The organism is Streptomyces sp. NPDC055955 (assembly GCF_042270245.1).
GTDB lineage: Bacteria > Actinomycetota > Actinomycetes > Streptomycetales > Streptomycetaceae > Streptomyces.
In genome coordinates this window covers 1-53,828 of sequence record NZ_JBHJYS010000002.1, presented here as the reverse complement: position 1 = coordinate 53,828, position 53,828 = coordinate 1, and the positions used below count along the sequence as shown (strand labels likewise).

The following is a 53,828-nucleotide window of genomic DNA, read 5'->3' as shown; positions in this document are numbered from 1 at the left end:
GATCGGGCGTGCGCTCGCCGTCCAGGTACGGCAGCAGCGTGATGTCGCCGCCGCCTTCCACGGCCTCGCGGTCCAGGCCGAGCAGCGCGGCGACCCGGTCGACGGCCAGTGTGCAGTTCAGGGTGCACGCGAGAGGCAGCCAGTCGCCGCGCGCGTCGGCGAAACCGGCGACGGTGCCGGTCGGGTCCGCGGGGCGGTGCCGCGACACCGCGTACACCGTGCCGGACGTGCCGAGGCTGAGGACGGGGGTGCCGGGCCGGAGGCCGAGGCCCAGAGCGGCCGCCGCGTTGTCGCCCGTGCCGGCGGCCACCAGCGTCCCCTTGGAGAAGGGGAGTTCACCCGTGGTGTGGACCGTGCCCGCCACCTCTCCGGGGCGCACGACCCGGGGGAGCAGCGCAGGATCGAGCCCCACGCGCGCGAGGATGTCGTCGTCGTACGACTCCGTGGCCGATGCCCACCAGCCCGTGCCCGAGGCGTCGCCGCGGTCCGTCGTGCCGTCGCCGGTCAGCCGCTGTGTGAGGTAGTCGTGCGGGAGCCGTACCGCGGCCGTGGCGCGTACGGCGTCCGGCTCGTGCTCGGCCAGCCACGCCCACTTCGTGACAGTGAAGGAGGCCCCCGGCACGCTGCCCACCCGCTCGGCCCACGCCTTGGGCCCGCCCATCTCGTCGATGAGGCGGCGGGCCTGGGGTGCCGAGCGCACGTCGTTCCAGAGCAGCGCGGGACGCACCGGCCGGCCCGCGGCGTCCAGGGTGACCAGGCCGTGCTGCTGGCCGCCGACCGACACCGCGGAGGCCCGGTGCGCCGCGTCACCGCACTGGCGCAGCGCCTCGCACAGGGCGGTCCACCACTGCTCGGGGTCGCTCTCGCGGCCCTGCCCCGCGCTCACCGTGTGCGGTGCCTGGCCGCTCGCCACGACCGCGCCCGTGGCGGCGTCGACGACCAGGGCCTTCGTGGACTGCGTGGAGCTGTCCACCCCGACGACGAGTGGTCCATCGGCTGATGACATGCGGCTCTCCCGTTCCCGACAAGACGATTCCGTGGCTGTCCGAAGTGCATGTGCGACAGAGCGTTCACCCCATGCTCTCCCGAGATGCCTCTTCCCAGCGACGTGTCCGCATACTAATTTGTAAAGTGCCATGACGAAATAGGCATGACTGGCGAGGAGCCGCGACATGACGTACCGACCCACCCCTGACGACAAGTTCAGCTTCGGCCTGTGGACGGTCGGCTGGCAGGGACGCGACCCGTTCGGCGACGCCACCCGCGCCGCGCTCGACCCGGCCGAGTCCGTGCGGCGCCTGGCCGACCTCGGCGCCTACGGGGTGACGTTCCACGACGACGACCTGATCCCCTTCGGGGCCTCGGACACCGAGCGCGAGTCACACGTCAAGCGCTTCCGCCAGGCCCTCGACGCCACCGGCCTGATCGTCCCGATGGCCACCACCAACCTCTTCACGCACCCCGTCTTCAAGGACGGCGCGTTCACCGCGAACGACCGTGACGTACGCCGGTACGCCCTGCGCAAGACCGTCCGTAACATCGATCTCGCCGTCGAGCTCGGCGCGAAGACGTATGTCGCCTGGGGCGGCCGCGAAGGCGCCGAGTCGGGCGCGGCCAAGGACGTGCGCGCCGCCCTCGACCGGATGAAGGAGGCCTTCGATCTGCTCGGCGAGTACGTCGTCGAGCAGGGCTACGACCTGAAGTTCGCGATCGAGCCGAAGCCGAACGAGCCGCGCGGCGACATCCTTCTGCCCACCGTCGGCCACGCCCTGGCGTTCATCGAGCGCCTGGAGCGGCCCGAGATGTACGGCGTGAACCCGGAGGTGGGCCACGAGCAGATGGCGGGGCTCAACTTCGCGCACGGCATCGCCCAGGCACTGTGGGCGGGCAAGCTCTTCCACATCGACCTCAACGGCCAGACGGGCATCAAGTACGACCAGGACCTCCGCTTCGGCGCGGGCGACCTGCGCTCGGCGTTCTGGCTGGTCGATCTGCTGGAGAGCGCCGGGTACGAGGGGCCGCGGCACTTCGACTTCAAGCCGCCGCGCACGGAGGACCACGACGGGGTGTGGGCGTCGGCCGAGGGCTGCATGCGCAACTACCTGATCCTGCGCGAGCGTGCGGCCGCGTTCCGGGCCGACCCGGAGGTTCAGGAGGCGCTGCGTGCCTCGCGCCTCGACGAGCTGGTGCAGCCGACGGCCGCCGACGGCCTGTCGGGTCTGCTCGCCGACGAGTCCGCCTTCGAGGGCTTCGACGTGGAGGCGGCCGCAGCCCGCGGCATGGCCTTCGAGCGCCTCGACCAGCTGGCCATGGACCACCTCCTGGCGGTCCGGGGCTGACACTCACGCGCGCGTGGTGCCCGACCGGCACCACGCGCGCGTAGCCCTCGGTTCGGCCTCCGCCCATTCCGTGCGGGGCCGATCGATGGCTGGACACGCCGTCGCCCCCGGATCCACTTGGCCGACCGGGCGGCGCACCGATGCGTGGAGAGCGTCTGTGATACTTCGGCGATGGACACACGTACGACGGCAGAAGCGGAACGGCCTGGTCAGAAGGGTTCCGAGGCATCCCGGCCGTCCCGCGTCCGGTGGGAGCTGAGGGTCGCCGGGACCGCCGACGTGGAGCCGATCGCAGAGCTGCGGGCCGTGGTCATGCGGCCGGACCTGGTGCGCCTCGGCCGCTACGACGAACACCGTGTCCGGCAGCGGCTGCGCGACACGTTCTGCGAGGGGTACACGTCCGTCGTCCTGGTCGACGGCGCGTTCGCGGGCAGCGTCACGATGCGCCCGTCGCCGTCAGGCGGCCAGTGGATCGAGCACTTCTACCTCGCCCCGGAACAGCAGGGGCGAGGCCTCGGCACGTCCGTCCTGCGCGCACTTCTCGACCGTGCCGACGCGGCGGGCGAGACCGTACGCCTGGACGTCGTCCAGGGCAGCGCGGCCCGCCGCCTCTACGAGCGCCACGGCTTCACCCTCGAATCGCAGGACCCGATCGACGTGTTCATGGTGCGTGCCCCACGGGTCGAGCGTGAGGCCCGCACCTGACCTCGAGGGCGCGACGCGGACGGTTCACGCCCCCACCCACACCGTGGTGATGTTGCAGAACTCGCGGATTCCGTGGGCGGAGAGCTCTCGGCCGTAGCCGGAGCGCTTGATGCCGCCGAAGGGGAACGCCGGATGGGAGGCGGTCATTCCGTTCACGTAGACGCCGCCCGCCTCGATGTCGCGGGCGAAACGGTCGATCTCCGCCGCGTCGTGCGTCCATACGTTGGAACTCAGCCCGAACGGTGAGTCGTTGGCGAGGGACACGGCCTCGTCCAGGTCACCGACGCGGTACAGCGTGGCGACCGGTCCGAAGGTCTCCTCGCGGTGGATGCGCATGTCCTTCGTGATGTCCGCGATGACCGTGGGCTCGTAGTACCAGCCGCTCTTGGCGTACGCCTCGGGGCGTTGTCCGCCGCACAGCACCGTCGCGCCGCACTCCACGGCGTCGTCCACGAGCTCCTCCAGATCGGCGCGGCCCTGCTCGCTGGCGAGCGGCCCGACGTCGGTGTTCTCGTCCATCGGGTCGCCGACCCGCAGGGCCCGCATCCCGGAGACGAACAGCTCGGCGAACTCGTCGTAGACGTCCCTGTGCACGATGAACCGCTTCGCCGCGATGCAGGACTGCCCGTTGTTCTGGGCCCGCGCCGTCACCGCGACCTTCGCGGCCTTCGCGACGTCCGCCGACGGCATCACGACGAACGGGTCACTGCCGCCGAGCTCCAGGACCGTCTTCTTGACCTCGTCACCCGCGATCGATGCGACGGAACGTCCCGCCGGCTCGCTGCCGGTCAGCGTCGCCGCCACGACCCGCTCGTCCCGCAGCACGCCCTCCACAGCGCGGGAACCGATGAGCAGCGTCTGGAAGCAGCCGTCCGGGAACCCGGCCCTGCGGAAGAGGTCCTGGAGGTACAGCGCGGTCTGCGGCACGTTCGACGCGTGCTTGAGCAGTCCTACGTTGCCTGCCATCAGGGCGGGCGCGGCGAACCGTACGACCTGCCACAGCGGGAAGTTCCACGGCATCACGGCGAGGACGATGCCCAGCGGCCGGTAGCGCACATGGGCGCTGACCGCGCCGGAGTCCTCCACGTCCTTGGCCGAGGGGTGCTCGTCGGCGAGGAGTTCCTGGGCGTGCTCCGCGTACCAGCGCATCGCCTTCGCGCACTTCGCGGCCTCCGCGCGGGCCGCCACGACGGGCTTGCCCATCTCGGTGGTCATGACGCGCGCGATGTCGTCACGGTCCGCGTCGAGCAGGTCGGCGGCGGTCTGAAGCAGCCGGGCCCGTTCGAAGAACGTGCTGGTGCGGTACGTGCGGAACGTGCCGGCGGCGAGGAGGATCCGGTGCTCGATCTCCTCGTCGGTCAGGGCGTCGTACGTCTTGAGCGTCTCGCCGTTCGCGGGGTTGACCGTCGCGATGGGCATGGGGGTGACCTCCTCTGCGCGGTGCTTCGACCTTCCCGCGTCACGTCGCGCCGCGCAACGCGGACGGGCCGTGTACCCGGTGGCGCGGGTGTCAGACGTGCTCGGCGAGCCGGTCGAGGAAGACGGCCTGCGCCTGCACGACGAGGGCGCGCCCCGCGTCGAGCCCGAGCCAGGCCGCGCGGTCCAGCTCGGGGAACTCGGCCAGGCGTCCCGAGCCCTTCGGCCACTCCATCGTGAACGTGCCGGGCACGAAGCCGCCCAGATCGAGGTCGCCCTCCACGGCCCACACGGTGACGTGCTTGCCGCCGGACTGCACGGTGTCGCCGAGCGGCACCGGCGTGCCCTCCGGCGGGGCGAGGCCCAGTTCCTCCCGGAACTCCCTGCGCGCCGCCGCCCACGGCTCCTCGTCGTCCGTGTACTCGCCCTTCGGCACCGTCCACGCCCTGGCGTCGCGCCGCTCCCAGAACGGGCCGCCCATGTGTCCGAGCAGCACCTCGGTACCGGCGGCCGTGCGCCGGAACAGCAACAGCCCCGCGCTCTGCTTCTTGTACGCCATGGCACCAGTGTCGGGGCGCTCCATGTGAACGGCGCCCTCCGCGCGGCCCTCCGAGTGCGAGGAGGCGCCGCGCCGGTGGAGCGCGAAGGTCACGACGAGGCCGACCGCGAAGAACAGCGCCGACCACCGGTACGCGGTCGGGTATGTCTGCATGGGAACAGCAACACGCCGAACATGCGCGCGCCCGAGATGGAGATCGCGAGGAACGATGCTCCGCGGTCCTGGTCCTGGTCCAGGTCCCGGTCCTGGTCCTGGTCCTGGTCCAGGACGACTCGCAGCGGCAGCAGCGGATGCGGGGCGCGCGTCTCCCACGTGCCGAACACCATGAGCAGGACCCCCGACGACGAGGAACTCCCAGGTCTCCAAGGCCCCCGCCCACGCTGCGGGCACCCGTACCGGGCGGCGACCGGGACGGTCGACGCCCGGGTGGGTGACCGGATCAGGACGAGGAGTTCGAGGCCCGCCCGGACGTGCCGCGCGCCTCGGCCTCCGCGCCGACCGGATCCTGCGCGTCCCGCGGCGCGGGCACGATCCCCGTACCGGCGGTGACCACCGCGGCCGGTGCGTCGCCGCGGTGCCGCCACCGCGACACGCGCATCGCGACGGGCTCGGTGAAGCGCGCCGTCAGCGGTCCGACGATCACGAGGATCAGGACGTACGCGGTGGCCAGCGGGCCGAGCCGGGGCTCGATGCCTGCGGTGACCGCGAGGCCCGCGATGACGATGGAGAACTCGCCGCGCGCCACGAGCGCGCCGCCCGCGCGCCAGCGGCCCTTGACGGAGATCTTCGCCCGCCGCGCCGCCCAGTAGCCCGTCGCGATCTTCGTGCAGGCCGTGACGACCGCGAGAGCGAGCGCCGGAAGCAGGACCGGCGGGATGCTCGCCGGGTCGGTGTGCAGTCCGAAGAAGACGAAGAACACGGCGGCGAACAGATCGCGCAGCGGAAGCAGCAGCGAGTGGGCGCCCTCGGCGACCTCACCGGACAGGGCGATGCCGACGAGGAACGCGCCGACGGCCGCCGACACCTGGAGCTGCTGCGCGATCCCGGCGACCAGGATCGTCAGGCCGAGCACGACCAGGAGCAGCTTCTCCGGGTCGTCGCTGGAGACGAACCGGGAGATGAGCCGCCCGTAGCGCACGGCGAGGAACAGGACGAGGCCCGCCGCACCGAGCGCGATGGCCAGCGTGACACCGCCCGCCGCCCAGCCGACGCCCGCGAGCAGAGCCGTGATGATCGGCAGATAGACGGCCATGGCCAGGTCCTCGAGGACCAGGATGCTGAGGATCACCGGGGTCTCCCGGTTGCCGACCCGGCCGAGGTCGCCGAGCACCTTGGCGATCACACCCGACGACGAGATCCAGGTGACACCGGCGAGGACGACGGCGGCCACCGGGCCCCAGCCCATGAGCAGCGCCGCCGCGGCGCCGGGCAGAGCGTTGAACGCGCAGTCGACGAGGCCCGCCGGGTACTGCGTCTTGAGGTTGCTGACGAGATCGCTGGCCGTGTACTCCAGGCCCAGCATCAGCAGCAGCAGGATGACGCCGATCTCGGCGCCGATGGCCACGAACTCCTCGCTCGCGCCGAGGGGGAGCAGCCCGCCTTCGCCGAACGCGAGCCCCGCAAGCAGATAGAGGGGGATGGGTGAGAACCGGAACCGCCCGGCGAATCTGCCCAGCAGGCCGAGCGCGAGGATGATCGCCCCGAACTCGATGAGGAACACCGCGGAGTGCATCCGATCACTCCCTTCCGAGAATCGTCGCCGCCGCTTCCACACCTTCGCGGGTGCCGATGACGATCACGGTGTCCCCGCCGGCGAGCCGGAAGTCGGGGGTGGGCGACGGGATCGCCTCGGCGCGCCGCAGCACGGCCACGATCGAGGCGCCGGTCTCCGTCCGCAGCTGCGTCTCGCCCAGCACGCGACCGTTCCAGTGCGAGGTGGCGCCGATCTCGATGCGCTCGGCGACCAGGCCCAGATCGGTGGTGTGCAGCAGGTTCGGACTGTGGTGGGACGGCATCAGCGCGTCGATCAGCGCGGCCGCCTCACCGGACGTCAGCTTCAGCGACAGGTCGCAGGCGTCCGGGTCGTCGGTCCGGTAGGCGCTCAGGGTGCGCCCGCCGTCCCGGTGCGCGACCACCGACACCTGCCGTTGGTCGCGGGTGGTCAGGTCGTACCGGAAGCCGATCCCCGGCAGTGGCGTGCGGCTCAGGCGTGAAGCGGGCACAGCTCTCCCCTTGTCCGTGCTTGTCCTGGATGATGCATGGCGCCTGCAAGTACAGGTGCCGGGTGTCACCCTATCGGCCTCAAGATTTGGCAAAGAAACGGTCTTGTTTCGGCGTCGCGCTCTTACCGCGCCGCGTGCGCGGCGAGCACCGTCTCGACCGTGTCCGCGTCCTCGGCCGCCTTGTCCTCGCGGTAGCGCACGACGCGCGCGAAGCGGAGCGTGACGCCGGCCGGATAGCGCGTGGACTTCTGCAGACCGTCGTAGGCGATCTCCACGACCAACTCGGGCCGCACCGTCACGACGTGACCGTCGTCGCTCAGGGCCAGCTCCCGCAGCCGCTCCGTCTGCCAGGTGAGCAGTACGTCCGTGAGCCCCTTGAACGTCTTGCCCAGCATCGCGAAGGAGCCGTCCGGCCTGCGGGCGCCGAGGTGCAGGTTCGACAGCTTGCCCGTGCGTCGGCCATGCCCCCACTCGGCCGCGAGCACCACCAGGTCCAGCGTGTGCACGGGCTTCACCTTCAGCCAGGACGCGCCACGCCGCCCCGCGCTGTACGGGGCGGCGAGCGCCTTCACGACGACGCCTTCATGGCCGCGCCGCAGGGTGTCGGCGAAGAACGCGTCGGCGGCGGCGCGGGCCGCCGCGTCCCCTCCGTCCGGTACGACGACGTGGCGCACCCGCATCGCCTCCGGCACCAGGCGGGCGAGACGCGCGTGGCGCTCGGCGAACGGCAGATCGAGCAGCTCGTCCCCGCCCGCGTACAGGGCGTCGAAGAACACCGGCACCACGGGAACGGACCCCGCGGCCGTCGCCACGTCCACCCGCGAACCCACGCGGCTCGCGATCTCCTGGAACGGGCGCGGCCGTCCGTCCCCGTCCAGCGCGATGACCTCCCCGTCGAGGATGAAGCGGCCGCCGTCGAGCCCGGCCGCCGCGGCGGTGACCTCGGGCAACCGGTCGGTGATGTCGTCGAGCGTGCGCGTGTAGACGCGTACGACGTCACCGTCGCGGTGCACCTGCACGCGGATGCCGTCGAGTTTCTCCTCCACCGCGCACGCCCCGAGCTTGTCGACGGACTCCCCGACCGAGGACGCGCTGTGCGCCAGCATGGGGAACACCGGGCGCCCGACGGTCAGTCGGAATCGGTTCAGCGCGTCCGGGCCCTCGGCCAGCAGTGCCTGCGCCACCACCTGGAGGGACCCGGTAAGCATCACCGCCCGCCGCACCTCTTCCGGCGGCGCGCCGGTCGCCTGCGCCAGTCCCTCCAGTGCCACCGCGTCGAGAGCCCCCTGCCGCAGTTCGCCGGTGAGCAGACCGAACAGGAACCGCTGCTCGTCCTCGGTCGCGGCACCCATCAACTCCCCGACGAGCCGCGCCCGTTCGGCCTGCGACCCCGCGCCGGCGACATCGCCGAGCGCGGTCAGCGCGGCATCGACGTCCTGGACCGTCAGCCGGGGCCGTGTGGCAGGCTCCACCGGATCGCGCAGCACCCGCCACCCGACGCCGAGACGTCCCTGCGGGAGGCGTCCCGCCAGGTGAGGGATCACGATCGGTACGTCGTCCGGTTCCGCCGCCCGGAAGAGCTCGGCGAGCAGCGCGATCTTCCGCGACCGCGCCTTGGTGGCCGCGACCTCCTGGGACACCTGCGCGAGCCGGGAGAACAGCATGCAGCCATCCTGCACCGGGCCGAGCTGCGGCGCACGAGGGTGCGGGCATCCGCCGGCGGACCGCGCTCCCCGATGGATTCCCGACGGGAACACGTCCTTCACGGTTTATCCCTGCCCAGGGGAATACTGTTCCGCGATGCGAGACCGGCGCGGAGATTTCTTGACCGGCCCGGCACGCCCCTGGTTGGATCAGTGGCATGAACACGAGACTGGACCTCACGCGGCGACGCCATGTCGACCTCGCGCGCGTCTCCAGCTCCTCCTGTTGCCGCGCCCTCTGACGGGTCTCCCACACCCCGGCTGCCAGGCCGCCTCTCCCGCGACCGGCTCTGTCGGACCTCCACCGTGCCGATGGATCTCCGCACGGCTCCTCATCGCGCCGCACTGAACCGCACCGTGCATTCGGTACGCCTTCGGCATGCGTGAATTCCTTCTTTTCCCTGCCTCTGTGTTTCCCGCGTCCGCATTTTTCACTGGTGCCGCATTCCGCGTGCCGAATTCCAGCCCGAAGGGTCCCGTCATGGCCACCGTTCTCTCCATTTCCGGAAGTCCCTCCGCCACCTCCCGCACCGCGCGACTCCTGCGCCATCTCGACGCGCGGCTCGAAGCGCAGGGCCACGACGTCATCGCCCTCGACGTCCGCACCCTGCCCGCCGAGGCGCTCCTCGGCGCCGACTTCGGCCACCCGGCCATCGTCGAGGCGACCGGGCTCCTCGCCCGCGCCGACGGCGTCGTCGTCGCGACCCCCGTCTACAAAGCCGCGTACTCGGGTCTCCTCAAGGCGCTCCTCGACCTGCTGCCGCAGTACGGACTCGACGGCAAGACCGTGCTGCCGCTCGCCACCGGCGGCACCACCGCCCATGTGCTCGCCCTCGACTACGCGCTGCGGCCCGTCCTCAACTCCATGGGCGCCGCCCACATCGTCCAGGGGTGGTTCACCCTCGACAAGGACATCGCCGTCGCGACGGACGGCACGGTCAGCGTCGCGCCGGGCTCCGCCGAGGCGCTCGGCCGCGTCGTCGACCAGTTCTCCGGAGCACTCACGCGCACCGCGCGTCCGCTGCTCGCCGCGGCGAGCTGACCCACCGACTCCCGCCCCGTCAGCGCCTGTTGGCATCACCGTCCTCCGCGATCGGAGTCCGCTCGTGTCCCTCACCTTCCACTGGTTCTTGCCGACCAACGGCGACAGCCGCCATGTCGTCGGCGGTGGCCACGGCACACCCGTGACCGCGGCGGGCGGTGACCGGCCCCCGTCCATCGGCTATCTCACGCAGATCGCCCGCGCCGCCGAGGACCTGGGCTTCGTCGGCGCGCTGACCCCCACCGGCGCCTGGTGCGAGGACGCATGGCTGACCACCGCCATGCTCAGTCAGCAGACCGAGCGCCTGAAGTTCCTCGTCGCGTTCCGGCCCGGCTTCGTCTCGCCCACACTCGCCGCGCAGATGGCCTCCACGTACCAGCGCCAGACCGGCGGCAGGCTCCTCCTGAACGTCGTGACGGGCGGCGAGAGCCGTGAGCAGCGCGCCTACGGCGACTTCCTCGACAAGGACGCCCGCTACGCGCGCACCGGTGAATTCCTGGAGATCGTCCGGGGGTTGTGGGCGGGCGACACCGTCGACCTGGCGGGCGAACACCTCCAGGTGCAGGACGCCCGGCTCGCCCGGCTGCCCGACCCGGTCCCCGAGGTCTACTTCGGCGGCTCCTCACCCGTCGCGGGCGAGATCGCGGCGCGGCACAGCGACGTCTACCTCACCTGGGGCGAGCCGCCCGCCCAGGTCGCCGAGAAGACAGCCCGGATCCGTGGCCTCGCCGAGAAGGAGGGCCGCACCGTGCGGTTCGGGATCCGGCTGCACGTCATCACGCGCGACACCTCGGAGCAGGCCTGGGCGGAGGCCGACCGGCTCCTCCAGGGATTCGACCCGGCCACCGTCCGGTCCGTCCAGGAAGGGCTGGCGCGCAGCGAGTCCGAGGGCCAGCAGCGGATGCTCGCCCTGCACGGCGGAAGCTCCGGCAGCCTGGAGATCCACCCCAACCTGTGGGCCGGGATCGGCCTCGTACGCGGGGGCGCCGGCACCGCGCTCGTCGGCAGCCACGACGAGGTCGCCGACCGTGTCGAGGAGTACCACCGCATCGGCATCGACGAGTTCGTGCTCTCCGGATATCCGCATCTGGAGGAGGCGTACTGGTTCGGGGAGGGCGTCCTGCCGCGGTTGCACGCGCGCGGGCTGTGGGCACACCCGCACCGCGACGCCGCCGCGCTGACGGCACCCCAGGTCCCGTTCGGGAACTGAGCCGGTCCGCACACCCCGCCGCTACAGCGCCTCGCGCTCATCCCGCTCGTGCGTCCCGGGCTCCAACGCCGGTGCCGCCACGCCGAGATGAGAGCGGCACTGTGGCCTCGGCGCCTTCTCCAGCCGCGAGCGGACCGCCACCGGACGGATGAACACCAGGGCCGTGGCCGAACCGAGTGCGAACAGCAGGGCGCAGCCCAGGGCGGCCCGGTGGAAAGACGTGTTCACGGAATCCGGCTGCGTGTACGCGTCCCCGGACAGCCCGACCGCCAGCGGCAGCGCCGCCACCACGAGGAGCTGCGCGATACGGGCCGCCGTGTTGTTGACGCCGCTGGCGAGCCCGGCGCGGCCCGGTTCGACCGACGCCAGGACCGTGGCCGTCAGGGGCGCGACGAACACGCTCATGCCCAGGCCGAGGACCGCCACGGCGGGCAGGACATCGGTCACGTACGACGAGCCGGGCTCGATACGCAGCATGAGGAGCAGGCCCGCCGCCGCGATCAGCGGCCCGGCGACCAGGGGCGGCGTCGGCCCGACACGGCGCGCGAGGTCGCCCGCGCGGGGGGAGAGCAGCAGCATCAGGAGGGTGATCGGCAGCGTCGCCATGCCGGCCTCCAGCGCGCTGTAGCCGAGCGCGATCTGCAGCTGTACGGGCAGCAGGAACAGGATGCCGCCGATCCCCGCGTACAGGCACAGCGTCATCGCGTTGGCCGCGCTGAACAGCCGGGAGTGGAACAGCGACGGCGGCAGCATCGGGTTCGCGCGCCGGTGCTCCAGGGCGACGAAGGCGACGCCGGCGGCGACACCGAGCACGGCGGGCAGCGCCGTCGACACGGCGGACGCGCCTCCGGACGACCCGATGAGCGTGTAACTGATGCCCACCAGGCACAGGGCGGCGAGCAGGGCCCCCGCCATGTCGAAGCGGGTCCCGGCGACCTCGGACTCACGGCTCTCCGGCACGTGCCGCACCGCGATCAGCAGCACGACCGCTGCCAGCGGCACATTGATGAGGAAGATCCACCGCCATCCGGGGCCGTCGATCAGATACCCGCCGAGGAACGGTCCGAGCGCCCCCGCCACACCCGTGAGCCCCGACCAGGCGCCCACGGCCCGCGACTGGTCCTCGGGGCAGAACGAGGACCGTACGAGGGCCAGCGACCCCGGTGTCAGGAGCGCGCCACCGACACCCTGCAGCGCGCGGGCCGCGATGAGGACCCCCTGGTCGGGGGCGAGCCCGCACAGCGCCGACGCGACCGCGAACCAGGCCACGCCGAGCACGAGTGTGCGCCGCCGCCCGATCCGGTCGCCGAGCGCGCCGCCCCACAGGAGCAGCGCGGACAGCGTCAGCATGTAGGCGTTCACGACCCACTGGAGGCTCGACAGGGAGGCGTCGAGATCTCGCCCGATCGTCGGCAGGGCGACGTTCACCACCGTGCCGTCGAGCATCGCCATCCCGGAAGCCAGGACGACACAGGCGAGGATCCAGCGGCCCCTGGCGGAGGAGAGCCGGATTTCGGGAGCTGATTCGACGGGTTCGGGCGTCATCACAGCCATTGTCGTGGACGCGGGGGGAGCGTCGCGAGACCGCCGCGCGGCACAGGGGTTCCGCGGGCCGTCGGCGGACCCGACCTGCTCGGTCACGGCGCCCGCGACAGGCCCCGCGCCGACGGCTCGGAGCGGGGCTCGCGGGAGGCGAGCGGGGCCCCGCGGCCCCGGACGCCTACTTCGGGAGGTTGGCCTCGATCGCGGCGACCACCTCGGGGGCGTCCGGCACCACCTGCGGCGAGAAGCGGGCGACGACCTCACCCTTGGGGGAGAGCACGAACTTCTCGAAGTTCCAGCGGATGTCCCCGTCGTGGCCCTCCGCGTCGGCGGTGGTGACCAGACGCTCGTACAGCGGGTGGCGTCCTTCCCCGTTCACCTCGACCTTCTCGGTCATCGGGAACGTCACGCCGTACGTCGCCGAGCAGAACTCGGCGATCTCCTCGGCGCTGCCGGGCTCCTGGCCCATGAACTGGTTGCAGGGAACCCCGAGCACGCTGAAGCCACGGCTCGCGTACTCGGCGTGGAGCTGCTCCAGGGCCGCGTACTGCGGGGTGAGGCCGCACTTCGAGGCCACGTTGACGATGAGGACGGCCTTGCCCTCGTACTGGGGGAGGTCGGCGGGGCCACCCTGGAGGGTGGCGATCTCGACGTTCTCGTAGACAGACATGCTCCGGATGCTAGCGACCCGTGAGGTGGCGCTCCTCGTCACCCCGGCCCGGAAACCGGAGCCCATCTGTGAAGATGGCGGAGAACGATGCGACGAGCGAGTGGAGGGCTGATCGTCATGGTGCAGCAGGTACGAGGCGTGATCGCGCGGGCCAAGGGTGAGCCGGTGCGGATCGAGACGATCGTCGTGCCGGATCCCGGACCAGGTGAGGCCGTGGTCAAGGTCCAGGCGTGCGGGGTCTGTCATACCGACCTGCACTACCGGGAGGGCGGCATCAACGACGAGTTCCCGTTCCTGCTCGGTCATGAGGCGGCCGGTGTCGTCGAGGCGGTGGGCGACGGTGTCACCGAGGTCGCGCCGGGCGACTTCGTGATCCTCAACTGGCGTGCCGTGTGCGGCCAGTGCCGTGCCTGCCTGCGCGGGCGCCCCCAGTACTGCTTCGACACGCACAACGCGAAGCAGAAGATGACGCTCCTCGACGGTACGGAGCTCTCGCCCGCGCTCGGTATCGGCGCCTTCGCCGAGAAGACGCTCGTCGCCGCCGGCCAGTGCACGAAGGTCGACCCGGAGGCCTCGCCGGCCGCCGCGGGCCTGCTCGGCTGCGGTGTCATGGCCGGCCTCGGCGCCGCCATCAACACCGGCAACGTCGGCCGCGGCGACTCCGTCGCCGTCATCGGCTGCGGAGGGGTCGGCGCGGCGGCCGTGACCGGCGCCCACCTGGCAGGCGCCGGGAAGATCATCGCCATCGACATCGACGACAAGAAGCTGGCGACGGCGAAGAAACTCGGCGCCACGCACACCGTCAACTCCCGCTCCACGGACCCGGTCGAGGCCGTCCGCGAGCTGACCGGAGGCTTCGGTGCCGACGTCGTCATCGAGGCCGTCGGCCGCCCGGAGACCTACAAGCAGGCGTTCTACGCCCGCGACCTCGCCGGGACCGTCGTCCTCGTCGGCGTCCCCACCCCCGAGATGCAGCTCGAACTGCCCCTGCTGGACGTGTTCGGGCGCGGCGGCGCGCTCAAGTCGTCCTGGTACGGCGACTGTCTGCCCGCGCGCGACTTCCCGATGCTGATCGATCTCTACCGGCAGGGGCGGCTCGACCTCGACACGTTCGTGACCGAGACGATCGCCCTGGAGGACGTGGAGAAGGCGTTCGAGCGGATGCACCACGGCGACGTGCTGCGCTCGGTGGTGATCTTCTGATGGCCGGCGCGCGCATCGAACACCTCGTCACGTCCGGCACGTTCTCCCTCGACGGGGGCACCTGGGACGTCGACAACAACGTCTGGATCGTCGGGGACGACAGCGAGGTCGTCGTGATCGACGCGGCGCACGACGCCGACGCGATCGCCGAGGCCGTGGGTGACCGGCGGCTCGTCGCCATCGTGTGCACCCATGCCCACGACGACCACATCGACGCGGCACCCGCACTCGCCGGGCGCACCGGCGCGCCGATCCTCCTGCACCCCGCGGACACGGAGCTGTGGAAGCAGAAGCACCCGGACCGCACGCCTGACGGAGATCTCGCCGACGGGCAGCGACTGACGGTGGCGGGCGTGGAGTTGACCGTGCTGCACACGCCGGGGCACTGCCACGGCGCGGTCAGCCTGTACGCGCCGGACCTCGGGGCCGTCTTCACCGGCGACACCCTGTTCGCGGGTGGACCCGGGGCGACGGGCCGGTCGTTCAGCGACTTCCCGACCATCGTGGAGTCGATCAGGGAGCGTCTCCTCACGCTGCCGCCGGAGACCGAGGTACGGACCGGACACGGCGACAGCACCACCATCGGGGCCGAGGCGCCTCACCTGGAGGAGTGGATCGCCAGGGGGCACTGAGCCGGGCGACCGGGCCGGGCGGCGGACGGAGTGCTGCCGCCCGGGTCTCCCCGGCCGTCAGGGGTGGGCGAGAACCGCGCGTACCGTCTTCCCGCCGTAGGGGTCGCTCACCACACTCATACGGCGCGACAGCGCGTCGACGAGGGAGATGCCGCGGCCCGACTCGGCGGACAGCGAAGCCGGCTTGAGCTGCGGGTGGTGCGGGCTGTCGTCGTGGACCGAGACGGTCAGCTCGTCCGCGTCCAGGCACAGACTCATACGGCAGTGACTGTCCTCGATCCGGGCCGCGTTGGCGACCAGCTCCGACACGACGAGCACCGCGTCGTGCGCGCCGCCCGCGCTCCGTCCCGCGAGAAAGTCATGGGTGAGGCGCCGGGCCCAGCGGGCGGAGCCCGAGCCCTGCGGCAAGAGGTACTCCACGCGTGCGGGCCGCCGTACGGCGCGCTTGAGCGCACGCATGACGATCACTTCCTTCCGTCGCCTGTGGCACGGGCTGTTCCTCGGTCACGAGCCCCATTCCCCGGCAGCCTGATCGTCAAGCGGTTACGGCCCGACGGCCGTGCGAGGGCGTGGTAGCCGTGTCCGATGCGACGCCCGAGCAGGAAGTAGGCGATCAGGGCGCCCGTCGTGTTCAGGATCACGTCGTCCACGTCGAAGGCGCGCCCCTCGACGATCGCGCCCTGCGCCAGTTCCACGAGCGCCATCACGAGGACCGTCACCGCCAGCACCCGCAACATGCGGCCCTTGCGCGCCACAAGCACCGGCAGCAGCAGCCCGAACGGCGCGCCGAGCAGCAGATTCCCGCCGATCTGCTTGCAGGCGCCGAGGAACGTGTACGACTCGGCGTACTGGCGCAGGGAGTGTCCCGGCCGCATGTTGGACCCCGCGAGGTCCGCCGACGCCGGGGACGGCGTCAGGGTCAGCCGGGCGAGGACCGCGGAGAACGCCACGAGAGCGACGAACGCGAGGCCGGCGATGAGCGCACGGGCGGCGATCCGCCCCCATGGCACCGGCTTACGTGTCCCCGGCTTGCGTGTCGCCGTTTTCCGGGCTGCCGGCTTTCGCGGTGCGCGCTTCCCTGTCACCCGCCTCCCTGCCTCGCCCTTACGCTTCTGGCCCTTGCGCTCCTGGCCCTTTCGCCGACGTGCCGCAGTCTGTGGGGTCATGGGAGCCGGTTGCCCCGGCGCGCCCCGGCCATTCCGGCTCGGGCTTCTTCGCGTCAGGTCTTCGTCCCCGGCGGATGCGCCAGGGAGTCGAGGAACCGTTGCAGAGCGGGAGGTCCTTCGCCGCTGCGGCCGCGCTCGACGTGGGGTATCGACAGCTTCCCCAGGCGCAGTTCCTGCGCATCCAGAGCCTGTGCCAAGTGCAGTCGTTCCAGGGCGCGTTCGGTGGCTGTCTGACGTACGTACTCGATCACCGTCACGCCCAGGTGGTCCGCGTGCGAGCGGACCGCGTCGTACTCGTCCGGCGTGAAGAGGTCGCGCAGAAGGGCAGTACCGTCCATGGCGGCATGATGCCGCTCCCGGCCGATGCGCGCGGGCGTATGGCATATTCGCCGCCCGATCGCGTGCGTTCCCCGCCCTCACGCGTACTGGCCCCCTCTGCGAATCTCCTATAAGTTAGGCAAGGCTTACCTAAGGAGGTTCGGATGGGTGTCCGACAGATCAGTACCGCCGCTCCCACCGCGGCGGCACGCGCGCGATCAATTCTGGCCACCGCCTGGTCGTGCGAAGTGACGACGGACATCGGGCGGGAGGACCTCGTCGGATCCCATCGCGTCACCGACGAGGGCCAGGTACGGATCCAGCCCCCGGCCGACAGCCTGCTGTCCGCCGCCGTGCTCTGCGCGCCGCGCGGCGAACCGACCGCGCTCATCGAGTTCGCGGACGCCGCGCCGGTGCCCGTCAGGGACCGGATCCGGGCGCGCCTGTGGCTTTCCGGGTCACTCGAACCCGACGGCGAACAGTTCGTGCTGAGGCCGATCCGCGCCGTGCTCCAGACACGTACCGGCCGCATCGGCATCGCACTCGACGAACTCGCCGAGACCGCACCCGATCCCCTCACCACGGCGGAACCCCGCCTGCTCACCCATCTCGCCGACTGTCACCCCGAAGCCGTCGAACAGCTCACCCGGCTCGTCGAGGTGGACAGCCTGCACGGCGTCGTCCGGGTCCAGCCACTGGCCGTCGACCGGCACGGGCTCACCCTCCGCCTCGAACGCGTCCGCGGCCAGGCCGACGTACGCCTCCCGTTCCACACCCCCGCCGATGACCTGGGACAGCTCAACGACCGCATGCACGCCCTGCTTTCCTCCGCGCAGGCGATCAGCCGCCGCCGCAGGTGAGGTCCGCGGCGCGCATGAAACCGAGCGGCGCGCCGTTGTCCGTGCGCGACACCCGCCACAACTCGTCCGCGCCCTGCCGTGTGCCGTCGACGGGGACGCCCGGGTCCAGATGACCGACGATGTCCGTCCACGGGTTGTTGCCCGCGTAGATCGGGGCGTCCGCGTGCGTGGCGGAACACGTGCCGCCCGCCTGCGCCGTCCCGCCGAGCACGGGCACGGAGGCGAGGAGCAGCGCGGCAGGCAGCAGGAACCGGGAGCGGAACAGGCGGGTGCGGATCACTGAGGTGCCCTTCTGAGGGGCCGGGCGAGGCCCGGGACGGGTCCGGCTTCGGGTCCGACGGACGGCCACAGGCTAGGGGCGCGGCACCCGCTCGCCGGGGACGCCGGACACCGGCGGTTCGGCCGCCCGAACCGGTTCCGTACGCCGGAACGCCCACGGCACTCGCGGTTCGACGGCGAACCGGAAGATCCGCCGCACAGGAGACGTACACAGAAGGGTGATGACGCCGACCGCCGCGGCCGTCACCGTCAGTTCACCCGCCGGGGTGTGCAGCCACGGATGGTCGTACCAGCCCCAGAAGCGCGACGACTTGATGAGGAAGCCGTGCAGCAGGTACGCGTACAGCGTCCCCGTGCCCAGCGTCGTGAACAGTGTCGTCCGCCCCGGCACCCAGGCCAGGAAGCAGGCGCTGAGCACGACGGCGAGGACGAACAGGGCCGGCGTCGTGACCAGTCCCGCCCAGGCGGGGGCGCCGAGGCCGGTGACGCTGCCCCGGTGGTAGAACCAGCCCGCGTCGAACCAGGGAGCCACCGCGTACGCGGCGACCAGCGCCCCGGCCGCCACCGGCAGCGCCCACAGCCGGGCCCGCCGTGTGCGCAGCCGCTCGAAGTGCTCGGGCCGCAGCGTCAGTCCGAGGACGAAGAACGGCAGGAAACCCACCACCCGTTGGAGCGCCAGGTCACCACCCGTGTCCGGCGCCATCGACACGAGCGCGGCCATCGTCAGGGCGACGGGCACCGGGTGTCGCAGTTGCAGCCAGAGGGGAGTGGTGAGCCGCCAGATGAACAACGCGACCAGGAACCACATCAGATACCAGGGGTCGAGCAGGCTGATCGGATACCCCGGATCGTCCTGCGCCCACCGGTAGAACAGCGTGTACGCGATCTCGAACAGCACGTACGGCACCACGACCCCGCCGACGAGGCGGCGCAACCGGCCCGGCGCCATGTCGAAACTCCGTGAGAAATAGCCGGAGATGAGGGCGAACGCCGGCATGTGGAAGGCGTACACACCGAGATACAGGGCCGTCACCGTGCGGCTCCCGTACGTCAGCGGCTCCCACGCGTGCCCGCACACCACGAGCACGATCGTCAGGTATTTCGCGTTGTCGAAGTACGGGTCCCGTGCTCCCTGGGTGCCCGGTCCGTGCCGCCTGTCCATCGTTCCCCTTGAGCCCCTCGCGGTGCATGACCCTTGGTGCCCTGCCCGATAGGGGCCGTTTCATGACACACTCCCGGGTGCCCTTTTTCCGACCCTTCGGAAGGTCAGGATGAGCAGCAGGAAGCTGATCACGGCGGCGCGTGTGGTGACCGGTCCCGGCGGCCGCTGCGTCGAGGACGGCGCCGTCCTCACGGAGGGGGACACCGTAATCGCGGTGGGGAGACGCACCGAGGTCGAGGCACTGGCGGACGAGCGGGACGAGCGCGTCCACTGGCGGATGCTGCCCACGGTCTTCGGGGCCGAGCGCGCCGAGAGGCTGTTCGCTCAAGTACGGACGATGGCGGAACGTGGTGTGCGACTCATCGCCGGTACGGACGCGGGAGTTCAGCGCGCCGGGTTCGACGGCCTTCGCCAGAGCCTGACGTTCTTCGAGCACATCGGCATGCCGGCACCGCGCGTCCTCGACCTGGCCACCACCGAGGCCGCCGACGCGCTGGGCGTCGGCGGCCGCACGGAACTCCTCGCCCCGGGGCGTCCGGCCGACCTGATCGCCGCGTCCGGTGACCCGAGCGCCGGCCTCGATGCGCTCACGGACCTGCGGATCGTCATGAGCAGGGGAGAGTTGATCCCGCCTCAGCGCGCGGTGTAGGCGCCGTCCACGAGGTGGTAGCTGCCGTGCACGAAGGAGGCGCGGTCGGAGAGCAGGAACGCGATCAGTTCGGCGACCTCCTCGGCGTGACCGAGGCGGCCCGCCGGGTGCAGCGCCGTCAGCGCGTCGTACGCGTCCTGGTCCATCTGTCGCAGCAGCGGGGTGTCGATGAAGCCGGGGCCCACCGCGTTCACGCGGATGCCCTTGGCCGCGTACTCGGTGGCCGCGGTCTTCGTCAGGCCGACGACGCCGTGCTTCGCGGCGACGTAGGCGGGGGAGCCGGCGAAGCCGACCGAGCCGAGGATCGACGCGACGTTCACGATGGCGCCGCCCTTGCCGGACGCCTCGATGGCGGGCAGCTCGTGGCGCATCGAGTAGAAGACGCCGTCGAGGTTCGTGCGGACGACGCGGTTCCAGACATCGATGTCGTAGGCGCCGGTGGGGGCGCTCTCGCCGCCGATCCCGGCGTTGTTGACGGCCAGTTCGAGGCCGCCGAAGGTGTCGACCGAGAACTTCACCGCGGCCTCGACCGACTCCGGCTTCGTGACGTCCACAGTGACGGCCGCGGCGGTGATGCCCTCGGCCTTCAGCTCGGCGGCGGCCTTCTCGGCGCCGTCGGCGTTGTAGTCGGCGATCACGACGTTCGCGCCGCCACGGCCCAGGCGGCGTGCGGTGGCGAGGCCGATACCGGAGGCGGAGCCGGTGACGAGGGCGGTCCTGCCGGCGAACTCGGTCGCGTAGTCGCTGACGGGTGCCGGGGTGTTCGTGCTGCTCATGGTGCTGTTCACTCTCTGATTGAGATGTGGGGGGCCGCCGCGAGGACGGCCTCCCCGGTCAGGGCGTCGTAGGCCTGCCCCACCAGGTCTGCGAGATCCGTGTCGTGCCCGCCGCCGCGGGCCCACTGGCGCAGGGCGGCGGTGAGCACGCCGGCCGCGGCGCCGACGACGACGGCCGGGCGCAGATCCCGGTCCCGGTCGGTACCGAGCCGGTCGGCGATGATGCGCACGGACTCGTCCTGGGCGTCCACCCGGAGGCGTTCGTACGCGGCGAAGAGCGCCGGCTCGGTGTCGAGGGCCGCGAGCAGGGCGCGCATGTGCGGCCTGCGGTGCGGGGCGGACGGCTCCGCCAGCCACTGCTCGACGGCCCTGCGGTAGGCGAGCATCGGGGGCTCGCCCGCGGGGCGGGCGCGCAGGGCCGCGTTGATCCGGTCGGCGTCGCTGCGGGTGAAGTCGAGGGCGGCGTCCTCCTTGCCGCCGAAGTGGCGGCTGAAGGTGCGGCGCGTGACGTCGGCGCGGTCGGCGATGGCCTCGACGGTGACGGCGCCCAGACCCCGCTCCAGCACGAGCCCGACGGCCGCGGCGGCGAGCGCTTCCCGGGTCTGCCGGGCCTTGCGCTGCCGTCGGTCCTCGACGGGTTCTGTGCGGGGTGCGGTGTCCTTCGCCTTCATGTCTGAGAGCGTACACCCGTGGTGTCCCAACGGGACACATGTCTCGATGGGACACGACGGAGCGGCGTGTCAGGCGTGCCAGTGGCCGTGGAGGGCGGCGGTGGTGAAGCCGGGCCCGTAGGCGACGGCGACGCCTTTGGTTCCGGCGGCGGGAGGTGCGGTGTGGGTGCGCTCAAGGACCCGGAGAACACTGACGCCACCGAGGTTGCCCTCCTCGGAGAGGGTGTCCGTGGAGTGCCGGGCGTCCTGGGGGGTGAGACCGAGGGCGGCGGCGGTGTCGGTGATCATGCTCGGGCTGCCGGGGTGAATGGCGGTGAACCCGACTTCTCTCCCCGCGAGCCAGTCGATGAGAGCAGGGTGCGTCTCCGTGGCGGCGCGCGGTGCCTTCTTGGTGGAGTCGAAGTGCATGCCGTGGGCGTCCAGCCGACCGCGGTAGCGGTCGAAGGTGTCAGGAAGTGTGTACTCGAACGTGTCCTCTATCGCCAGCCCGGCGGTCAGCGGCTCGCTGGTCACGACGGTGGCGCCGGCCGCGTCCGCGAACAGAGCCTTGTAGATCATCGCCTCGATGGTGGAAGCGGAGTGGTTGTAGGAGGTGGAGAGCACCTCCGCGGCCACGACGAGCACCTTCGCCGCCGGGCGCACGGCGACCAGGTCCGCGGCCCTGATGAGGGAGTGGACCCCTCCGGCGCACGCCACTGTCGTGAGGGCGACTCGGCGCGTGGTGGGGCGCAGGCCGAGGCGACCGATCAGATGGACGTCCAGGTTGGGGACCGCGTACCCGGTGGCATGCGTCGTCACGATGGCGTCGATGGCACCTGCGTCGATCCCGGCCGCGTTGAGCGCGGCCGTGGCGGCGCGCTCCGACATGTCCACGGCGTCGTCGAAGGCCGCCTGGGTGCGCGCGTGTACGTCCGCCGTGCCGCCGACTGTGGGGGAGTTCAGCGGCCTGGTGAAGTAACGGGTGCGCACGCCGCAGTTGTTGACGACGCGCAGGAAGGCGCCCAGGCGCGGGTGGTCGGGATGGTTCGTGCGTATGTCGTCGGCTATCTCGTCGGTGGTGACCTTGTGAGCGCCGAGGACGGTCCGCGGGGGTGAGACGAAGGCGGGCATGGGGTGTCTCCCACTGTGCTGAGTCGGGCGTGGGGGGTGCCGCACAAAGTACTTGACGCCCGTCGACTGCGACTATCCGCTCAGTGGGCCCTCAGCATCGGCGGCCGTGGGCGGGGGCGTTCGGTGCCACGGCGGAAGACGAGGATGAACAGCCGCGAGCCGGGCGCGGTCATGGGCTGTGCGGCGCAGATCGACAGCCAGCCCTGGCCCTTCCTGCTGTGCACTATGGGACGTTCGTGGCCGTCGGCGTGGATGAGCGAAGCCCCGGTCTGATAGATGTGCGAGGTGTCGGGATCCTCCTTGACCTCCTTCTCGATCTGCCGCAGCGTCTCGTCCTCCGGCCGTGCGACCAGCGCCGCGCGCAACTGCGGGAGCACCCAGGGGGCCCAGGCGTTCTCCCAGTCCGTCAGGATCCGGCGGCCCTGGGGTTCGAGGAGCATCCAGCGCATCGTGTTCGTCGGGACCTGCTCATCAGGGAAGAGGGAGGCGAACGCGGTGTTGTGGGCGATCATGTCCCAAGAGGCGTCCGTGACGTACGCCATGTGCCCGATGCCGTCGACAGCGTCCTGCCAGAAGCCCGGGATCTCCTTCCCCGACGACTGGTGCAGTGGTCCGGGCGGGTCCTGGAGCAGGGCGTAGCGGCACAGCGACACCCACTCCTGTTCGTCGAGGTCGAACAGCAGGGCGACGTCCCGCAGCAGGACCGTCGGCGGGTTCGGGTAATTGCCCGATTCCAGCCGGTGGTACGTCCCCAGGGTCCGGTGGAGCAGTTGGTCCACCTGGTGCTGGGAGAGGCCGGGGGCGCGTCGGCCCTGGCCTGTGGGGCGGGTGAAGCCGTGGGATTCGGGGGCTATCAGCGCGCGCCGTTCACGGAGCAGGGCGCGGAGCGCCGTCTTGTTCATGGTGGGTAATCCCTTGAGGTCCACGCCGAGTTGAGCGAGTGCAGTCTAATTACTCCTATCACCTTTGGTAATAAACATTGCCCGAAGAAAACGATCAGCGGGTGCGTCATGATGGAGCCCGTGGGGTCGGCGACCTGCTGGTTTGAACGCCAGGGGCCGCGCGGCCACGCCGATGGGGCACCAGGGCCGGGACGCTCGAAAATGGCTGAATTTCCCGGTGTCGGGTATCCGTCGAACCCTCGGATCCGTTACGGGAACAGTGCACGGCCAGTTGTCATATTCCGATCCATGTGACCGGAAAGTGCATCGCTTGGCCCAGTTCGGGCACTTCCCCCGGGCAGATCGAGGGCTCACTGGCTGCGGCCGGTGCCGTCACTCGCCATTACGTAGCGGCCACGGTACCGGCCGCCCGCGCATGCGCCGCCGCGCACGCGGGTCGGCCGCAGGGCGGGGCCGGCGAACCGACCCCGCCGCGCCGCGCACTCACCAGTCGCCGTCCGCCACGGGCTTGCCCGTGTCCCCCAGGGGTTTGACCTGGTGCGCGCCGGGCGCCTGCCACGGCTCGTGGTCGTCGCCGAGCCAGTCACCCGCCGGCTTCACCGCCCCGAGCGTGTCCGTCGGCGCGAGATCATCGGCGCTCTCGTCGTAGTAGTCGAACCAGGGCAGCCCCGCCCTCGTGTACGCGGCCCGGTCCACCGGCGACGGCGGCGGCTCCTCGCCCGTGATGCGGCGCCAGTCCGGCGGCGTCACCAGGTGCACGAACACGCGGCCCGCGGCCGCTTCGGCCCAGTCGGACCCGGGGCGGTCGTCCCGGAACACCTGCTGGCGCATCGTGCCGCCGGCCCCGATCCCCATCGAACGCGCCGCCTGAGCCTGCGGTGCGGCACCCGGCGCGGCCGGCATCGGCGCCGCCCCGTAACCGCCGGAGGGCCCCATCCACTGCATGCCTCCGGGGGCAGGCGGCACCGCCCGTGCGGCGGCCTCCCGCTTGCGGGCCTCCTCCGCGCGCCAGGCCCCCAGCGCGGCGTCGGTCAGGGTGAAGGCCTGGAGCTGGATCCCGCCCCAGGTCTCCTCGCCGGTGACCTGGCCCTCGACCGTGGCGCCGAGTCCCAGGGGCAGCGCCACGAACTGACGCACCGTGCCCTTCCCGGACTTGATGCCGTCGAGCCACGGCTGGCGCGGCAGCACCACGTAGTTCTGCGGATCCCGGGACAGCCGGCTGCTCCACGGCAGCCCCGAGATGGCGCACACCTTGCCCACGCCCACCTGGAGCGCGGCCGGTTCGGCCGTCCCCGCGAAGCTCAGCCACATCGCCTCACGCAGGTACATCGGCAGCATGACGCCGCCGCGCGCCCGCCACTGGGGCGGCACCGAGTGCGCGTAGTCCTCGACCCGGCGCACCGGGAACTCGCCGAGCCCCGGCGGCAGCGGATGCGTCCCGGTCTCCGGCAGGCGCAGCGTGCGCACGAACCGCACCCGCGCACCGCCCGGCAGCACCAGGCTGTTCCCGTCGACCCGCACACTCCCGGTCATGATCGTCTCCCCTCGTCGCGCCTCTTCCTCGGTGCTACCACGACGTGTTCGCGCCCCCGGTTCCGTCCCCGGCGATCTTCGGAGCTGGCGCCGTCAGGGCCGCGGCCGGCCGGCGATGTTCTTGACGTAGTCCTCGATCGCCATGTCGAGCCCGATGTCGTGCTGCGCCCGCTCGGACAGGTACCAGCGGTGTTCGAGCAGTTCGTGGTAGAGCTCGGCCGCGTCCGTCCGGTCCGGCACGTGATCGCGTACCGCGCGCACGGTCGGCCGGAACACGTCGCGCACCCAGCGGTGGGCGAGGACCTCTGCACGCGCCCCCAGGGGATCGCCCGGTGCGTAGTCGTCCTGCGTGGCCATCCAGCTCTCCAGGTCGTTGAGGAGCCGTCGTGCCTGGTTCTCCTCGGCGTCCATGCCCGTGAGGCGCAGGAGTTGGCGCTGGTGGTGGCCCGCGTCCACGACCTTCGGCACGAACGTGACGGTGTCCCCCTGGTCCGCGTGCGAGATCTGCATCTCCGCCACGTCGAAGCCCAGATCGTTGAGGCGGCGGATGCGGCGCTCCATGTAGTGGTGCTTGCCCGCCGGGTAGACGGAGGTGCGCGTCAGTTCCGTCCACAGTGCGTCGTAGCGCTCCCCGATCTCCGTGCCGAAGGCGATCGGGTCGATGGACGGATGCAGGGCGCCGGACGCCTCCAGGTCGAGCATCTCGCCGCTGATGTTGACCCGTGCGAGCTCGATGTCGTACGCGCGCTGCCCGTCGCTGAGCCGGGGGTGCAGCTCTCCGGTCTCGGCGTCCACGAGGTACGCGGCGTACGCGCCCGCGTCCCGCCGGAACAGGGTGTTGGACAGCGAGCAGTCCCCCCAGGCGAACCCCGCCAGATGCAGCCGCACGAGGAGGACGGCGAGGGCGTCCATCAGGCGGTGCACGGTGCCGGGGCGCATCGTCGTCTCGAACATGGAGCGGTAGGGGAGGGAGCCGCCCAAGTGGCGTGTGATGAGGACGGGTTCGAGAGGCGTGCCGTCGGCGTCCGTCCGGCCGGTGACCACGGCGAGGGGGTCGACGGCGGGGATCGCGAGCCGGTCGAGGGTGCGCAGGAGCTCGTACTCGCGCACCGCGGGCCGCTCGGCCAGTTCCTTCACGGCGACGATCTCGCTGCCTGCACGGGCGTAGCGGACGACGTGGCGCGAGATGCCACGGGGAAGCGGCACCAAATATTTTTCCGGCCACTCCTCCAGGGGGACGTGCCAGGGCAGTTCGAGGAGGAGGGCCGGGTGTTCGGGGTTGGTGGCGCTGATCTGCAAAGTCATGCGGTCATAGTCCCTGGGTCGCGCGGCGGGTCCTGGGTGATCGGACCCCGTAGAGGCGGCGCGGGTCAAGACCGGGGGCGCGCCGGCTCCCTGATGGGCTGCTCTAGGGCGGCAAACACCGGCCGGAAACAGGCCCGTCCGCCCTGCCGCCGCCGATGCGGGGCGACCAGTCGTCGGGCGCCGAAATCCCTTTGAGGCCCGCCGGGCCCCGTCCTAGGGTGCGGGCCATGCTGCCCCTCGTGGAAACCGACGAGCAATGGGACGCCGTGGTCCCCGACGAAGCGGTCATGCGGCGGGGAGCGGAGGACCTCTGCGCCCGGCTCGGCCTCACCGGCCTCCCGCTCACGCGCTACGAAGCGGGTACCCAGCCCGTCTACGCCGTCGGTGACGAGCACGTCCTGAAGCTGTTCCCGGCGGCCTCGGCGGAGGACGGCGTCACCGAGGCCAGGGTCCTCGCCCACATCGGGGGCCGGCTCCCCGTGCCCACCCCGGAGGTCCGCTCCACGGGCGCATACGAGAACGGGTGGCACTACATCCTCATGTCCCGGCTCCCCGGCGAGGACCTGGCCGTGGCCTGGCCCGGCATCCCGCGCGCCGACCAGGACCGCATCGTCACGGAGGCCGGAGCGTGCCTCGCCGCGCTGCACGCCCTCGACCCCACGCCCCTCGACGGAGTGGTGGGCCCGGGGGACTGGGGCGCGTTCGTGGGCGAGCAGCGCGCCGGCGCCGTGCAGCGGCAGCGTGAACACGGACTCGCCGAGGGCTGGTTGGAGCAGATCCCCGCCTTCCTCCACTCGGTCGAGCCGACTGCCGGGCCCGAACGCGTACTGCTGCACACGGAGTTCATGCGCCAGCACCTCGTCGTCGACCCCCGGACCCGTGCTCTGACCGGCCTCCTCGACTTCGAGCCCGCCATGATCGGGGACCCGGCCTACGACTTCGTGGCCGTCGGCCTGTTCGTCACCCGGGCCGACCCGCGCCTGATGAACCGCTTCGCCGAGGCGTACGGCCGCGTTTTCGCGCCCCGCACCGTGACGGCGTACACCCTTCTGCACGTCTACAGCGATCTGCCCTGGTACCTGCGGGAACTGCCCGCGCCGCCGGAGGCGACCTTCGACTCACTCGCCGAGGCCTGGTTCGCCGCCGGATGACGCGAGGCGGGCCTCCGCCGCCGCGAGGATCTCCGTGACGCGCAACGCGAAAGCGGCGTCGCAGGCGTGCGGCCGGCCCGTGCGCACGGACTCCAGGAGCGCGTCGACCGCCACGCCGAACGCGTCGACCGACGCACCGCCCGTCGGCATCGACACGATGCCGGACTCACCCCGCAGTTCCACGTCGACGCCCGCCGCCTTCGCCGGAGCAGTCAGACTCAACGCGGCCGTGGCGGACGCGCCCGACGCATGTGCGAGGACCAGATGCACGGTGTCCGCCGGTCCCCGCGCGGCCGTCACGGACGTGACGTCGCCGAGCACCGGGAGCAGTACGGACAGGGCGTGCGGGCCGACGTCCCACAGGGCGCCGCGCCCGACCCGCCACGGGGACGCGGTCAGCTCGGACGTGTCGCCGGGGGTGTACAGGGACCCGTACCAGTCGGCCCGGCCTGTGAACCAGCCTCCTGCGACGGCCTGCTGGGCCAGCCAGTCGGACGTGACGGTCGCGAAGCGCAGGGTGAAGAACACGACGGACGCGACCCCCGCGGCCCGTACGGCGTCCACGACCTCCCCGGCCGCGGGCACCGACGTGGCCAGCGGCTTGTCGAGGAGGAGATGGCAGCCCGCGGCGGCGGCCCGCGCGGCGAGCGGCGCCTGGACGTCCGGCGGCACCGCGAACGCCACCGCGTCGCACGCCGCGAACAGCGCGTCGACGTCCTCGAAGACCCGAGCCCCATGGGCGGCGGCGACCTCGGCGGCGGCCTCGGGCCTGCGCCCCCAGACGCCCACGAGATCGGTCCCCGGGTGGGCGCGCAGAGCGGCGGCGTGCGTGTTCGAGGCCCAGGTGCCGGTGCCGACGAGCCCGACGCGAAGGGTGGTGGCAGCAGAAGTCATGGTCGGCAGTATGGCTGGCGTGCGGCGGACGGAACAGGAACGGTCGCCGTCCCGGAGGCCTCACGCGCCCCCTTCCGGGCCGAGGGCGTTCGCGTCATTCCCACGCCGGCCAGCACGACCGCCATCCCCGCCACCACCCGCGCCGACAGGTCCTCGCCGAGCACGACGGCGCCCAGCGCCACGGAGACGACCGGCAGGAGATAGCCGACCGTCGCCGCGCTCGTCGGGCCCTCGTCCGCGATCAGACGGTAGTTGAGGTAGAACGTCACGCCCGTGCCGAAGATCCCGAGGATCGCCACCGCGAGGACGCCCGTCAGGTCGACATCGGACGAGGGCGAGGCGCCGAAGGGCAGCGCCGGCAGGCTGAGTGCCGTCGCGGACGTCAACTGCGCCGAGGACAGGGCGATCGGCTGGACGCCGGGACCGGTGAGCTTGCGCCCCATGTACGCGAACGCCACCGCGTAGCTCGCCGCGGCCGCGAGCAGGGCGAGCGCGCCCCAGCTCGCGAGGCCCGCGCGCTGCCACGGCGCGAAGATCAGCAACGTACCGGCGAAGCCGAGCAGCAGACCCGTCAGCCGCAGCGGTCGCAGGCCGCGCTCCGACCCGAGGGCGACGCCGATCAGTAGTGACCACAAGGGAGTTGTGGCGTTGAGCACGCCGGCGACGCCCGAGTCGACGGTCTGCTCGCCGAAGCCGAAGAGGGCGAACGGGACCGCGTTGCAGAAGAACGCGGCGACCACGAGGCGGCCCCACGTACGGCGGTCGCGGGGCAGCCGCTGCCCGGTCGCCCGGCTCAGCGCGAACAGGACGCCCGCGCCGAGCGCGCACCGCACCACGACGATGTGCACCGGCGAAAACCCGTGCTGAAGCGCCAACTTGATCCACAGGAACCCGGAGCCCCACAGGAGCGCGAGCACCCCCATCCGCACCGCCGCGCCGCGTCCACCGAACACCGCGCACCTCCCACTCGTCGTCGTCCTGGCTCCGTACGCTCCCTCACCCAACTCGACAGGACAAGTGAAAAGTCGTGGACCCACTGTTAACCTCTCCTACATGCTCGATGTGCGACGTATGCAGGTCCTGCGAGCCGTGGTCACCAGCGGCTCGGTCACCGCCGCGGCGGCGAACCTCGGCTACACCCCGTCCGCCATCAGCCAACAGGTCGCCGCCCTGGAGAAACAGGCGGGCACGGCGCTGCTCGAACGTGTCGGCAGAGGAGTGCAGGCCACGGAGGCGGGGCGGCTGCTCACGCGGTACGCGGACGCCATCAGCCGCCAGGTCGCCGAGGCCGAGACCGCACTCGCCGACCTGCGCGACGGCCGCACCGGCACACTCGCCGTGCGCTACTTCGCCACCGCCGGAGCCGCGCTCGTGGCGCCGGCCGTGGCGCGCCTGCGCGAGCGGCACCCCGGCGTGCGCGTCGACCTGAGAGTGACCGACCCGGAGGATCCGCTGCCCGAGGTGCGCCAGGGGCGGGCCGACGTGGCCGTCGTCGTGCGCACGCGGGACGTGCCGCCCACCGGGATCCGCATGAGCCACCTGGCCGACGACCCCTACCGTGCCGTCCTGCCCAGGAACCATCCGCTCACCGAACGGCGTGTCATCGACCTCGCCGACCTCGCCGACGAACCCTGGGTCGACACCGAGGGTGTCGCGGGCCCGTGTCACGAGATCGTCCGCGACGCCTGTGCCGCCGCCGGATTCAGCCCCGATTTCTCCGTCGCGAGCCAGGACTACGCGACCGCCCAGGGCTTTGTCGCCGCCGGCATGGGCATCGGTCTCATGCCTTTGATGGGCCTCGGGAACCGGCACCCCGACGTGGTCCTGCGCAGGGTCCGCAAACCGGAGCCGATCCGGGTGATCTGTGCGGCCACCCGCGACACGACCCCCGCGCAGCCCGCCCTTGAAGGGTTCGTCGAGGCGGTGCGGGAGGCGGCGACGGGCTGAGGACTCGATTCCGGGGCCGGGCTGAGCGGGGGCGGGCGGACATGCCGGAGATTGCGCCGGGTGTGCACGGCTTTGTCCGTGCGTTCTGGTCAGATGCGAGCGCTCTGGTGAATACTGATTCACCACTTAGGTGAATAGAAATTCACCTCACCTCCCGCCCTCGCCCTCGAGGCGTCCACCGGAGCGCTCATGGAGCCTGCGATAAACCCCGACATACGCCCCGAAACAGCCCCGCTGCCCGGTCTGCGCGGCCGGCTGACGATCCCGGTCCTCGCCTTCGGCGGCATCCTCATGGCCGTCATGCAGACCGTCGTGGTCCCGCTGCTCCCCGACCTGCCCCGGCTGACCGGAGCCTCACCCGGCGCGGTCTCCTGGACGGTCACCGCCACCCTCCTCGCCGGCGCCGTCCTCACCCCCGTGCTCGGCAGGGCGGGCGACATGTACGGCAAGCGGCGCGTCCTGCTGCTCGCGCTCGGCCTGATGACCGGCGGGTCGGTGCTGTGCGCGCTCACCTCCGACATCCGCGTCCTGATCGCGGCCCGCGCGCTCCAGGGCGCGGCCGCCGCGGTCGTCCCGCTCTCGATCAGCATCCTGCGCGACGAACTCCCGCCCCACCGCACGGGATCCGCGGTCGCCCTCATGAGTTCGACCGTGGGGATCGGCGCCGCCCTCGGCCTGCCGCTCGCCGCCCTGATCGTCCAGTACGCCAACTGGCACGTCATGTTCTGGGCGACCAGCGCCCTCGGCGTGCTCGGCCTCGCCCTCGCCTGCTGGGCCGTGCGCGAGTCGCCCGTGCGCGAACCGGGCCGGTTCGACACCCTCGGCGCGGCCGGGATCGCCGGCGGCCTGGTCTGTCTGCTGCTCGCCGTGTCCCAGGGCGGCCAGTGGGGCTGGGGCAGCGCCCGCGTGGTCGGCCTGTTCGCCGGAGCCGTCGTGATCCTGGCACTGTGGTCGTGGCAGCAGCTGCGGGCCGAGCGTCCGCTGGTCGACCTCCGGCTCGCCGTGGGCCGCCGCGTCGGCCTGCCGCACCTCGCCGCCCTGATCGCCGGATTCGCGTTCTACGCCAACTCGCTCGTCACGGCACAGCTCGTCCAGGCGCCCGAGTCCAGCGGCTACGGGCTCGGCCTCTCCATCGTGCAGACCGGCCTGTGCCTGCTGCCCAACGGCGTGATCATGCTGGTCCTCTCGCCGGTGTCGGCCCGCGTCTCCGCAGCGCGCGGCCCCCGCGTGAGCCTCGCCATCGGCGGCGCCGCGATGGCCCTCGGCTATGTGGTCCGCATCGCCGACAGCCGCGACCTGTGGGTGATCGTCCTGGGCGCCGCCATCGTGTCGACCGGCACCACGTTCGCGTACTCGGCGCTGCCCACCCTCATCCTGCGGGCCGTGCCCGCGGGCCAGACCGCGTCGGCGAACGGCGTGAACGTCCTGATGCGGACCATCGGCCAGGCCGTCTCCAGCGCCGCGGTCGCCGCCGTCCTCGTCCACCACGCGACCGGCGCCGGCTTCCCCTCGCTGCGCGGCTATCAAATGGCCTTCGTCATGGCGGGCACGGTCGCCCTGGTGGTCATAGCGGCGGCGTTCACCGTCCCCGCCGACGCGGCGGACAATGGAGGGCGCAGGTCCGTCCGCGGCACGACCGGGCGGACGGACAAGGCCCTCGAAGGAGCGTGACCCCGTGACGAGCCCGGCCCCGACGGCATCCGCCGAGGCGCAGTCCGCCTCCGGCGCGACCGACGACCATCGTTCGGGACCGGCACGCCGCGACGCGGAGGCGACCAAGGCGGCCATCATCCGCGCCTGCCGCCATCTCCTCGCCCGGCACGCGCACACCGACATCACCCTCAAGGCCGTCGCCGAGCGCGCCGGGGTCAGCGCCCCGCTGATCCTCAAGTACTTCGGCAACAAGGACGCCCTGTTCTCCCAGGTCATGAACTTCGAGGCGGACGTGGAGACCTTCCTCGACGCGCCCCTGGAAGACCTCGGCCGCCACATGGTGCGCCACCTCCTCACCGGCCAGTCCGAGCACGGCGCGGATCCCATCCTGCGCATCGTGTTCGCCCCGCTCCACGGCGCACAGGGCGACATCCTGCGCGCCAACTTCCGTACCCAGGTCAGCGAGCGCCTCGCCGAACGCCTGCACGGACCGGACGCGGGCCTGCGCGCCGAACTCGCCGTCTCCCTCCTCCTCGGCCTCGGCGTCATGTACGGCATCGCACGCGGTCCCCATGTGCGCTCCGCACCCGTCGGAGAGATCACCGAACGCTACGGACCCGCCGTACAGGCCCAGTTGACTCCTGGCACACTGACCGGATGACCACAGCGGAGGAACATCCGGCGGCCACGTCCGACCTGCTCGCCCGCTTTCTGACCGGGCTCCGCGAGGCGCTGCCCGCCCCGTTCTCGCTGTGGGCGCACGGGTCGCTCGCCGGTGGGGACTACCAGGAAGGGCGCAGCGACCTCGACCTCGTCGCCGTCGTCCCGCACCCGCTGGAACCGGTCGAGGAGACGCGGCTCACCACGCTGCACGAGGCAATCGACGCCGAACTGCCCCTCGCGGCACGCCTCCACTGCTCCTACATGCCGCACGGCGACCTCGACGACCCTGACCGTACGCACTTCACCTGGGCCCACCGAGAGGCCTACGCCCGCACGGTCACGCCCATCACCCGGCGCGAACTCCACGCCTTCGGCCTCGTGCTCCATGGGGACCCGGTCGCGGGCACCCTGCCCCCGGTGGACGACCGCACGCTGAGGGAGTACATCCTCGCCGACCTGGCCGGCTACTGGCGGCCCAGGACCGGACGCACCGAGCTGTGGCTCGAGAACATCTGGGTCGACCTGGGCCTGATGGTCCTGGCCCGGGCCACGGTCACCCTGCGCGAAGGCACCCTCATCAGCAAGGCCGAGGCACTCGCCGTCCTCACCGAGCTCGGCGCACCCGCCGACGTCGTGGCGGACATCGAACGCCGCCGCTACAAGGGCGGACCGGCCGACGCCGACCCCGCGTGGCCGGCGCGGCGGGCCGAGCTGACCCTGAACTGGCTCGTCCCCGCGCTCGACCGCACACTTGCCGAGCACGCCGCCGAACGCTGAGAGGCGGACGGGCCGGAAGACCGAACGGGCCGGATGGCCGGAGTGCCCGGTTCAGGCGGCCGGGTCCGGTGGCACCCGGTCGAGCTCGATGCCGAAGGAGTCGCGGTACGTGTCGAGCACCTCCCGGTCGGACGTGAGCGCCGTGACGTGGCGCTCGCCGCCGACCGTCGTCGTGAGCGTGCGGCCGCTCAGCGTCACCCGGCCCTCGTCCGTGACCAGCGAGCAGACCAGCGACCGCGTGAACGTGGACCGCGGCGACGTGGTGTTGTACCAGCGGCCGGCCTCGAAGTCCCGCAGTTCGCGAGGGCGTTGTTCGAGGAGGTACTCAGGTGCCCCGTCCTTGGTCACGCGCAGGTCGCCGTCATTCGTTCCGGCGACGAGGAAGACGCCACCCGGATCCCCCTGCACGCCCCGCTCACCGAGGCCGAGCGGGAAGTGGCTGTGCGCCCCGAAGCCGACGTCCGCGAGCAGATCGGCCCCGTCGACGGTGCGGACGCGGAGGGCGAGATGGTCGTACGGGATGCCGAGGTGCCCCTCCTTGTCGTACACCCGGGCCTGGAGCAGGGACACCTCGAAGCCCAGCGCGGTGAGCAGCGCCGCGAACCCGCCGTTGAGCTCGTAACAGAAGCCGCCGCGGTGGCGGTCCACCAGCTTGGCGACAATCGCTTCCTCGTCGAGGGTGATGTCCTCGCCCAGATGGATCGAGAGGTTCTCGAACGGGACCGCTCGCAGGTGCGCGAGGTGCAGAGTGCGCAGCGCCTGTGCGGTCGGCGCCGAGGGGCGCGGCGTCGCGATGCGGCGGAGATAGGCGTCGGTGCGTGAGGCGTTCATAGGGCCAGTCTGGAGGGCCGGGCGGTCCCGGGCCACGGGCGGAGGGACCATGTCGGCCCAGGTCGCTCGGCCTAGGGCCGGTCGTTTGGATCAGGCCGGACCAGGGAGCGGGTGCCGGCCTGATCCGAACGAAAGGCCCTATAGGGCCGGCGGACCAGGAACCCGGAGGAGCCGGCCGTCAGGCCGCCCCGGCGACCGGCCGCAGGCGCACCGGGAGCCGGTCGACGCTGTTGCCCACGAAGCCCGCCTTGCGCGCGAGCTCCGCGTCGGGCGCGGCCACTTCGAGATCGGGGAAACGGGTGAACAGGCGCTCCAGCGCGACGGTGGCCTCCAGGCGGGCGAGCGGCGCCCCCAGGCAGTAGTGCGAGCCGTGGCCGAGTGAGAGATGGCGGGCCGCCGAGGCGCGCGTGACGTCGAAGCGGTCCGCGTCCGCGCCGTGCGCGCTGCGGTCACGTCCCGCCGCCGAGTAGCCCGCGAGCACCGGAGTGCCCCGGGGTATCACCGTCCCGTCCACCGTCAGATCCCGCTTCGGGTAGCGGAACGGGAAGTAGCTGACGGGGCTGTCCCAGCGCAGCGTCTCCTCCACCACGTCGGACCAGGACGCCCCGCCCGACAGGACGAGGTCGAGCTGGTCGCGGTGGGCGCACAGGGCGCGCACGGCGTTCGTGATCAGGTTCAGCGTCGTCTCGTGCCCGGCGATGATCATCAGCAGCAGGGTGCCGATCAGCTCCTGCTCGCTCAGCCGGTCGCCGTCCTCCTCGCGCGCGGCGATCAGCGCGCTCGTCAGGTCTTCCCCGGGTCGGCTCGTCCGGGACGCGGCGACCGCCGTGAGTACGGAGACCAGCTCACGGTTGGCGGCCACCGCCTCGCGCGGGCCGATGTCGGTGGCCACGACCTGGCTCGACAGATGATGCAGGCGTCCTCTGAACTCCTCGTCCACGCCGAGCAGTTCACAGATCACGCTCATCGGGAGCGGCAGCGCGAACCGCCGCCGCAGCTCCACGACGTCCTCGCCCTGCGACACGGCCGTTTCCAGCCCGTCGAGCAGCTCGCCGGTCAGCTCCTCGACACGTGGCCGCAGGGCCTCGACGCGGCGCGCGGTGAACGCCCGGCTCACCAGTGACCGCAGCCGCCGGTGGTCCTCGTCGTCCGCGGTCGTCATCCCCTGCACGGTCGCGAACGTCATGAGCGGCCAGCCGTCGGGCAGGCGGCCCTCGTTCAGCGCGGTGAAGTGCCGGGCGCCCTTGGCGACATCGGGGTGCGCGAGGAACTCCTTGAGGGCCTCGTGGCCGAGGACCACCATGCCGTCGACGTCACCGGGCAGCACGACCGGGGCGACGGCGCCCCGGTCGAGCAGCCGCGCGTTCGCCGCGTGCGGGCAGCCACCGGCCGGGTCGATACGGTGCGGGACCACGGGTGGGATCGTCAACGGGGACCTCCTGAACGGGCTCGGGAACGCGGGAACGCGGATTCGGACGGACGCGCGCCACCTACGGGCGAACGCACGTACCTCACCTACGGACGAGTACACCTACCTCACGTATGAACACGCGTCTCCGTTCCCAAGTCGTACAGCTTCTCGAGCAGCCAGGCCTCGTTTCCCACGAGTCCCGCCCTGTCCAGGGCCTCGTCGGCCTCCGCGATCGGCAGGGCCAGCAGCGAGGCGGCCGTCGCCGGCTCGCATCCGGTCAGTGCGGCGCGCGCGGTGTGCAGAAGGCGCAGGCAGGCCTGGGCCGCGGCGAGTTCGGCGTTCCTGGTCGCATTCATGTCGATGGGCCCCTCAGCTCGGCGAAGACGTGGATGTACAGACATGTGCCTCCACTCTTGCGCACGGGTCTGACAATTGGCCTTCGACGCGAGGGGTGAGCGGGGGTGCGCGCTCATCGCACCCGGCCGATCGAACTCAGTCCGTCGTACGGACCCTCGCGCGGCGCCCCAGAGTGAGCCGCAGGCCTTCCGGCATCAGCGTCAGGCGCTCAGCGACGCGCAGCCGGTAGCCCGGTTCGGGGTGCAGGTCGTAGCGGCGCAGCAGCAGGCCGAGTACCAACGTCGCCTCGTGCAGGGCGAATTGACGGCCGATGCATGCGCGTGCCCCGGTGCCGAACGGCTTGAAGACATGCGGGGCGCGCGAGCGCACCGCCGCCGGGGCGAAGCGGTCCGGGTCGAAGGCCTCCGGGTCGTCACCCCACGCCTCCGGGTCCCGGTGCAGGAGCGATGTCAGGACCAGCGCCCAAGCGCCCCTGCGCATCGGGTGGATCCCGCCGAGCGTCGTGTCGACGATGGCCTCGCGGGCGAACGCCGGAGCCGTCGGCCACAGCCGCAGGGACTCGTCGAGGACGCGGCGCAGGTAGCGGAGCTTGGGCACCTGCTCGTAGGCGGGCTCGTCCGCGTCGCCCCACACGCGCTCCACCTCTTCACGTGCCTTCGCGAGGACGTCGGGGTGGTGGGCCAGATAGTGCAGCGCGAACGACAGTGCGCCCGACGTCGTCTCGTGCCCGGCGACGAGGAACGTGATGACCTGGCGTCGGATGTTCTCGGGGGAGAGACGCTCCCCGGTGTCGGGGTGGGCGACCTCCAGCATGCGGTCGAGCAGGTCGCCCTGCCCGGCGGAGGGCGATCCGGGCGCGGCCCGCCGCGCGGCGACGACGTCGTCCACGGTCCGGTTGAGGTATGCCATGTCCGCGGCGTTGCGCCGCTCCGCGCCCCGCAGGAGGAGGGGGGCGAGCGCCGGTGGCACCACGTTGCGGCGCTGCGCGAACGACAGCGTGCCGACCATGGCGGTCACGAACGGGTGCGGCCGTTCCCGCTCGAACGACCCGAAGTCATGGCCGAAACCGGTCCGCGCGATCGTCTCCAGGGTCAGCTTCGTCATGTCGCCGGGCACGTCCACGGGCAGGCCCGCCGCCTCCCGGGCGTCCCAGGCCGCCATCAGGCGCCCCGCGACGTCCAGCATCAGCGGGTGGTAGCCCTCCATGGCGTCGCGGCCGAAACCGGGAGCGAGCACGTCGTGCGCCAGCTGCCAGTTGGGCTCGTGGTTGTACGCGGTGAACAGGCCGTCACCGGCCACCGGCCGGAGATTGGCGACGCCCAGGCCGACATGCTTGGCGAAGCGTGACTCGTCCGCCATGTCGGCGGCGAACCGCGCGCCCCAGACGAACACGATCTCGTTCCCGAAGGCCTTGCGGCGGAAGACCGGCCCGAGCTCCTTGCCGATCCGCATCGAGTCCTGCACCGGCGTGCGCACGTTCGCGCCGAGGATGTCGCCGACGAGGGGAACGCGTCGCGTCGGGTGCGGAATGCGGTCGAGGCCGGGCCAGCCGAGCTCGGCACTGCGAAAGCCCTTCGTCGGTGTCGAGTCCGTCGCCTGCCGCGTCAACTGAGCCATGATCCCCACCTGTTGGACGTAGAGAGTGCCTGTACCCGACCGTTGTTATACGTGGGTTCAATACGGCCTCCAGTGTGGTCCCGCTATTGAATTCACGTCAAGTAATGCGAGTAGGGTGCTGTCATGGCAGCGAGGGAGCAGGAGCGAACGCGCCGCAGGCTGAGCACCGAGGAGCGCCGCGAGCAGCTGCTCAGCGTGGGTGCGCGGCTGTTCGCACAGAGCACGTACGACGACGTCTGGATCGAGCAGGTCGCCGAGATCGCCGGCGTCTCGCGCGGGCTCCTCTACCACTACTTCCCGACGAAACGGGACTTCTTCGCCGCTGTCGTCCAGCGCGAGAGCGAGCGGATGCTGCGCCTGACCGCGGCCGTTCCCGGGATCCCCGTGCGCGACCAGATCACCGCGGGCCTGGAGACGTTCCTCGGCTACGTGGAGGCCCACGGCGAGGGCTTCCGCGCCTTCCACCGGGCCGAGGCCGCGGGCGACCCGGCCGTGCGCGAGGTGTACCGGCAGGGCCTGGCCGCGCAGGAGCGCCAGATCGTCGAAGCGCTCGCCGCCGACCCCGACCGGTCCCGTGCCGACGGCGAATCCCCCGTGCTCCGGCTCGCCGTACGCGGCTGGCTGGCCTTCATGGTGGCCGTGTGCCTCGAGTGGCTCGACGAGCCGGAGCTGTCGCGGGATCAGGTGCGCGACCTGTGCGCGCGGGCCCTGCTCGGCGCGATCACGCCGTAGGGCGCCGCGCGGACCGGTCTCAGCCCCCTGGGGTGGCCTGGCCCGGAGTGACCTTGACGGGCTCCGTGCCGGCGCCGCTGTGCCGGTCCGCCCAGTTCCGCAGCGCCGTCCCGAAGGCGTGGTCGAGGTGGTGAAGACCGGACAGGTCGAGCACGACGGGCCGGTCCTGCGGCAGCGCCTCCAGGCTGTCGAGGATCTTCGGCAGCCGCAGGAACGTCGCGTTGCCCGTCAGGTACACCTGGATCGGCCCGGCCCCCTTGTCTATGACGTCGAGCCGCACATGTGAGGCCTCCCACGCCGTCTTGGCCACCGCGAGAGCGAGGCCGATGAGCACGCCCTCGAACATGCTGACCGCGACGATCGACACCGCCGTGACGACCAGCACCAGCGCTTCGCCCCGGTGGTCACGCCACAGCCCCGCGATCTGCCGTACGGGGATCAGTTTGCCGCCCGCGTGAATCAGGACGGCCGCGAGCGCGGCGATCGGGATCACGCCGAGCGCGGCGGGCAGCAGCGCCGCGAACAGCAGCAGCCACACGCCGTGCAGGATCCGGGACGCCTTGGTGCGCGCGCCCGCCTGGACGTTGGTGGCGCTGCGCACGATCACCGCCGTCATCGGCAGCGCGCCGAGCAGCCCGCACACCGTGTTGCCGGCGCCCTGCGCGATGAGTTCCTTGTCGTACGAGGTGCGCGGCCCGTCGTGCATCCGGTCGACGGCGGCCGCGCTGAACAGGCTCTCGGCGGAGGCGATGAGGGTGAACGCGAGGACGGTGCCGACGACCCCGACGCTCGCGAGCTGCCCGAACGCGTCGGCGCCGGGCGGCTGTACGGACTCGATCAGACCCTGCACCTCGACCCGCGCGACCGGCAGCCCGAACCCGGCGGCCGCGAGCGTCGCGAGTCCCACGGCGGCGAGCGGCGCCGGCACCACCTGGGCCGCCTTGGGCAGCCGCTTCCAGCCGAGCAGCACGACGATCGTGCCCACGCCGACGGCGAGCGCGGTGAGCGCCTTCGGCGAGGTGGCCGTGTCGATCAACAGACCGGGCAGTCCGGCGAGTTTGCCGATACCCGACGCGGGCGCCGGTGTGTCGGCCATCGCGTAGAGCTGCCCGGCGACCAGGACGAGGCCGATCCCGGCGAGCATGCCCTCGACGACCGCCACGGAGATCGCCCGGAACCAGCGGCCCAGGCGCAGGCTGCCCATGAGGAGCTGAAGCAGCCCCGTCGCGAGCACGATGACGCCGAGCACCGGCAGGCCGTACGCCTGCACGGCCTCGTACACGAGCACGGTGAGCCCGGCCGCGGGGCCGCTCACCTGCAGACTGCTGCCGGGCATGGAGCCGGCCACCAGGCCGCCCACGATGCCGGTGACGAGGCCCAGTTCGGCCGGGGCGCCGGACGCCACGGCCACGCCCACACACAGCGGCAGGGCGACCAGGAACACGACGAGAGACGCGGCGAAGTCCTGCCGCGGTACCAAACGCTTCACGAGCGCATACCTCCAGCGCGCCCCGTGCGGGGCGCGTAGTCCTACACGTGCGGAGTGTCACGGGAGGGGGCAGGAGGGCGCGCCGAAGACGCGGGGGAACTGCTCCTGCCCTCGGGCGCTCTCAGCAGCGGAAGACCTGGAGCATGACGGGGAGGGAGTCGGCCGCCCGTCTCGGCTGGCGGTGCGGGGACCTCTCGCCGGCGCCCGCCGTCGGCGCGACGCCCGGGTCCCCGGCCTGGACCTGCCACGGGCACGCGGCCCCGCGCACGGTGCCGTCGGGCACGTACTCCTCCGCGCGGTACCGGTCGCGGGGCAGATAGTGGTGGGCGACACTCCGGGGCAGCTCGGTGTCGTCACAGGTGGCGACCGGGCCGCCGGTGTGCATCAACGGCTCGTGCGCGGACGCGGACGTGGCGCCCCTGACCAGGAGTTGGAGCACGAGCATGCCGACGGTGAGGGCCATCAGGCAGGCCCTCGCTGTCGTCGTGCCCCGGGCCATCCGGTCGGCCTCCTGGTCGCGTCGCCGTGTCATTCTCCTGGGCAGTCAGCAGATTAGCCTGGCGAACTGCCCATGTGGTTACCGTAAGGTTGCGCGGCGGTAAGGGCGTGCAGGACGGCGCGTGGTGGCCGGTTTCCGGCGGTCGGTGTCAGCCGAGAGCGTCGTACACCGCGCTGATCAGAGCCATCTTGCGCGGGTCGTCCGCGATATGAGGGCCCATCCGGTTCATCACATAGCCCATCGCGACACCCGACTCGGGGTCGGCCGATCCGAACGAGCCGCCGAAGCCGTCGTGTCCGACCGCGCGCGGGTTGGGCCCGTACGAGCCGTTCGGTCCGCTCAGCCAGAGCCCGAGGCCCAGCTCCGTCTCGTGCGCGAATCCGGCTCCCAGGACGAGGTCGCGGCAGCTGCTCTGACCCTCGCGAATGCGCTCGGCGCCCTCCGGGGACAGGATCTGACGGTCGCCGGAGCGGCCCTTGCCCGCGACGATCGCGTACAGCGCGGCGACGGCGCGCGCCGTGCCGTGACCGTTGGCGGCCGGGATCTCGGCGGCGCGCCATGCCGCGGTGTTCGCCTCCGACGCGCCGGCGAGCGGGTTGGTCAGTGCGGCGAGTGCGGCGGGGGCCAACTGGGCGAAGATCGCGGCCTGTTCGCTGGTGGCCTGCGCGCGCGGGTGCACCAGTTCCGCCGCACGGCCCGCCTCCTTGTCCGGCAGCCCGATCGTGAAGTCGATGCCGAGCGGGCCCGTCACCTCGCGCTCCAGGAATGCGCCCGGCAGCAGACCGCTGACGCGCCGGACGACCTCGCCGACCAGGAACCCGTACGTCAGCGCGTGGTAGCCGGAGACCGAGCCGGGCTCCCACCAGGGCTCCTGCGCCGCGAGCCGGGACGTGGTGAGCTCCCAGTCGAAGAGCTGTTCCAGGGAGTGCGGCTCACGCAGCCCGGCGAGCCCGGCCCGGTGCGACAGCAGATGACGTACGAGGACGCCTTCCTTGCCGGCGGCGGCGAACTCGGGCCAGTACGCGGCGACCGGCGCGTCCGGGTCGAGCAGCCCGCGGTCGATGAGGATGTGGGCGCACAGCGCCGTCGGCCCCTTCGTCGTCGACCACACATTGACGACCGTGTCGCGTTCCCACGCGCGCGTGCGGGCCGCGTCGGCCCAGCCGCCCCACAGGTCGACCACAGGCGCGCCGTCGATCAGGACGGTGACGGCCGCGCCCAGCTCCCCGCGCTCGGTGAAGTTCTTCTCGAAGGCGGCGCGGACGGCGTCGAAGCGTGCGTCGCAGTGTCCTTGGACGCCGGGGGTGTGCTGGGTCATGGGGTCTCCGTGGGCCGAAGCGGTGCGGCGGGCGAGTCGGGACGAGTCCGCAGGAGGTGAACATACCGACTGGTCGGACCAGTGGGAAGAGGAGGCGCCGAGGGTTCCTCCACGCCGGGTCCGCCAGGCGAACGGGGTGAAATTGCAAGGCTGCCTGTCGGCCTTCTACGGTGAGTCCATGCAGCGAGAACCCGCGGACGAGCCGCTCGCCGAACAGGTGGCCGCCGATCTCTCCACCGTCGTCGGACGCCTGCTCAGGCGACTGCGCACCGCGTCGCCCGACAGTCTCCTCACCCCGACACAGCGGACGGTACTGGCCCGCCTCGACGGAGAGGGCCCCGCCACCACGGCCGCGCTCGCGCGCGCCGAGTACGTGCGGCCCCAGTCGATGCGGCTCACCCTCGCCGCCCTGGAGGAAAGGGACTTCGTCGCGCGCACGCCCGACCCGGACGACGGCCGTCAGTCCGTCGTCGCCATCACGGACAGCGGCCGGAGCACCCTCGCCTCGGTCCGGGCGGCCAAGCACGGCTGGCTCGTCCAGGCCCTGGCCGGCGAGCTCGACGAGGCCGAACTGCGCACGCTCGCCGAAGCCACCGCGCTCATGGAGCGGCTGGTGGAGAAGTGAGAGGTACGGGTGACGGGCCTTCCGCCACCCGAAGTTGATCTACCTATGGCATTCTCCTCCCGAGCGTCGGCGGGCACCGGCCCGCCGACAAGGGGAGGGGACATCATGAAGACCCGAAGCACCGTGATCAGAGCACTCGCCACCGGCGCCTGCGCGATCGGCCTGGTCGCCGGCCTGCAGGGCCAGGCCTGGGCCGGAACGGTCACCATCTACGCGCCCAGCGGCGCCGGCAGCGCCACGTGGAACGCCGACCCGGACGGCTCGACCCCCGGTGACGCGATCCGCGCGTGCGACACCAAGTCGGACGGCTGGGGCATCGAGGCCGCGCTCGACTACAACTACGACGGCGTCATCGACCGGCGCGTCGACACCCGCGGCCACACGGCCGGTTACTGCAGCCCGTGGAAGGGCGGCGACCTCACCGAGGGCAGGACCGTCCGCATGTACGTCACCCCGGTCAGCGGATCCAGCTACGGCCCCTCGACGTACATCGACGTCACGGCCTGACACCCACACGCGCCGTGAGCCTCCCCCGGCGTCAGCAGGGGGAGGCCGCGTCGATGCGTCGGTTCAGAACCCGATCGCCTCGCGGAGCAGCAGGACGATTCCGCGGCCCATGAGGGGCTGCGCGTTGAGGACCAGGAGCTGGTTGACGGAGCTGGGCTGTCCGTACGCCTCCAGGGCGCGGGCGGTTTCGAGCGGGAGGGCGTGTTCCTCGAGGCGGCGCAGCGCGGTGTCCAGGTCGGGCACCACCTTCTGCGCCCCGACGACCAAGATCGTGCGCCCGGCGCCGCCGGCGTACGCGGGCAGCTGGCTCCCGCTGGCGGAGGCCACCACGAGGGAGCCGGTCTCGGTGAGCGCGGCGACGCTGCCCACGACGACGTCGGGGACGGCGATGAGGCGCCGGATGTCGTCCGCCTCGGTGGCCCGGTCCATGGTCACCGCGCGGGGCTTGACGGCCGCCGGGAACCGGCCGCCGCTGTTGATGTCGTCGTCGATGCCGGACAGCCTCAGCGTCTCGCTGGCGGTGGTGAACACACTGGCGTCCGGCGGGATCAGCTCCTGGACCCGGGTCCGCGCCGCGGCGGCGTCATCGAGGATCTCGACGGTGAAGCCGTGCGCCGCCAGCGCGGCGGCCGCCCGCTCCAAGCGGTCCGCGGACGCCGGGTCGGTGAACTGTGTGGTGGGGGTCGAGACGGTCATCGTGCCTCCTGGGTCGTGTGCGGGTCCCGGGCCGGAGCCGAGCCCGTCAGCGGGGTGGTGTCGACGTACCGGATCTCGTAGACCCGCTCGGCGAACTTCCAGCCCTCGTCGGTGCGGCGGTAACGGTCTTGGTAGATCGCGTAGTTGAGGCCCTGGAAACCGTTGCGCAAGCGCGCGATCTCCTGCATGTAGGCGCGGCCCGTGGCGGTGTCGCCGTCGATCCGGATCACGCCCGGATGCGTGTTCTGCACGAAGAAGTCCCACTGGGCCTGGAGCCGCTCGCCCCCGGTGCGGATCTCCTCCCGGCCGGTCATCTCGATGGGGACGTCGGGCATCCGCAGCACCCCGTCCTTCGTGAACAGGGACGCGAGTCGGGCGCGGTCGCGCATCATCGCCGCGTCGGTGAACTCGCCGCGCAGCGCTTCGATCTCCACGCGGTCGGCAATCGCCTGAAAGTCGGTCATCGGCTTCCTCCGTTCCGTATGCCTGGTACGACAACGCAGCCCTCCGGAATGTGAGGCGTCGGGAACGACGTCACATTCCGGAGGGCCGGCCCGTCGAAGAGACGGAGGGCATACGAGGCCGAAGCAGGGGAGTGAGCGACACCATGGGCAACCGATCCGAGACGGCACACGGTCATCGGCCCGATCCGGGCCTGGACGCGATCATGAGCGAGCGGCGCCGGCTGATCAATCTCGCGTACCGGTTCCTCGGCTCGTTGGCCGACGCCGAGGACGTCGTGCAGGAGACGTACGTCCGGTGGTACGGCATGGACCGGCCGCAACGGGATGCCGTCGAATCTCCCGGCGCCTGGCTGACGACGGTCGCGAGCCGCCTCTGCCTCAACCTGCTCGGCTCCGCCCGTGCGCGCAGGGAGCGCTACGTCGGTGAGTGGATCCCCGAGCCTCTTCCCGAGCGCAGGGAGTGGACCGACGGTGTCGCGGCGGACCCGGCGGACCGGATCACCCTCGACGAGTCGGTCGACATGGCCTTCCTCGTCGTACTGGAATCCATGACGCCGGCCGAACGCGTCGCCTTCATCCTTCACGACGTCTTCCGCTACGCGTTCGCCGAGGTGGCCGAGATCGTCGGCCGTACACCGGCGGCCTGCCGCCGGCTGGCCTCCTCGGCCCGCCGCCGCATCCGCGACGCGCAGGCCCCCGCCGGGCCGACGACCGCGCAGGCCGGCCTCGTCCGGGAGTTCAAACAGGCCTGGGCGGCGAAGGACGTGGGTGCGCTCGTGGGCCTCCTCGACCCCGACGCCACCGTGATCGCCGACGGCGGGGGCCTGGTCGGCGCCCTGCGGCGGCCGATCACGGGGCGCGAACGCGTCGCCCAGGCCTGTCTCGACGTCGCCCGCCTCGCGCCCGACCTGACGCTCCTGGAACGCACGGTCAACGGCCGGCCCGGCCTGGTCGCCCAGCAGGACGGCGTCACGGTCACCGTGTTCGCGTTCCGCGTCTCCGGCGACCGGATCACTCACGTCTGGGCCGTACGCAACCCGGAGAAGCTGCGTCCCTGGACAGAGGAGTGACGGCGGCGGGGCCCGGGTATTAGCGGGACGCCGCGGGGACCGCGTCGGAGGACCCCGACGACGTGGTCCCCGGCGTGGCTTCCGCGAGGTGGTCGACGGTGCCGTCCGGGTCGGTGAGTCGGTTCAGCCGGCCAGGAACGTCGAAGCCGACCAGCAGGACCACGATCACCGTCCCCGCGAAGGTCAGCACGGCCAGGGATCGTCCCAGGTCCATGCCCGCGGCGAGATGCGCGCCGAGCACGGGCGCGACGGCTCCGCCGAGCGCACCCACGTTGTACGTGAACCCCAGCGCGGCGGCGCGGTTCTCGGTCGGGAAGTGCCCGCCGATGTACCGGGGCAGCAGCCCCGAGATGCCGAAGCTGGTCGCCTGGAGCACGAAGAGCAGGGCGCCGAGCAGGAGAAGGTTGTCGCGCACCGCGAACACCGGGAAGACGAAGACCAGCGAGGCGAGCAGCGTCAGCGCGTACGCCTTCTTCGTGCCCATCCAGTCACCGGCGAAGCCCGCGAGCCAGCAGCCCGCCATCGTGCCGAAGCCCGCGAAGTACAGGGCGTCGGTGACCTGTTCCGGCGAGTAGCCCAGCTCGGTCTTGAGGTACGTCGGCAGCAGCGCCTGGATCGGCCAGGAGTACAGGAACGCGAAGAAGATCGTCACGATCATCGACACGTAGAGCAGCCAGCTCCTGCGCCCGCCCAGCTGCACGGCGAACGCGATGAGGGCGGCCGTGGCCACGACGGACAGCACGGGCACCAGCCCGTCGCCGATGGGTGTGAAGACGGCGAACAGCGACACGGTCGCGGCCACGGCGAGGACGATGTTGACCGTCGCTCTGGCGGGAGTCGCGAACAGGGGGCGGAACGGGTTCGGCCGCTCCTTCTGCGCCTGCTTGCCGACCGACTCGGTCCAGTCCGCCGCCTCCGGAAGCGCCCGCCGCATCCACAGGGCGACGGCGATCGGGACGAGGCCCACATAGAACATCCAGCGCCAGCCCAGCGTGGGCACGACCCAGTTGTAGACCTGCGCGGCGAGCACCGAGCCCATCGAGAAGCCCGAGATCAGGAACCCGCTGGCCCGGTTGCGCACGCGCGTGGGCCAGCTCTCCATGACGTACGTGGCGCTGGCGCTGTACTCGCCGGCCATGCCCATCCCGATCGCGAGGCGCGCCACGAACAGGCTCGTGTAGTCCCACGCGAAGCCGCACGCGAACGTGCCCAGGGAGTACAGCAGAATGCTGAGGACCATCGAGAGCTTGCGGCCGTACCGGTCGCCGAGCGCCCCCAGGACCGCGCCGCCGAGCCAGCGCGTGATGAACGCGCCGGAGACGAGACTCGCGGCCTGCACCGTGCTCAGGCCGAAGTCCGAGCTGATCTCGGTCAGCACGAGGGTGATCAGGACGAAGTCGAACCCGTCGAGGACGTAGCCGATCCAGGCGGCGAAGAACGCCTTCCACTGGGTGCGGCTCACCTCTCTGTACCAGGGGAGCGATGGCTTGGCTGTGGTGTGCACGATTACTCCAGGATGCCGGAAGGACTCGCCGTCGAGTCCCGTCTGCGGTGTGGGGGTGCGGTACGGCCTTGAGTGGGGGTGGGGGCGGAACCTACGTACGGGGGAGCGCGGTCACGAAACGCGAGGTCAGCGCGGTGGGCGCGGTGATCGCGGTGCCTACGACGACGCTGTGCGCACCCCGCGCGAGCGCCAGCGCGGCCTCTTCGGGGGTGCTGATACGGCCTTCCGCGACGACCGGGACGGCCAGCGCGGCGGAGAGCGCGGCCACCAGATCGAGGTCGGGACCGTCCTGGCGCGGGGAGCCGGGAACGTAGCCGGACAGCGTCGTCGACACGAAGTCCGCGCCGTCGGCGGCCGCGGCGACGCCCTCGTCGAGGGTCGCCACATCGGCCATCACCAGGGCCCCGGCGGCGTGCACCGCCGCCACGACGTCGGCGAACGTGCCTCCGTCGGGTCGGGGCCGCGCGGTCGCGTCGGCGGCGACGACGTGGGCGCCCGCCTCGGCGACGGCCAGCGCGTGCCGGACGGTCGGTGTGATGTAGACGCCGGTGTCCCCGTCCTTCCACAGCCCGATGAGCGGCAGGTCGACGGCGGCGGAGATCGCGGCGACGACCTCGGGTTCGTTGGCCCGGATCCCGGCCGCCCCGCCGGCCGCCGCGGCCCGGGCCAGCCGTACGAGGGTGCCGGTGTCGCGCAGGGGATCTCCGGGCGGTGCCTGACAGGAGACGATCAGTCTGCCGCTGAGCAGGTCGGCGACGGGGGACGCGGGCGTGGGGTCGTTCATCGAGGGCTCCAGGGGGACGTTCAGGACGGGGGCGGCGCGTGCAGCGGGACTTGGGTGGGCAGGCGCGCGGCGCCGATGACGGCGGCGTCCGCCCCGAAGAGGGGCCTCGAGGGCCGTAGCAGGGCCAGTGGCGGCATGAGTTCGGCGGTGAACGCCTCGGTCAGCGCGTCCCAGTAGAGCGGCCCGATGTGCGGCACTCCGCCGCCGACGACGACCCGGTCGGGTCCGAGCGTGTTGGCGAGACCGCCCAGGACCCGGCCCGCGGCGACCGCGCCGGTCACGATGGCGCGCACGGCCGGCTCCTCACCCGACGCGGCCCTCTCGGCCACGGTCTCCAGGCGGTCCACGGACCGGCCGGTGAGCCGCTCGTACAGCGCGGCGATCCCCGGCCCCGAGGCGACGGCCTCCAGATGCCCCGTGCCGCCGCAGGTGCAGGGCAGCCCCGTCGCTTCGGGGCTCGGGACATGACCGAGATGGCCGGCGATGCCCGCGGTTCCGTGCACCATGCGCCCGCCCACGGCGACCGCGCCGCCGACACCCGTGCCGATCGCCGCGTAGACGAGGGACGCGCCCGCGCCGACGGCGGCCAGTTCGGGGGCCGCCGTCGCGCGTACGTCGTTGTCGCACGCGACCGGGAGGCCCGTACGGGCCGCGAGACCGGCGGCCAGCGCCGTGCCCGCCCAGCCGCGGATCGAGTCCGTGGCGCTGGTGACGGTGCCCGTCACCGGGTCGATCACCCCGGCCGCGGCGACCCCGAGGACGCCGGGACCGGTGCCGCCGTCGACCGAACGGGCCGCGTCGGCGAGCGCGTCGAGCACGGCGTCGGGCCCGTCGGCGGCGGGCGTGGCCCGCGTGTGCCGGGCGAGGACCGTGCCGTCCGGGGCGACGAGCGCGGCGGCGATCTTCGTGCCTCCGAGGTCCAGGCCGATCGACGGACCCGTGACCGTCATCGGACCGGCGCGAGCCCGGCGGCCCGCAGGTGCCGCGCGACCTCGGCGACGGACTCCTCGCCGAGCTGGATCTGCGGGAACGCCGTGTCGCCGCACTCGACGACCCCGAGCAGCCGCAGCGCCGCCTTGAACGCGCCGAGCGCGGACGAGCTGCGCCCCATGTCGGCCTCGGGGCCCACGTCGACCATGCCGAACAGCGCGACAAGGCGCTCCTGCTCCTTGGCGGCGAGCGCCCAGTCACCGGCCAGCGCGGCGTCGTAGAGACGCACGTATCCGGCCGGGTCGACGTTGCCGATGCCGGGTACGACGCCGTCCGCGCCTGCCAGCAGGGCGCAGTCCACGGTGAGCTCGGATCCGGTCAGGACGGAGAAGCGCGGGGCGGGCCCGTCCGTGCGGCCGTCGCGGCCGCCGAGCTCGACGATCAGGCGGCGCAGGCCGCCCTCGTCGCCGCTGCTGTCCTTGAGACCGGCGAGCGTGCCGTCCTCGGCGAGCTCCCGCACCAGCGACGCTGGGAGCTTGCTGTGGACGGCGACCGGGATGTCGTACGCGAACAGCGGCAGGTCCACGCTCGCGCGCAGGGCGCGGAAGTGGCCCGCGATCTCCTTGGGGTGGGTGCGTGTGTAGAAGGGCGCGGTGGCGACGAAGGCGTCGGCGCCGAGCTCGGCGGCCACACGCGCGTGGGCGATGACGCGCGCGGTCGTCGTGTCGATGACACCGGTGAGCACGGGGACCCGGCCCGCCGCCGCCTCCACGACGGTCCGCAGGGTGACGGCACGCTGCTCGTCGGTCAGATACGCGACCTCGCTGGTCGAGCCGAGGGCGAACAGTCCGTGCACGCCGCCCGCGATGAGGTGCTCGACGAGACGGGCCAGTGAGGCGGTGTCCACCTCGCCCGTCTCGTCGAGGGGGGTGCATACGGGCGGGACGACCCCGCGCAGGGGTGCGGTCAGGGGCATGGCGGCGCTCCGGATTCTCTTCGGTTCAGAGGGGGTAGGGCGTCAGACATAAGACGTCCTACGTCCTGGCGTCACCTTAAGTCGCACCCTGCGGGGGCGGTCAAGGGGTGAAGGTCACATTCCCGCGACGGTCATCGTCGGGGCCCGCATCCGCCGCCCAGCCACTTCAGGTCGAACGAGGCGTACGTCATGTACTGATAGTCGCCGCGCTCGTACAGCAGGCCCACGCGTCCGTCCGGCAGCCGGGTCAGGGTCGAGTAGGCGGCCGCCCCGGGGTCGACGGCCTTCTTCACGGGCCACGTCCTGCCGTTGTCGCAGGACATCTTGACGGTGAGGTTGCGGCGGGCCCCGGTGTCCTCGGTGTTGCTGAACAGGAGCCACTTCGAGCGGGGGTCGCTCGGCGGCGCGTCGGGGGCGTAGCGGATGATCGACGCGTTGTTCGCCGGGTCCGGCAGCTGCGGGTCGGGCGTGAACGGCGTGTACGTGACGCCGCCGTCCGTGGAGTACGCGACGGTCCGGTACGGCACTGAACGGTTGTTGAGCATGACCGTCCCGTCGGACAGCTCGACCGTCTTGTTCTCGTCGCCGCCCGGCCCGACCGGCTCGCCCATCTTCCAGGTCGCGCCGTGGTCGTCGCTGTACGCGCTCGCCGCGTAGTTCGCGCCGTCGATCCGGATCGCGTACTGCTGGAGGAGGCGCCCCCGGTGCGGGCCGTGCCGCAGCTGGATCCCCTCGCCGGACGCGGCGAACAGGCCGCCCCACGCGGGGTTCTTGACCATCGACGTGATGCGGCGGTGATGCCAGGTCACCCCGTCGTCGTCCGAGTAGCTGTAGTCGGCGTGCAGGATGTCGGGATCGTCGTCGCTGTTGCCGGTGTGCGACCCGGCGAAACCCTGGTTCACCGAGGCGGCGTGGAAGAGGAAGATCCGGCCCGTGGTGCGGTCGGTGAGCAGGCTCGGGTCGCCGAACCCCTTCGGGGCCGCCTCGCTGCGCACGACCTGCTGCGCCTGCCAGGTGGCGCCGCCGTCCGTGCTGCGCCGCACCACGAGGGCGATGTGGCTGGGCAGATCGGCCATGCCGGGCCGGCCGTCGTAGGCCGCTATGAGCGTGCCCTTCGTGGACGTGGTCAGGGCCGGTATCCGGTACTGCGGGAATCCGTCTCCCCGGGTGGCGAGGTCCTGGGAGGTCAACTCGCCCCGGTGGTCGGGATGTCGGTCACCGTGGGCGAGGGCGGGCGTCCCCGATCCCAGGGTGAGAAGTCCGGCGGACACCAGCGCGACGAGCATTCTTCGATGCATGGACGGCTCTCATCTCTGCGGAGGTTCCTGCGGTGGCATCCGACGTCAGATGTCTGCACGGATAGAGGACAGCAGACGTCAGATGTCCTGTTCGCTGAGGGACCCTAGGGGCGCCGCAGAGGGCCGTCAAGAGCGCGTGCGGGCCTCGGAGATGCGCCGCCGGACCGGCGCGTAGTGCTCGCCGATGGCCTGGACGAACGCCGCCGCGTCGCCCGCGCGCGCCGCCGTCACGATGTTGTGGTGCGCGGCGACGGTCTCCGCCTGCTCGGTGTGCGTGAAACCGTCGATCTGCGGGGCCACGATGGCGTACACATCCCAGAACGCCATCGAGAGCTGGCCCATCAGGTCATTGCCGAGCGGCGCGACGAGCAGGGCGTGGAACGCGCGGTCGGCCTCGATGAGCCCCTGGCCGTCACCGCCGACGCCGGCGTCGCTCATCCGGGTCACCAGGCGTTCCAGCGCGTCGAGTTGCTCGCCGCTGAGCGACGCGACGATCCGCTCGGCCATGCCGCGCTCGAACAGCTCGCGCACGTCGACGAGATCGGCGAGCACCTGCACGTCGTCGTCAGGGCTCAGCAGCCCGCGGAACGTCAGGCTCTCGACGAGGGCGGACAGGCTCAGATGTCCCACGTACGTGCCGTGGCCGTGCCTGACCTCGACGATGTCGAGAGCGTGCAGGATCTTGACCGCCTCGCGGACGCTGGACCGGCTCGCGCCGAGCGCCTCGCACAGCTCCGTCTCCGTGGGCAGCGGATCGCCGGGGTGCAGCCGGTTCTCGAGGATGTACCGCTTGATGCCGTCGGCGACTTCCTGCCGGAGCAGTGGCCGGACCGGCCTGGTACCGGGCATGAGCGGTCTCCCCACCTCTGGACGCACCTGGACCCGCCACCCGGGCCGTTTCTACGCTACCAAGGCGTCGGACATCAGATGTCCCGGGTCGCGCGGACGAGGAACAGGCTCCCTCAAGGTGTCAGGCCGCCCTCTTCCCCGAGGAACAGTCCGCCCGCGGGTTCCTGCCGGCCGCCGCTCTGGTGCCAGTAGTCCCGCGTCTCGACGGCGAGTCCGTCGCCGCGGAACCGTACGAACACGCAGCCCGCCAGCGTCGAGACCTCGCCACCCTCCTCGGCCACCACCCGGAACTCGGCCACGGCCAGCCCGTCCGGGCCGACCACCGGCGGCCCGAACCGCACGTCGAGCGGGCGCTCGTCCTCGAACGACCAGCGCAGATAGTCGGCGAGCGCCGCCCGCCCCCGGTGCGGCTCCCGGAACGGCATCGAGCGGTGCACGCAGTCCTCCGCGTAGAGGGCGACGAGGGCCGGTACGTCGTGCCGCGCCCACCCCCGCTGCCAGGCGTCGACGAACCGCCGTGCCGCGTCAGTTGTGTCCATGCACGTGCGAACGCCCGTGCGTGGCGCCGTCATTCCTCGGAGCTCACCGGCTTCTCGTGCTCGCCCTCCTCGACCGCGGGCGGTGGGGGAGCGGCCTGCTGGGCCCGTTCGAGGAAGCGCAGGAGCTCCACCGGGAAGGGCAGTACGAGGGTGGAGTTCTTCTCGGCGGCGACGGCCACCACGGTCTGCAGGAGCCGGAGTTGGAGCGCCGCGGGCTGTTCGGACATCTGGGCCGCGGCCTCGGCGAGCTTCTTGGAGGCCTGGAGTTCGGCGTCGGCGTTGATGACGCGGGCGCGCCGCTCACGGTCGGCCTCGGCCTGTCGGGCCATGGACCGCTTCATGGTCTCGGGCAGCGACACGTCCTTGATCTCGACGCGGTCGATCTGCACGCCCCAGCCGATGGCCGGGCTGTCGATCATCAGTTCCAGGCCCTGGTTGAGCTTTTCGCGGTTGGAGAGGAGGTCGTCGAGGTCGCTCTTGCCGATGATGGACCGCAGCGAGGTCTGAGCCATCTGGGAGACGGCGAACCGATAGTCCTCGACCTGCACGATCGCGCTGGCGGCGTCGACGACCTTGAAGTAGATGACGGCGTCGACCCGCACCGTGACGTTGTCGCGGGTGATGCCGTCCTGTGCGGGCACCGGCATGGTCACGATCTGCATGTTGACCTTGTGCAGCCGGTCGATGCCGGGGACGACGGTGGTGAAGCCCGGCCCGCGGACGGCACCGTGCAGCCTGCCCAGGCGGAAGACCACGCCCCGCTCGTACTGCTTGACGACACGGGCCGCCGCGGCGGCGTAGACGGCGCAGACCGAAGCGGTCGCGGCCACGGCCGTGAGCAGATCCGCCAGCATGGCGACCCCCTGTCTCTCGAGTCGTCCAGGTCGATGTGCGGAGGCCGGCTCGGGGTGGGTGAGCCGGCGCGGTGTGCGTAGGCGGGCTGGTGTGCCTAATCCACGATATGCCCGGAATGTTCGATAAGGCGAGGAGTGGTGGACGGTCACGCGGAGTGACCGTTTCCCTCGTCGCGGCGCACCGGGGACAAGCACTTCGGCGGCCGGTCGGCAACCCGCCGGCGGTCCCAACTCCCGGCCGGGCCACGGCGACGGCTGAGGTAGTGTTACCGCTCCCAGCAGCGCTTCGGCCGAGGAGGTGAGCCCCATTACCGCTGTGTCAGGTCGGGTGCTCCCTTCGCAGACCCCCGCGGTCCACCGGACGTAGGTGGCCGCAGGCGGTCGGGAGCCCCATCGGCATCCCGAAAGGTCACGCTTCATACATGTCGGTTCACCCGTCACCCCCGTCACACCACCACCCCGCCGTCGTCGCCAGACTGCGAGCGGCGGGCTGCGTCTTCGCCGAGGAAGAGGCGGACATCCTCCTGTCGACGGCCCGAACGCCGGACGAACTCGCCGCGATGGTCGAGCGCCGTGTGGAGGGCCTGCCTCTCGAACACGTCGTCGGCTGGGCGGAGTTCTGCGGTCTGCGCATCACGCTCGAACCCGGTGTCTTCGTACCGCGACGCCGCACCGAGTTCCTCGCCCGGCAGGCGGCCGGCCTCGCACCCGCCGGGGCCGTCGTGCTCGACCTGTGCTGCGGCAGCGGGGCCGTGGCCGCAGCGCTCGCCACCCACGCCGACCCCGCCGAACTCCACGCGGCGGATCTGGACCCGGCAGCCGTGCGCTGCGCCCACCGGAACGTGTCGCGGTTCGGCGGCGAGGTCCACGAGGGCGATCTGTACGACCCCCTGCCCTCGGCACTCAGGGGCCGCGTCGACATCCTGGCCGCCAACGGCCCGTACGTCCCCACGAGCGACGTCGCCCTGCTCCCGCCCGAGGCCCGTGACCATGAGCGGCGCATGGCGCTCGACGGAGGCGCCGACGGGCTCGACATCATGCGCCGCGTCGCGGCGGAGGCCCCTCAGTGGCTCGCCCCGGGCGGACATCTCTTCGTGGAGACCAGCGAACAGCAGGCCGCCGAGGCCGTCGCGGCGGTCACCCGCAGCGGTCTGTCGGCCCGCGTGGTGACGGACGACGACCTGTACGCCACCGTGGTCATCGGCACGAAGCGGGGTGCGGCGGTGGAGGGCTAGGGCCTGTCGTCATCTTCCCGTCTGCCCGGCGGCGTCTGGCCCGCACTCCCCCTAGCTCTCGGCTTTGCTCGAGCAGGGGGGACCCCCATGCGGCGTTGCCGAAGAGCCCTGGTAGCTCCGCTACAAGGACTCTCCGGCGCCTTGCGATCGCACGCACCAGACGCCGCCGGGCCCGCCCCTCGGG

56 protein-coding genes and 1 pseudogene (1 of these 57 running past the window's edge) are annotated in these 53,828 nt (G+C 71.9%); 19 read left to right on the top strand and 38 right to left on the bottom strand.

Features of this window, described 5'->3' with window-relative positions:
• Positions 1-1,006 carry the 5' portion of a xylulokinase gene (xylB, locus tag ACFC96_RS03580; RefSeq protein ID WP_340457980.1) on the bottom strand. 434 nt of this gene lie to the left of the window's left edge, so only the first 1,006 of its 1,440 coding nucleotides appear in the window; it begins with the start codon at positions 1,004-1,006; the stop codon falls past the left edge of the window.
• A gap of 166 nt (positions 1,007-1,172) precedes the next feature.
• Between xylB and xylA the strand changes: the two genes are divergently transcribed.
• Together xylA and ACFC96_RS03570 are read left to right on the top strand one after the other, a co-directional pair.
• Positions 1,173-2,339, top strand: coding sequence for a xylose isomerase (gene xylA / locus ACFC96_RS03575; protein WP_376609984.1), 1,167 nt, complete (start codon positions 1,173-1,175; stop codon positions 2,337-2,339).
• A gap of 171 nt (positions 2,340-2,510) precedes the next feature.
• On the top strand, positions 2,511-3,044 hold the full coding sequence (locus ACFC96_RS03570; RefSeq protein WP_376609982.1) for a GNAT family N-acetyltransferase: 534 nt from the start codon (positions 2,511-2,513) through the stop codon (positions 3,042-3,044).
• Between the two features lie 24 nt (positions 3,045-3,068).
• Here ACFC96_RS03570 and ACFC96_RS03565 read toward each other — a convergent pair whose 3' ends face one another.
• The 5 genes from ACFC96_RS03565 to ACFC96_RS03545 all read right to left on the bottom strand — a co-directional run bounded on the left by ACFC96_RS03565 (position 3,069) and on the right by ACFC96_RS03545 (position 8,905).
• Positions 3,069-4,463: an NADP-dependent succinic semialdehyde dehydrogenase gene (locus ACFC96_RS03565; protein WP_376609980.1), complete on the bottom strand. Its 1,395-nt coding sequence runs from the start codon at positions 4,461-4,463 to the stop codon at positions 3,069-3,071.
• A 91-nt stretch (positions 4,464-4,554) separates the two neighbouring features.
• The gene (locus ACFC96_RS03560; protein WP_376610514.1) at positions 4,555-5,019 is read right to left on the bottom strand and encodes an NUDIX domain-containing protein; all 465 of its coding nucleotides are present in this window, start codon (positions 5,017-5,019) and stop codon (positions 4,555-4,557) included.
• A gap of 439 nt (positions 5,020-5,458) precedes the next feature.
• Positions 5,459-6,751, bottom strand: coding sequence for a cation:proton antiporter (locus tag ACFC96_RS03555; RefSeq protein ID WP_376254100.1), 1,293 nt, complete (start codon positions 6,749-6,751; stop codon positions 5,459-5,461).
• 4 nt (positions 6,752-6,755) lie between these two features.
• Positions 6,756-7,241, bottom strand: a complete 486-nt coding sequence (locus ACFC96_RS03550) for a cation:proton antiporter regulatory subunit (protein ID WP_206301994.1) — start codon at positions 7,239-7,241, stop codon at positions 6,756-6,758.
• Positions 7,242-7,363: 122 nt separating this feature from the next.
• Positions 7,364-8,905, bottom strand: a complete 1,542-nt coding sequence (locus tag ACFC96_RS03545) for an ATP-dependent DNA ligase (protein ID WP_376609979.1) — start codon at positions 8,903-8,905, stop codon at positions 7,364-7,366.
• Between the two features lie 197 nt (positions 8,906-9,102).
• Here ACFC96_RS03545 and ACFC96_RS03540 point away from each other — a divergent pair, with 197 nt between their 5' ends.
• The 3 genes from ACFC96_RS03540 to ACFC96_RS03530 all read left to right on the top strand — a co-directional run bounded on the left by ACFC96_RS03540 (position 9,103) and on the right by ACFC96_RS03530 (position 11,196).
• Complete coding sequence (locus ACFC96_RS03540; RefSeq protein WP_376255027.1) at positions 9,103-9,186, top strand: putative leader peptide; 84 nt, start codon at positions 9,103-9,105, stop codon at positions 9,184-9,186.
• Between the two features lie 239 nt (positions 9,187-9,425).
• Entirely contained in the window at positions 9,426-9,986 is a 561-nt protein-coding gene (gene ssuE, locus ACFC96_RS03535; protein ID WP_376609977.1) for an NADPH-dependent FMN reductase, read from the top strand.
• Positions 9,987-10,050: 64 nt separating this feature from the next.
• Positions 10,051-11,196 (top strand): LLM class flavin-dependent oxidoreductase, encoded by a 1,146-nt coding sequence (locus ACFC96_RS03530; protein ID WP_376609975.1) that lies wholly within the window; start codon positions 10,051-10,053, stop codon positions 11,194-11,196.
• A 21-nt stretch (positions 11,197-11,217) separates the two neighbouring features.
• On the opposite strand, the gene ACFC96_RS03525 is transcribed toward ACFC96_RS03530, so the two are convergent.
• Both ACFC96_RS03525 and ACFC96_RS03520 read right to left on the bottom strand, forming a co-directional pair.
• Positions 11,218-12,741, bottom strand: a complete 1,524-nt coding sequence (locus ACFC96_RS03525; RefSeq protein WP_376609973.1) for an MFS transporter — start codon at positions 12,739-12,741, stop codon at positions 11,218-11,220.
• Positions 12,742-12,916: 175 nt separating this feature from the next.
• Positions 12,917-13,408: a glutathione peroxidase gene (locus ACFC96_RS03520; protein ID WP_376609972.1), complete on the bottom strand. Its 492-nt coding sequence runs from the start codon at positions 13,406-13,408 to the stop codon at positions 12,917-12,919.
• A gap of 117 nt (positions 13,409-13,525) precedes the next feature.
• Here ACFC96_RS03520 and ACFC96_RS03515 point away from each other — a divergent pair, with 117 nt between their 5' ends.
• Both ACFC96_RS03515 and ACFC96_RS03510 read left to right on the top strand, forming a co-directional pair.
• Entirely contained in the window at positions 13,526-14,611 is a 1,086-nt protein-coding gene (locus ACFC96_RS03515; protein ID WP_376610512.1) for an S-(hydroxymethyl)mycothiol dehydrogenase, read from the top strand.
• Positions 14,611-15,243, top strand: a complete 633-nt coding sequence (locus ACFC96_RS03510) for an MBL fold metallo-hydrolase (RefSeq protein WP_376254089.1) — start codon at positions 14,611-14,613, stop codon at positions 15,241-15,243. The genes ACFC96_RS03515 and ACFC96_RS03510 overlap by 1 nt, the downstream gene beginning before the upstream one ends.
• 57 nt (positions 15,244-15,300) lie before the next feature.
• Here the strand turns inward: ACFC96_RS03510 and ACFC96_RS03505 are convergent, their stop codons facing one another.
• The 3 genes from ACFC96_RS03505 to ACFC96_RS03495 all read right to left on the bottom strand — a co-directional run bounded on the left by ACFC96_RS03505 (position 15,301) and on the right by ACFC96_RS03495 (position 16,747).
• Positions 15,301-15,702: an ATP-binding protein gene (locus ACFC96_RS03505; RefSeq protein WP_340458739.1), complete on the bottom strand. Its 402-nt coding sequence runs from the start codon at positions 15,700-15,702 to the stop codon at positions 15,301-15,303.
• A gap of 5 nt (positions 15,703-15,707) precedes the next feature.
• The gene (locus ACFC96_RS03500) at positions 15,708-16,253 is read right to left on the bottom strand and encodes a VanZ family protein (protein WP_376254083.1); all 546 of its coding nucleotides are present in this window, start codon (positions 16,251-16,253) and stop codon (positions 15,708-15,710) included.
• A gap of 209 nt (positions 16,254-16,462) precedes the next feature.
• Positions 16,463-16,747 (bottom strand): hypothetical protein, encoded by a 285-nt coding sequence (locus ACFC96_RS03495; protein ID WP_340458741.1) that lies wholly within the window; start codon positions 16,745-16,747, stop codon positions 16,463-16,465.
• Positions 16,748-16,891: 144 nt separating this feature from the next.
• On the opposite strand from ACFC96_RS03495, the gene ACFC96_RS03490 reads away from it, so the two are divergent.
• Entirely contained in the window at positions 16,892-17,587 is a 696-nt protein-coding gene (locus ACFC96_RS03490) for a DUF2470 domain-containing protein (protein ID WP_376609970.1), read from the top strand.
• On the opposite strand, the gene ACFC96_RS03485 is transcribed toward ACFC96_RS03490, so the two are convergent.
• Both ACFC96_RS03485 and ACFC96_RS03480 read right to left on the bottom strand, forming a co-directional pair.
• On the bottom strand, positions 17,568-17,867 hold the full coding sequence (locus ACFC96_RS03485; protein ID WP_340458743.1) for a hypothetical protein: 300 nt from the start codon (positions 17,865-17,867) through the stop codon (positions 17,568-17,570). The genes ACFC96_RS03490 and ACFC96_RS03485 overlap by 20 nt on opposite strands.
• A gap of 72 nt (positions 17,868-17,939) precedes the next feature.
• Positions 17,940-19,028, bottom strand: a complete 1,089-nt coding sequence (locus ACFC96_RS03480; RefSeq protein WP_376609968.1) for an acyltransferase family protein — start codon at positions 19,026-19,028, stop codon at positions 17,940-17,942.
• Positions 19,029-19,137: 109 nt separating this feature from the next.
• On the opposite strand from ACFC96_RS03480, the gene ACFC96_RS03475 reads away from it, so the two are divergent.
• Complete coding sequence (locus tag ACFC96_RS03475; protein WP_376609966.1) at positions 19,138-19,677, top strand: amidohydrolase family protein; 540 nt, start codon at positions 19,138-19,140, stop codon at positions 19,675-19,677.
• Here the strand turns inward: ACFC96_RS03475 and ACFC96_RS03470 are convergent.
• From ACFC96_RS03470 to ACFC96_RS03445, 6 genes are all read right to left on the bottom strand, one after another.
• On the bottom strand, positions 19,662-20,453 hold the full coding sequence (locus ACFC96_RS03470; protein ID WP_376609964.1) for an SDR family NAD(P)-dependent oxidoreductase: 792 nt from the start codon (positions 20,451-20,453) through the stop codon (positions 19,662-19,664). The two genes, ACFC96_RS03475 and ACFC96_RS03470, sit on opposite strands and share 16 nt — an antisense overlap.
• Before the next feature lie 8 nt (positions 20,454-20,461).
• Positions 20,462-21,124, bottom strand: a complete 663-nt coding sequence (locus tag ACFC96_RS03465; protein ID WP_376609963.1) for a TetR/AcrR family transcriptional regulator — start codon at positions 21,122-21,124, stop codon at positions 20,462-20,464.
• A 69-nt stretch (positions 21,125-21,193) separates the two neighbouring features.
• A complete protein-coding gene (locus ACFC96_RS03460) occupies positions 21,194-22,234 on the bottom strand; it encodes a PhlD (protein ID WP_376609961.1) in 1,041 nt (346 codons plus the stop codon).
• Positions 22,235-22,314: 80 nt separating this feature from the next.
• Complete coding sequence (locus tag ACFC96_RS03455; protein ID WP_376609959.1) at positions 22,315-23,136, bottom strand: XRE family transcriptional regulator; 822 nt, start codon at positions 23,134-23,136, stop codon at positions 22,315-22,317.
• 483 nt (positions 23,137-23,619) lie between these two features.
• Complete coding sequence (locus ACFC96_RS03450) at positions 23,620-24,669, bottom strand: hypothetical protein (protein ID WP_376609957.1); 1,050 nt, start codon at positions 24,667-24,669, stop codon at positions 23,620-23,622.
• A gap of 93 nt (positions 24,670-24,762) precedes the next feature.
• The gene (locus ACFC96_RS03445) at positions 24,763-25,974 is read right to left on the bottom strand and encodes a DUF4032 domain-containing protein (protein ID WP_376609955.1); all 1,212 of its coding nucleotides are present in this window, start codon (positions 25,972-25,974) and stop codon (positions 24,763-24,765) included.
• Between the two features lie 227 nt (positions 25,975-26,201).
• Here ACFC96_RS03445 and ACFC96_RS03440 point away from each other — a divergent pair, with 227 nt between their 5' ends.
• Positions 26,202-27,125, top strand: coding sequence for a phosphotransferase family protein (locus ACFC96_RS03440; protein ID WP_376609954.1), 924 nt, complete (start codon positions 26,202-26,204; stop codon positions 27,123-27,125).
• Here the strand turns inward: ACFC96_RS03440 and ACFC96_RS03435 are convergent.
• Both ACFC96_RS03435 and ACFC96_RS03430 read right to left on the bottom strand, forming a co-directional pair.
• Positions 27,093-28,019: a Gfo/Idh/MocA family protein gene (locus ACFC96_RS03435; RefSeq protein ID WP_376254062.1), complete on the bottom strand. Its 927-nt coding sequence runs from the start codon at positions 28,017-28,019 to the stop codon at positions 27,093-27,095. The two genes, ACFC96_RS03440 and ACFC96_RS03435, sit on opposite strands and share 33 nt — an antisense overlap.
• Entirely contained in the window at positions 28,016-28,942 is a 927-nt protein-coding gene (locus ACFC96_RS03430; RefSeq protein WP_376610510.1) for a DMT family transporter, read from the bottom strand. The genes ACFC96_RS03435 and ACFC96_RS03430 overlap by 4 nt, the downstream gene beginning before the upstream one ends.
• A gap of 130 nt (positions 28,943-29,072) precedes the next feature.
• Here ACFC96_RS03430 and ACFC96_RS03425 point away from each other — a divergent pair, with 130 nt between their 5' ends.
• The 4 genes from ACFC96_RS03425 to ACFC96_RS03410 all read left to right on the top strand — a co-directional run bounded on the left by ACFC96_RS03425 (position 29,073) and on the right by ACFC96_RS03410 (position 33,059).
• Positions 29,073-29,966: a LysR substrate-binding domain-containing protein gene (locus ACFC96_RS03425; RefSeq protein WP_376609952.1), complete on the top strand. Its 894-nt coding sequence runs from the start codon at positions 29,073-29,075 to the stop codon at positions 29,964-29,966.
• Positions 29,967-30,155: 189 nt separating this feature from the next.
• Complete coding sequence (locus tag ACFC96_RS03420; protein ID WP_376254056.1) at positions 30,156-31,637, top strand: MFS transporter; 1,482 nt, start codon at positions 30,156-30,158, stop codon at positions 31,635-31,637.
• A 4-nt stretch (positions 31,638-31,641) separates the two neighbouring features.
• Positions 31,642-32,280 (top strand): TetR family transcriptional regulator, encoded by a 639-nt coding sequence (locus ACFC96_RS03415; protein WP_340458337.1) that lies wholly within the window; start codon positions 31,642-31,644, stop codon positions 32,278-32,280.
• The gene (locus ACFC96_RS03410) at positions 32,277-33,059 is read left to right on the top strand and encodes a nucleotidyltransferase domain-containing protein (protein WP_376609950.1); all 783 of its coding nucleotides are present in this window, start codon (positions 32,277-32,279) and stop codon (positions 33,057-33,059) included. Before ACFC96_RS03415 ends, ACFC96_RS03410 begins: the two co-directional genes overlap by 4 nt.
• Positions 33,060-33,110: 51 nt before the next feature.
• Here ACFC96_RS03410 and ACFC96_RS03405 read toward each other — a convergent pair whose 3' ends face one another.
• From ACFC96_RS03405 to ACFC96_RS03390, 4 genes are all read right to left on the bottom strand, one after another.
• The gene (locus ACFC96_RS03405) at positions 33,111-33,890 is read right to left on the bottom strand and encodes an arylamine N-acetyltransferase (RefSeq protein WP_376609949.1); all 780 of its coding nucleotides are present in this window, start codon (positions 33,888-33,890) and stop codon (positions 33,111-33,113) included.
• A gap of 178 nt (positions 33,891-34,068) precedes the next feature.
• Positions 34,069-35,319 carry a cytochrome P450 gene (locus ACFC96_RS03400; RefSeq protein WP_376609947.1) on the bottom strand — a complete coding sequence of 417 codons (1,251 nt, stop codon included), beginning with the start codon at positions 35,317-35,319 and terminating at the stop codon, positions 34,069-34,071.
• Positions 35,320-35,426: 107 nt separating this feature from the next.
• Entirely contained in the window at positions 35,427-35,657 is a 231-nt protein-coding gene (locus tag ACFC96_RS03395) for a hypothetical protein (RefSeq protein ID WP_376609945.1), read from the bottom strand.
• A 136-nt stretch (positions 35,658-35,793) separates the two neighbouring features.
• Positions 35,794-37,275, bottom strand: a complete 1,482-nt coding sequence (locus ACFC96_RS03390; RefSeq protein WP_340458854.1) for a cytochrome P450 — start codon at positions 37,273-37,275, stop codon at positions 35,794-35,796.
• 123 nt (positions 37,276-37,398) lie between these two features.
• Here ACFC96_RS03390 and ACFC96_RS03385 point away from each other — a divergent pair, with 123 nt between their 5' ends.
• Positions 37,399-38,007, top strand: a complete 609-nt coding sequence (locus ACFC96_RS03385; RefSeq protein WP_340458855.1) for a TetR/AcrR family transcriptional regulator — start codon at positions 37,399-37,401, stop codon at positions 38,005-38,007.
• A gap of 19 nt (positions 38,008-38,026) precedes the next feature.
• Here the strand turns inward: ACFC96_RS03385 and ACFC96_RS03380 are convergent, their stop codons facing one another.
• The 3 genes from ACFC96_RS03380 to ACFC96_RS03370 all read right to left on the bottom strand — a co-directional run bounded on the left by ACFC96_RS03380 (position 38,027) and on the right by ACFC96_RS03370 (position 41,313).
• Positions 38,027-39,496: a SulP family inorganic anion transporter gene (locus tag ACFC96_RS03380; RefSeq protein WP_340458856.1), complete on the bottom strand. Its 1,470-nt coding sequence runs from the start codon at positions 39,494-39,496 to the stop codon at positions 38,027-38,029.
• Positions 39,497-39,617: 121 nt separating this feature from the next.
• Complete coding sequence (locus tag ACFC96_RS03375) at positions 39,618-40,028, bottom strand: hypothetical protein (RefSeq protein WP_376609943.1); 411 nt, start codon at positions 40,026-40,028, stop codon at positions 39,618-39,620.
• Positions 40,029-40,143: 115 nt separating this feature from the next.
• Positions 40,144-41,313, bottom strand: a complete 1,170-nt coding sequence (locus tag ACFC96_RS03370) for a serine hydrolase domain-containing protein (RefSeq protein ID WP_376609941.1) — start codon at positions 41,311-41,313, stop codon at positions 40,144-40,146.
• 178 nt (positions 41,314-41,491) lie between these two features.
• Between ACFC96_RS03370 and ACFC96_RS03365 the strand changes: the two genes are divergently transcribed.
• Together ACFC96_RS03365 and ACFC96_RS03360 are read left to right on the top strand one after the other, a co-directional pair.
• Positions 41,492-41,938, top strand: coding sequence for a MarR family winged helix-turn-helix transcriptional regulator (locus ACFC96_RS03365; RefSeq protein WP_376254028.1), 447 nt, complete (start codon positions 41,492-41,494; stop codon positions 41,936-41,938).
• A 105-nt stretch (positions 41,939-42,043) separates the two neighbouring features.
• A complete protein-coding gene (locus ACFC96_RS03360) occupies positions 42,044-42,445 on the top strand; it encodes a hypothetical protein (protein ID WP_340457557.1) in 402 nt (133 codons plus the stop codon).
• A gap of 63 nt (positions 42,446-42,508) precedes the next feature.
• Here the strand turns inward: ACFC96_RS03360 and ACFC96_RS03355 are convergent, their stop codons facing one another.
• Positions 42,509-43,141, bottom strand: a complete 633-nt coding sequence (locus ACFC96_RS03355; protein WP_340457556.1) for an LUD domain-containing protein — start codon at positions 43,139-43,141, stop codon at positions 42,509-42,511.
• Complete coding sequence (locus ACFC96_RS03350; RefSeq protein WP_376609939.1) at positions 43,138-43,605, bottom strand: nuclear transport factor 2 family protein; 468 nt, start codon at positions 43,603-43,605, stop codon at positions 43,138-43,140. The genes ACFC96_RS03355 and ACFC96_RS03350 overlap by 4 nt, the downstream gene beginning before the upstream one ends.
• 143 nt (positions 43,606-43,748) lie before the next feature.
• Between ACFC96_RS03350 and sigJ the strand changes: the two genes are divergently transcribed.
• Positions 43,749-44,675, top strand: coding sequence for an RNA polymerase sigma factor SigJ (sigJ, locus tag ACFC96_RS03345; RefSeq protein ID WP_340457554.1), 927 nt, complete (start codon positions 43,749-43,751; stop codon positions 44,673-44,675).
• A gap of 19 nt (positions 44,676-44,694) precedes the next feature.
• On the opposite strand, the gene ACFC96_RS03340 is transcribed toward sigJ, so the two are convergent.
• The 8 genes and pseudogenes from ACFC96_RS03340 to ACFC96_RS03305 all read right to left on the bottom strand — a co-directional run bounded on the left by ACFC96_RS03340 (position 44,695) and on the right by ACFC96_RS03305 (position 52,409).
• Complete coding sequence (locus ACFC96_RS03340) at positions 44,695-46,179, bottom strand: sialate:H+ symport family MFS transporter (RefSeq protein WP_376609937.1); 1,485 nt, start codon at positions 46,177-46,179, stop codon at positions 44,695-44,697.
• Positions 46,180-46,270: 91 nt separating this feature from the next.
• Complete coding sequence (locus ACFC96_RS03335; RefSeq protein ID WP_340457552.1) at positions 46,271-46,963, bottom strand: putative N-acetylmannosamine-6-phosphate 2-epimerase; 693 nt, start codon at positions 46,961-46,963, stop codon at positions 46,271-46,273.
• Between the two features lie 20 nt (positions 46,964-46,983).
• Positions 46,984-47,913 carry an ROK family protein gene (locus tag ACFC96_RS03330; RefSeq protein ID WP_376609935.1) on the bottom strand — a complete coding sequence of 310 codons (930 nt, stop codon included), beginning with the start codon at positions 47,911-47,913 and terminating at the stop codon, positions 46,984-46,986.
• Positions 47,910-48,869 (bottom strand): dihydrodipicolinate synthase family protein, encoded by a 960-nt coding sequence (locus ACFC96_RS03325; protein WP_376609933.1) that lies wholly within the window; start codon positions 48,867-48,869, stop codon positions 47,910-47,912. The genes ACFC96_RS03330 and ACFC96_RS03325 overlap by 4 nt, the downstream gene beginning before the upstream one ends.
• Positions 48,870-49,015: 146 nt before the next feature.
• Positions 49,016-50,167 (bottom strand): annotated as a pseudogene (locus ACFC96_RS03320) (exo-alpha-sialidase); the annotation flags it as partial.
• A gap of 126 nt (positions 50,168-50,293) precedes the next feature.
• Positions 50,294-51,016: a FadR/GntR family transcriptional regulator gene (locus ACFC96_RS03315; protein ID WP_376254016.1), complete on the bottom strand. Its 723-nt coding sequence runs from the start codon at positions 51,014-51,016 to the stop codon at positions 50,294-50,296.
• Between the two features lie 113 nt (positions 51,017-51,129).
• Positions 51,130-51,555: a nuclear transport factor 2 family protein gene (locus tag ACFC96_RS03310; RefSeq protein ID WP_340457546.1), complete on the bottom strand. Its 426-nt coding sequence runs from the start codon at positions 51,553-51,555 to the stop codon at positions 51,130-51,132.
• A 29-nt stretch (positions 51,556-51,584) separates the two neighbouring features.
• Positions 51,585-52,409 carry a slipin family protein gene (locus ACFC96_RS03305; protein ID WP_376254013.1) on the bottom strand — a complete coding sequence of 275 codons (825 nt, stop codon included), beginning with the start codon at positions 52,407-52,409 and terminating at the stop codon, positions 51,585-51,587.
• A 422-nt stretch (positions 52,410-52,831) separates the two neighbouring features.
• Here ACFC96_RS03305 and ACFC96_RS03300 point away from each other — a divergent pair, with 422 nt between their 5' ends.
• Positions 52,832-53,644 carry a putative protein N(5)-glutamine methyltransferase gene (locus ACFC96_RS03300; protein ID WP_340457543.1) on the top strand — a complete coding sequence of 271 codons (813 nt, stop codon included), beginning with the start codon at positions 52,832-52,834 and terminating at the stop codon, positions 53,642-53,644.
• Positions 53,645-53,828 lie beyond the last annotated feature (184 nt).

What these genes read in the sequence shown, in the direction of transcription:
- ACFC96_RS03325 (WP_376609933.1), bottom strand. Translation starts at nt 48,869, where the DNA reads ATGCCCCTGACCGCACCCCTGCGCGGGGTCGTCCCGCCCGTATGCACC.
- ACFC96_RS03570 (WP_376609982.1), top strand. Translation starts at nt 2,511, where the DNA reads ATGGACACACGTACGACGGCAGAAGCGGAACGGCCTGGTCAGAAGGGT.
- ACFC96_RS03330 (WP_376609935.1), bottom strand. Translation starts at nt 47,913, where the DNA reads ATGACGGTCACGGGTCCGTCGATCGGCCTGGACCTCGGAGGCACGAAG.
- ACFC96_RS03395 (WP_376609945.1), bottom strand. Translation starts at nt 35,657, where the DNA reads ATGAATGCGACCAGGAACGCCGAACTCGCCGCGGCCCAGGCCTGCCTG.
- ACFC96_RS03420 (WP_376254056.1), top strand. Translation starts at nt 30,156, where the DNA reads ATGGAGCCTGCGATAAACCCCGACATACGCCCCGAAACAGCCCCGCTG.
- ACFC96_RS03515 (WP_376610512.1), top strand. Translation starts at nt 13,526, where the DNA reads ATGGTGCAGCAGGTACGAGGCGTGATCGCGCGGGCCAAGGGTGAGCCG.
- ACFC96_RS03355 (WP_340457556.1), bottom strand. Translation starts at nt 43,141, where the DNA reads ATGACCGTCTCGACCCCCACCACACAGTTCACCGACCCGGCGTCCGCG.
- ACFC96_RS03375 (WP_376609943.1), bottom strand. Translation starts at nt 40,028, where the DNA reads ATGACACGGCGACGCGACCAGGAGGCCGACCGGATGGCCCGGGGCACG.
- ACFC96_RS03455 (WP_376609959.1), bottom strand. Translation starts at nt 23,136, where the DNA reads ATGAACAAGACGGCGCTCCGCGCCCTGCTCCGTGAACGGCGCGCGCTG.
- ACFC96_RS03505 (WP_340458739.1), bottom strand. Translation starts at nt 15,702, where the DNA reads ATGCGTGCGCTCAAGCGCGCCGTACGGCGGCCCGCACGCGTGGAGTAC.
- ACFC96_RS03335 (WP_340457552.1), bottom strand. Translation starts at nt 46,963, where the DNA reads ATGAACGACCCCACGCCCGCGTCCCCCGTCGCCGACCTGCTCAGCGGC.
- ACFC96_RS03525 (WP_376609973.1), bottom strand. Translation starts at nt 12,741, where the DNA reads ATGACGCCCGAACCCGTCGAATCAGCTCCCGAAATCCGGCTCTCCTCC.
- ACFC96_RS03565 (WP_376609980.1), bottom strand. Translation starts at nt 4,463, where the DNA reads ATGCCCATCGCGACGGTCAACCCCGCGAACGGCGAGACGCTCAAGACG.
- ACFC96_RS03350 (WP_376609939.1), bottom strand. Translation starts at nt 43,605, where the DNA reads ATGACCGACTTTCAGGCGATTGCCGACCGCGTGGAGATCGAAGCGCTG.
- ACFC96_RS03310 (WP_340457546.1), bottom strand. Translation starts at nt 51,555, where the DNA reads ATGGACACAACTGACGCGGCACGGCGGTTCGTCGACGCCTGGCAGCGG.
- ACFC96_RS03555 (WP_376254100.1), bottom strand. Translation starts at nt 6,751, where the DNA reads ATGCACTCCGCGGTGTTCCTCATCGAGTTCGGGGCGATCATCCTCGCG.
- ACFC96_RS03545 (WP_376609979.1), bottom strand. Translation starts at nt 8,905, where the DNA reads ATGCTGTTCTCCCGGCTCGCGCAGGTGTCCCAGGAGGTCGCGGCCACC.
- ssuE (WP_376609977.1), top strand. Translation starts at nt 9,426, where the DNA reads ATGGCCACCGTTCTCTCCATTTCCGGAAGTCCCTCCGCCACCTCCCGC.
- ACFC96_RS03445 (WP_376609955.1), bottom strand. Translation starts at nt 25,974, where the DNA reads ATGACTTTGCAGATCAGCGCCACCAACCCCGAACACCCGGCCCTCCTC.
- ACFC96_RS03435 (WP_376254062.1), bottom strand. Translation starts at nt 28,019, where the DNA reads ATGACTTCTGCTGCCACCACCCTTCGCGTCGGGCTCGTCGGCACCGGC.
- ACFC96_RS03470 (WP_376609964.1), bottom strand. Translation starts at nt 20,453, where the DNA reads ATGAGCAGCACGAACACCCCGGCACCCGTCAGCGACTACGCGACCGAG.
- ACFC96_RS03430 (WP_376610510.1), bottom strand. Translation starts at nt 28,942, where the DNA reads ATGGGGGTGCTCGCGCTCCTGTGGGGCTCCGGGTTCCTGTGGATCAAG.
- ACFC96_RS03425 (WP_376609952.1), top strand. Translation starts at nt 29,073, where the DNA reads ATGCTCGATGTGCGACGTATGCAGGTCCTGCGAGCCGTGGTCACCAGC.
- ACFC96_RS03460 (WP_376609961.1), bottom strand. Translation starts at nt 22,234, where the DNA reads ATGCCCGCCTTCGTCTCACCCCCGCGGACCGTCCTCGGCGCTCACAAG.
- ACFC96_RS03305 (WP_376254013.1), bottom strand. Translation starts at nt 52,409, where the DNA reads ATGCTGGCGGATCTGCTCACGGCCGTGGCCGCGACCGCTTCGGTCTGC.
- ACFC96_RS03480 (WP_376609968.1), bottom strand. Translation starts at nt 19,028, where the DNA reads ATGGACAGGCGGCACGGACCGGGCACCCAGGGAGCACGGGACCCGTAC.
- ACFC96_RS03405 (WP_376609949.1), bottom strand. Translation starts at nt 33,890, where the DNA reads ATGAACGCCTCACGCACCGACGCCTATCTCCGCCGCATCGCGACGCCG.
- ACFC96_RS03475 (WP_376609966.1), top strand. Translation starts at nt 19,138, where the DNA reads ATGAGCAGCAGGAAGCTGATCACGGCGGCGCGTGTGGTGACCGGTCCC.
- ACFC96_RS03370 (WP_376609941.1), bottom strand. Translation starts at nt 41,313, where the DNA reads ATGACCCAGCACACCCCCGGCGTCCAAGGACACTGCGACGCACGCTTC.
- ACFC96_RS03540 (WP_376255027.1), top strand. Translation starts at nt 9,103, where the DNA reads ATGAACACGAGACTGGACCTCACGCGGCGACGCCATGTCGACCTCGCG.
- ACFC96_RS03495 (WP_340458741.1), bottom strand. Translation starts at nt 16,747, where the DNA reads ATGGACGGTACTGCCCTTCTGCGCGACCTCTTCACGCCGGACGAGTAC.
- ACFC96_RS03520 (WP_376609972.1), bottom strand. Translation starts at nt 13,408, where the DNA reads ATGTCTGTCTACGAGAACGTCGAGATCGCCACCCTCCAGGGTGGCCCC.
- ACFC96_RS03560 (WP_376610514.1), bottom strand. Translation starts at nt 5,019, where the DNA reads ATGGCGTACAAGAAGCAGAGCGCGGGGCTGTTGCTGTTCCGGCGCACG.
- ACFC96_RS03410 (WP_376609950.1), top strand. Translation starts at nt 32,277, where the DNA reads ATGACCACAGCGGAGGAACATCCGGCGGCCACGTCCGACCTGCTCGCC.
- ACFC96_RS03465 (WP_376609963.1), bottom strand. Translation starts at nt 21,124, where the DNA reads ATGAAGGCGAAGGACACCGCACCCCGCACAGAACCCGTCGAGGACCGA.
- ACFC96_RS03440 (WP_376609954.1), top strand. Translation starts at nt 26,202, where the DNA reads ATGCTGCCCCTCGTGGAAACCGACGAGCAATGGGACGCCGTGGTCCCC.
- ACFC96_RS03490 (WP_376609970.1), top strand. Translation starts at nt 16,892, where the DNA reads ATGGGTGTCCGACAGATCAGTACCGCCGCTCCCACCGCGGCGGCACGC.
- ACFC96_RS03390 (WP_340458854.1), bottom strand. Translation starts at nt 37,275, where the DNA reads ATGGCTCAGTTGACGCGGCAGGCGACGGACTCGACACCGACGAAGGGC.
- ACFC96_RS03385 (WP_340458855.1), top strand. Translation starts at nt 37,399, where the DNA reads ATGGCAGCGAGGGAGCAGGAGCGAACGCGCCGCAGGCTGAGCACCGAG.
- ACFC96_RS03450 (WP_376609957.1), bottom strand. Translation starts at nt 24,669, where the DNA reads ATGACCGGGAGTGTGCGGGTCGACGGGAACAGCCTGGTGCTGCCGGGC.
- sigJ (WP_340457554.1), top strand. Translation starts at nt 43,749, where the DNA reads ATGGGCAACCGATCCGAGACGGCACACGGTCATCGGCCCGATCCGGGC.
- xylA (WP_376609984.1), top strand. Translation starts at nt 1,173, where the DNA reads ATGACGTACCGACCCACCCCTGACGACAAGTTCAGCTTCGGCCTGTGG.
- ACFC96_RS03360 (WP_340457557.1), top strand. Translation starts at nt 42,044, where the DNA reads ATGAAGACCCGAAGCACCGTGATCAGAGCACTCGCCACCGGCGCCTGC.
- ACFC96_RS03300 (WP_340457543.1), top strand. Translation starts at nt 52,832, where the DNA reads ATGTCGGTTCACCCGTCACCCCCGTCACACCACCACCCCGCCGTCGTC.
- ACFC96_RS03365 (WP_376254028.1), top strand. Translation starts at nt 41,492, where the DNA reads ATGCAGCGAGAACCCGCGGACGAGCCGCTCGCCGAACAGGTGGCCGCC.
- ACFC96_RS03315 (WP_376254016.1), bottom strand. Translation starts at nt 51,016, where the DNA reads ATGCCCGGTACCAGGCCGGTCCGGCCACTGCTCCGGCAGGAAGTCGCC.
- ACFC96_RS03510 (WP_376254089.1), top strand. Translation starts at nt 14,611, where the DNA reads ATGGCCGGCGCGCGCATCGAACACCTCGTCACGTCCGGCACGTTCTCC.